General features: G+C 67.7%; 56 protein-coding genes and 1 pseudogene (2 of these 57 running past the window's edge). 27 read left to right on the top strand and 30 right to left on the bottom strand.

All coding sequences use genetic code 11. The annotated features are described in order from the left end of the window. On the bottom strand, positions 1-242 hold the beginning of the coding sequence (locus ACGF7Y_RS22120; RefSeq protein WP_393236491.1) for an ABC transporter substrate-binding protein. The gene continues 1117 nt to the left of window position 1, outside the view; only the first 242 of its 1359 coding nucleotides appear in the window; its start codon is at positions 240-242; its stop codon lies off the left edge, out of view. Between the two features lie 490 nt (positions 243-732). On the opposite strand from ACGF7Y_RS22120, the gene ACGF7Y_RS22115 reads away from it, so the two are divergent. The 6 genes from ACGF7Y_RS22115 to ACGF7Y_RS22090 all read left to right on the top strand — a co-directional run bounded on the left by ACGF7Y_RS22115 (position 733) and on the right by ACGF7Y_RS22090 (position 5969). Further along, positions 733-2001, top strand: coding sequence for an aromatic ring-hydroxylating dioxygenase subunit alpha (locus ACGF7Y_RS22115; protein WP_062972012.1), 1269 nt, complete (start codon positions 733-735; stop codon positions 1999-2001). Then, positions 1985-2350 (top strand): hypothetical protein, encoded by a 366-nt coding sequence (locus ACGF7Y_RS22110; protein WP_393236458.1) that lies wholly within the window; start codon positions 1985-1987, stop codon positions 2348-2350. Before ACGF7Y_RS22115 ends, ACGF7Y_RS22110 begins: the two co-directional genes overlap by 17 nt. Positions 2351-2353: 3 nt before the next feature. Beyond that, the gene (locus ACGF7Y_RS22105; RefSeq protein ID WP_393236457.1) at positions 2354-3571 is read left to right on the top strand and encodes an amidohydrolase family protein; all 1218 of its coding nucleotides are present in this window, start codon (positions 2354-2356) and stop codon (positions 3569-3571) included. Beyond that, a complete protein-coding gene (locus ACGF7Y_RS22100) occupies positions 3558-3974 on the top strand; it encodes a nuclear transport factor 2 family protein (protein ID WP_040872101.1) in 417 nt (138 codons plus the stop codon). The genes ACGF7Y_RS22105 and ACGF7Y_RS22100 overlap by 14 nt, the downstream gene beginning before the upstream one ends. Positions 3975-4047: 73 nt before the next feature. After that, a complete protein-coding gene (locus tag ACGF7Y_RS22095; RefSeq protein ID WP_393236456.1) occupies positions 4048-5160 on the top strand; it encodes an acyl-CoA dehydrogenase family protein in 1113 nt (370 codons plus the stop codon). Positions 5161-5225: 65 nt separating this feature from the next. Then, positions 5226-5969, top strand: a complete 744-nt coding sequence (locus tag ACGF7Y_RS22090; RefSeq protein WP_393236490.1) for an acyl-CoA dehydrogenase family protein — start codon at positions 5226-5228, stop codon at positions 5967-5969. A 69-nt stretch (positions 5970-6038) separates the two neighbouring features. On the opposite strand, the gene ACGF7Y_RS22085 is transcribed toward ACGF7Y_RS22090, so the two are convergent. Next, positions 6039-6545: a hypothetical protein gene (locus ACGF7Y_RS22085; protein WP_393236455.1), complete on the bottom strand. Its 507-nt coding sequence runs from the start codon at positions 6543-6545 to the stop codon at positions 6039-6041. 159 nt (positions 6546-6704) lie between these two features. Next, positions 6705-7490, bottom strand: a complete 786-nt coding sequence (locus ACGF7Y_RS22080; protein WP_393236489.1) for an enoyl-CoA hydratase — start codon at positions 7488-7490, stop codon at positions 6705-6707. A 273-nt stretch (positions 7491-7763) separates the two neighbouring features. On the opposite strand from ACGF7Y_RS22080, the gene ACGF7Y_RS22075 reads away from it, so the two are divergent. Together ACGF7Y_RS22075 and ACGF7Y_RS22070 are read left to right on the top strand one after the other, a co-directional pair. Next, positions 7764-8417, top strand: coding sequence for a TetR/AcrR family transcriptional regulator (locus ACGF7Y_RS22075; RefSeq protein ID WP_393236454.1), 654 nt, complete (start codon positions 7764-7766; stop codon positions 8415-8417). 44 nt (positions 8418-8461) lie between these two features. Further along, positions 8462-9268 carry an acyl-CoA thioesterase gene (locus ACGF7Y_RS22070; RefSeq protein ID WP_393236453.1) on the top strand — a complete coding sequence of 269 codons (807 nt, stop codon included), beginning with the start codon at positions 8462-8464 and terminating at the stop codon, positions 9266-9268. A gap of 5 nt (positions 9269-9273) precedes the next feature. Here the strand turns inward: ACGF7Y_RS22070 and ACGF7Y_RS22065 are convergent, their stop codons facing one another. Together ACGF7Y_RS22065 and ACGF7Y_RS22060 are read right to left on the bottom strand one after the other, a co-directional pair. Further along, entirely contained in the window at positions 9274-10161 is an 888-nt protein-coding gene (locus ACGF7Y_RS22065) for an ArgK/MeaB family GTPase (RefSeq protein WP_393236452.1), read from the bottom strand. A 25-nt stretch (positions 10162-10186) separates the two neighbouring features. Beyond that, positions 10187-11332, bottom strand: a complete 1146-nt coding sequence (locus ACGF7Y_RS22060) for a thiolase family protein (RefSeq protein ID WP_393236451.1) — start codon at positions 11330-11332, stop codon at positions 10187-10189. Positions 11333-11454: 122 nt separating this feature from the next. Here ACGF7Y_RS22060 and ACGF7Y_RS22055 point away from each other — a divergent pair, with 122 nt between their 5' ends. Continuing rightward, positions 11455-12219 (top strand): SDR family NAD(P)-dependent oxidoreductase, encoded by a 765-nt coding sequence (locus ACGF7Y_RS22055; RefSeq protein ID WP_393236450.1) that lies wholly within the window; start codon positions 11455-11457, stop codon positions 12217-12219. 193 nt (positions 12220-12412) lie between these two features. Here ACGF7Y_RS22055 and ACGF7Y_RS22050 read toward each other — a convergent pair whose 3' ends face one another. Continuing rightward, positions 12413-13498 carry a dihydrodipicolinate reductase gene (locus ACGF7Y_RS22050; protein ID WP_393236449.1) on the bottom strand — a complete coding sequence of 362 codons (1086 nt, stop codon included), beginning with the start codon at positions 13496-13498 and terminating at the stop codon, positions 12413-12415. A 62-nt stretch (positions 13499-13560) separates the two neighbouring features. Further along, positions 13561-14619, bottom strand: coding sequence for a Rieske 2Fe-2S domain-containing protein (locus ACGF7Y_RS22045; RefSeq protein ID WP_393236448.1), 1059 nt, complete (start codon positions 14617-14619; stop codon positions 13561-13563). 141 nt (positions 14620-14760) lie between these two features. Here ACGF7Y_RS22045 and ACGF7Y_RS22040 point away from each other — a divergent pair, with 141 nt between their 5' ends. Next, the gene (locus ACGF7Y_RS22040; RefSeq protein ID WP_393236447.1) at positions 14761-15378 is read left to right on the top strand and encodes a TetR/AcrR family transcriptional regulator; all 618 of its coding nucleotides are present in this window, start codon (positions 14761-14763) and stop codon (positions 15376-15378) included. A 140-nt stretch (positions 15379-15518) separates the two neighbouring features. Here the strand turns inward: ACGF7Y_RS22040 and ACGF7Y_RS22035 are convergent, their stop codons facing one another. From ACGF7Y_RS22035 to ACGF7Y_RS22025, 3 genes are all read right to left on the bottom strand, one after another. Beyond that, complete coding sequence (locus tag ACGF7Y_RS22035; RefSeq protein WP_393236446.1) at positions 15519-16094, bottom strand: hypothetical protein; 576 nt, start codon at positions 16092-16094, stop codon at positions 15519-15521. A gap of 180 nt (positions 16095-16274) precedes the next feature. Beyond that, the gene (locus ACGF7Y_RS22030) at positions 16275-17237 is read right to left on the bottom strand and encodes an alpha/beta hydrolase (RefSeq protein ID WP_393236445.1); all 963 of its coding nucleotides are present in this window, start codon (positions 17235-17237) and stop codon (positions 16275-16277) included. Between the two features lie 56 nt (positions 17238-17293). Further along, positions 17294-18313 carry an SDR family oxidoreductase gene (locus ACGF7Y_RS22025; protein WP_393236444.1) on the bottom strand — a complete coding sequence of 340 codons (1020 nt, stop codon included), beginning with the start codon at positions 18311-18313 and terminating at the stop codon, positions 17294-17296. A 480-nt stretch (positions 18314-18793) separates the two neighbouring features. On the opposite strand from ACGF7Y_RS22025, the gene ACGF7Y_RS22020 reads away from it, so the two are divergent. The 3 genes from ACGF7Y_RS22020 (at position 18794) to ACGF7Y_RS22010 (ending at position 21055) form a co-directional block, all read left to right on the top strand. Continuing rightward, positions 18794-19693 carry an SDR family NAD(P)-dependent oxidoreductase gene (locus tag ACGF7Y_RS22020; RefSeq protein WP_393236443.1) on the top strand — a complete coding sequence of 300 codons (900 nt, stop codon included), beginning with the start codon at positions 18794-18796 and terminating at the stop codon, positions 19691-19693. An 85-nt stretch (positions 19694-19778) separates the two neighbouring features. Further along, entirely contained in the window at positions 19779-20768 is a 990-nt protein-coding gene (locus tag ACGF7Y_RS22015; protein WP_393236442.1) for a zinc-binding alcohol dehydrogenase family protein, read from the top strand. 89 nt (positions 20769-20857) lie between these two features. Beyond that, positions 20858-21055, top strand: a complete 198-nt coding sequence (locus tag ACGF7Y_RS22010) for a hypothetical protein (protein ID WP_393236441.1) — start codon at positions 20858-20860, stop codon at positions 21053-21055. Between the two features lie 215 nt (positions 21056-21270). Here ACGF7Y_RS22010 and ACGF7Y_RS22005 read toward each other — a convergent pair whose 3' ends face one another. Genes ACGF7Y_RS22005 through ACGF7Y_RS21985 form a run of 5 tightly spaced genes read right to left on the bottom strand, consistent with a single transcriptional unit; the run spans position 21271 to position 28047 of the window. Further along, the gene (locus ACGF7Y_RS22005; protein WP_393236440.1) at positions 21271-22746 is read right to left on the bottom strand and encodes an aldehyde dehydrogenase family protein; all 1476 of its coding nucleotides are present in this window, start codon (positions 22744-22746) and stop codon (positions 21271-21273) included. 32 nt (positions 22747-22778) lie between these two features. Next, on the bottom strand, positions 22779-23795 hold the full coding sequence (locus ACGF7Y_RS22000; RefSeq protein WP_393236439.1) for a zinc-binding dehydrogenase: 1017 nt from the start codon (positions 23793-23795) through the stop codon (positions 22779-22781). 32 nt (positions 23796-23827) lie between these two features. Beyond that, positions 23828-25768, bottom strand: coding sequence for a hydantoinase B/oxoprolinase family protein (locus ACGF7Y_RS21995; protein ID WP_393236438.1), 1941 nt, complete (start codon positions 25766-25768; stop codon positions 23828-23830). 1 nt (position 25769) lies between these two features. Continuing rightward, entirely contained in the window at positions 25770-27812 is a 2043-nt protein-coding gene (locus tag ACGF7Y_RS21990; RefSeq protein ID WP_393236437.1) for a hydantoinase/oxoprolinase family protein, read from the bottom strand. 25 nt (positions 27813-27837) lie between these two features. Continuing rightward, a complete protein-coding gene (locus ACGF7Y_RS21985) occupies positions 27838-28047 on the bottom strand; it encodes a hypothetical protein (protein ID WP_393236436.1) in 210 nt (69 codons plus the stop codon). A 214-nt stretch (positions 28048-28261) separates the two neighbouring features. On the opposite strand from ACGF7Y_RS21985, the gene ACGF7Y_RS21980 reads away from it, so the two are divergent. The 8 genes from ACGF7Y_RS21980 to ACGF7Y_RS21945 all read left to right on the top strand — a co-directional run bounded on the left by ACGF7Y_RS21980 (position 28262) and on the right by ACGF7Y_RS21945 (position 37960). Beyond that, a complete protein-coding gene (locus ACGF7Y_RS21980; protein ID WP_393236435.1) occupies positions 28262-29227 on the top strand; it encodes an AraC family transcriptional regulator in 966 nt (321 codons plus the stop codon). 101 nt (positions 29228-29328) lie between these two features. Beyond that, positions 29329-30417 carry a response regulator transcription factor gene (locus ACGF7Y_RS21975; protein ID WP_393236434.1) on the top strand — a complete coding sequence of 363 codons (1089 nt, stop codon included), beginning with the start codon at positions 29329-29331 and terminating at the stop codon, positions 30415-30417. A 130-nt stretch (positions 30418-30547) separates the two neighbouring features. Continuing rightward, positions 30548-32614, top strand: coding sequence for a hydantoinase/oxoprolinase family protein (locus ACGF7Y_RS21970; RefSeq protein WP_393236433.1), 2067 nt, complete (start codon positions 30548-30550; stop codon positions 32612-32614). Between the two features lie 9 nt (positions 32615-32623). Then, positions 32624-34540 carry a hydantoinase B/oxoprolinase family protein gene (locus ACGF7Y_RS21965; RefSeq protein ID WP_393236432.1) on the top strand — a complete coding sequence of 639 codons (1917 nt, stop codon included), beginning with the start codon at positions 32624-32626 and terminating at the stop codon, positions 34538-34540. 17 nt (positions 34541-34557) lie between these two features. Further along, a complete protein-coding gene (locus ACGF7Y_RS21960; RefSeq protein ID WP_393236431.1) occupies positions 34558-34818 on the top strand; it encodes a hypothetical protein in 261 nt (86 codons plus the stop codon). Between the two features lie 42 nt (positions 34819-34860). Beyond that, positions 34861-35619, top strand: coding sequence for an SDR family NAD(P)-dependent oxidoreductase (locus ACGF7Y_RS21955; RefSeq protein ID WP_393236430.1), 759 nt, complete (start codon positions 34861-34863; stop codon positions 35617-35619). A 44-nt stretch (positions 35620-35663) separates the two neighbouring features. After that, the gene (locus ACGF7Y_RS21950; RefSeq protein WP_393236429.1) at positions 35664-37127 is read left to right on the top strand and encodes an aldehyde dehydrogenase family protein; all 1464 of its coding nucleotides are present in this window, start codon (positions 35664-35666) and stop codon (positions 37125-37127) included. Beyond that, positions 37124-37960, top strand: a complete 837-nt coding sequence (locus ACGF7Y_RS21945; protein ID WP_393236428.1) for an SDR family NAD(P)-dependent oxidoreductase — start codon at positions 37124-37126, stop codon at positions 37958-37960. The genes ACGF7Y_RS21950 and ACGF7Y_RS21945 overlap by 4 nt, the downstream gene beginning before the upstream one ends. Before the next feature lie 69 nt (positions 37961-38029). On the opposite strand, the gene ACGF7Y_RS21940 is transcribed toward ACGF7Y_RS21945, so the two are convergent. The 9 genes from ACGF7Y_RS21940 to ACGF7Y_RS21900 form a co-directional block, all read right to left on the bottom strand. Further along, positions 38030-39415 (bottom strand): MFS transporter, encoded by a 1386-nt coding sequence (locus ACGF7Y_RS21940; RefSeq protein ID WP_393236427.1) that lies wholly within the window; start codon positions 39413-39415, stop codon positions 38030-38032. Continuing rightward, on the bottom strand, positions 39412-39840 hold the full coding sequence (locus tag ACGF7Y_RS21935) for a MarR family winged helix-turn-helix transcriptional regulator (protein WP_393236426.1): 429 nt from the start codon (positions 39838-39840) through the stop codon (positions 39412-39414). Before ACGF7Y_RS21935 ends, ACGF7Y_RS21940 begins: the two co-directional genes overlap by 4 nt. 117 nt (positions 39841-39957) lie before the next feature. Further along, complete coding sequence (locus ACGF7Y_RS21930) at positions 39958-41112, bottom strand: lactonase family protein (RefSeq protein ID WP_393236425.1); 1155 nt, start codon at positions 41110-41112, stop codon at positions 39958-39960. A 123-nt stretch (positions 41113-41235) separates the two neighbouring features. Next, positions 41236-41658 (bottom strand): ester cyclase, encoded by a 423-nt coding sequence (locus tag ACGF7Y_RS21925; RefSeq protein WP_393236424.1) that lies wholly within the window; start codon positions 41656-41658, stop codon positions 41236-41238. Between the two features lie 101 nt (positions 41659-41759). Then, complete coding sequence (locus ACGF7Y_RS21920; RefSeq protein ID WP_393236423.1) at positions 41760-42368, bottom strand: ATP/GTP-binding protein; 609 nt, start codon at positions 42366-42368, stop codon at positions 41760-41762. Beyond that, on the bottom strand, positions 42349-42732 hold the full coding sequence (locus tag ACGF7Y_RS21915) for a DUF742 domain-containing protein (protein WP_393236422.1): 384 nt from the start codon (positions 42730-42732) through the stop codon (positions 42349-42351). The genes ACGF7Y_RS21920 and ACGF7Y_RS21915 overlap by 20 nt, the downstream gene beginning before the upstream one ends. After that, positions 42729-43160, bottom strand: coding sequence for a roadblock/LC7 domain-containing protein (locus ACGF7Y_RS21910; protein ID WP_393236421.1), 432 nt, complete (start codon positions 43158-43160; stop codon positions 42729-42731). Before ACGF7Y_RS21910 ends, ACGF7Y_RS21915 begins: the two co-directional genes overlap by 4 nt. 12 nt (positions 43161-43172) lie before the next feature. Further along, positions 43173-45554: a nitrate- and nitrite sensing domain-containing protein gene (locus ACGF7Y_RS21905; protein ID WP_393236420.1), complete on the bottom strand. Its 2382-nt coding sequence runs from the start codon at positions 45552-45554 to the stop codon at positions 43173-43175. Positions 45555-45619: 65 nt separating this feature from the next. Then, entirely contained in the window at positions 45620-46753 is a 1134-nt protein-coding gene (locus tag ACGF7Y_RS21900; RefSeq protein WP_393236419.1) for a lactonase family protein, read from the bottom strand. Between the two features lie 302 nt (positions 46754-47055). On the opposite strand from ACGF7Y_RS21900, the gene ACGF7Y_RS21895 reads away from it, so the two are divergent. Next, entirely contained in the window at positions 47056-48144 is a 1089-nt protein-coding gene (locus tag ACGF7Y_RS21895) for a beta-propeller fold lactonase family protein (protein ID WP_393236418.1), read from the top strand. Positions 48145-48220: 76 nt separating this feature from the next. On the opposite strand, the gene ACGF7Y_RS21890 is transcribed toward ACGF7Y_RS21895, so the two are convergent. Beyond that, on the bottom strand, positions 48221-48592 hold the full coding sequence (locus tag ACGF7Y_RS21890; protein ID WP_393236417.1) for a hypothetical protein: 372 nt from the start codon (positions 48590-48592) through the stop codon (positions 48221-48223). A gap of 103 nt (positions 48593-48695) precedes the next feature. After that, positions 48696-49415, bottom strand: coding sequence for a GntR family transcriptional regulator (locus ACGF7Y_RS21885; RefSeq protein ID WP_393236488.1), 720 nt, complete (start codon positions 49413-49415; stop codon positions 48696-48698). A gap of 243 nt (positions 49416-49658) precedes the next feature. Between ACGF7Y_RS21885 and ACGF7Y_RS21880 the strand changes: the two genes are divergently transcribed. The 5 genes and pseudogenes from ACGF7Y_RS21880 to ACGF7Y_RS21860 all read left to right on the top strand — a co-directional run. Next, positions 49659-50480, top strand: a complete 822-nt coding sequence (locus tag ACGF7Y_RS21880) for an acyl-CoA thioesterase domain-containing protein (protein ID WP_393236416.1) — start codon at positions 49659-49661, stop codon at positions 50478-50480. A gap of 91 nt (positions 50481-50571) precedes the next feature. After that, a complete protein-coding gene (locus tag ACGF7Y_RS21875) occupies positions 50572-51690 on the top strand; it encodes an NDMA-dependent alcohol dehydrogenase (protein ID WP_393236415.1) in 1119 nt (372 codons plus the stop codon). A 24-nt stretch (positions 51691-51714) separates the two neighbouring features. Next, on the top strand, positions 51715-51924 hold the full coding sequence (locus ACGF7Y_RS21870; protein WP_393236413.1) for a hypothetical protein: 210 nt from the start codon (positions 51715-51717) through the stop codon (positions 51922-51924). Beyond that, positions 51921-52211, top strand: a complete 291-nt coding sequence (locus ACGF7Y_RS21865) for a WhiB family transcriptional regulator (RefSeq protein ID WP_195152310.1) — start codon at positions 51921-51923, stop codon at positions 52209-52211. Before ACGF7Y_RS21870 ends, ACGF7Y_RS21865 begins: the two co-directional genes overlap by 4 nt. Positions 52212-52292: 81 nt before the next feature. Further along, a pseudogene (locus tag ACGF7Y_RS21860) lies at positions 52293-52505 on the top strand (hypothetical protein); the annotation flags it as partial. 227 nt (positions 52506-52732) lie between these two features. Here ACGF7Y_RS21860 and ACGF7Y_RS21855 read toward each other — a convergent pair. From ACGF7Y_RS21855 to ACGF7Y_RS21840, 4 genes are all read right to left on the bottom strand, one after another. Continuing rightward, positions 52733-52993: a hypothetical protein gene (locus ACGF7Y_RS21855; protein WP_393236411.1), complete on the bottom strand. Its 261-nt coding sequence runs from the start codon at positions 52991-52993 to the stop codon at positions 52733-52735. A 270-nt stretch (positions 52994-53263) separates the two neighbouring features. Then, positions 53264-54619: an MFS transporter gene (locus ACGF7Y_RS21850; RefSeq protein ID WP_393236409.1), complete on the bottom strand. Its 1356-nt coding sequence runs from the start codon at positions 54617-54619 to the stop codon at positions 53264-53266. Between the two features lie 173 nt (positions 54620-54792). Continuing rightward, positions 54793-55320 (bottom strand): cupin domain-containing protein, encoded by a 528-nt coding sequence (locus tag ACGF7Y_RS21845; RefSeq protein WP_393236407.1) that lies wholly within the window; start codon positions 55318-55320, stop codon positions 54793-54795. Between the two features lie 96 nt (positions 55321-55416). Further along, on the bottom strand, positions 55417-55917 hold the 3' portion of the coding sequence (locus ACGF7Y_RS21840; RefSeq protein WP_393236405.1) for an alpha/beta hydrolase. It continues 456 nt past the right edge of the window; only the last 501 of its 957 coding nucleotides appear in the window; its start codon lies beyond the right edge, outside the window — the gene reads right to left on this strand; its stop codon occupies positions 55417-55419.

Below are 55917 nucleotides of genomic sequence, written 5' to 3'. Positions count from 1 at the left end.
GCCGCGTCGACCAGGTCGGGATTCTTCGTGAAACCTACGTCGGAGAAGACTCCGACCTCGATCTCGCCGGCCGTTACGCCCTGCGCCGACGCGCTTTTCGCGTTTCCGGGCCGGCAGACGCTGGTCAGGTCGCCGAAGTTGCCGGAGGCGGCCTGGCCCGGACCCTCATCGGTTCCGCGCCCACCGCCCTCACGGCCACAGCCGGCCACCAAGAGCGCGACCGCCATCGCGGCAACGACCATTCGCTGCGGTTTCACCGTAGTTCCTCCTCCGTGGGCTGCTCGGCATCCGATCGGTCCGGGCCGTCGCCGGCATCTCGCCCCTTGCTCGTCGATGAGCAGCACGTGCCCCGGGGGCACACTCACTGTCAGGGAAACTATCTTCTCAGATTCGGATAATCAATATCTGCTCTTTGGAGAGCGATGTCGTCAACCGCAGTGATCGGGGCGCTCAGGCACTGGCAGGCCCCGCTCCAGAAGACCTGACACGATCAGCGTTGACAGCGGCGCAGCCGCGTGAAAATGTGATAGTTGATTTTGAGAATGCTATTCTCGTTTCGGAGTAACGGAGGCGCATGTCATCCGGAACGGCTGACGAAAGGCCGGTGGCGACCCGTCATGCGGGCGCGCCCGGTGACAGCCGAGGAACCCCGTCGCCGCTCGGCAGGCACGGCCCAACGGGGCACGGCATTCGACACCTCCGGCGCATCGCCGGACCACGAAAGGTAATCCCTTGGCACACTTCACCAAACCCGCTGCCGGGAGCTGGACGCAGAACTATCCCGAGCTGGGTACCGAGCCGGTGGACTACACCGACTCCATCGATCCCGCCTTCTACGAGGACGAGCGTCAGGCGATCTTCCGCAAGAACTGGCTCAACGTGGGCCGGATCAACCGGCTGCCCCGGATCGGCAGCTACTTCACCAAGGAACTGGCCTGCGTCGGCACCTCACTGATCATCGTCAAGGACAACGATGGCGCGGTGCGGGCGTTCCACAACATCTGCCGGCATCGCGGGAACAAGCTCGTCTGGGACGACTACCCCGGCGAGGAAACCGCAGGTACTTGCCGCCAGTTCACCTGCAAGTACCACGCGTGGCGCTACAGCCTCAAAGGCGAGCTGACCTTCGTCCAGCAGGAGAAGGAGTTCTTCGACCTGGACAAGGACAAGTTCGGTCTGAAGCCGGTGCGCTGCGAGGTGTGGGAGGGCTTCATCTTCGTCAACCTCGACGACAACGCCAAGCCGCTCACCGAATACCTGGGTCCGCTGGCCAAGGGCCTCGAGGGGTACCCGTTCGACCGGATGACCGAGGTCTTCAGCTACCGGGCCGAGATCGGCAGCAACTGGAAGCTGTTCATCGACGCGTTCGCCGAGTTCTATCACGCACCCGTGCTGCACCAGAAGCAGGCGGTCAAGGACGAGGCCGACAAGCTCTACGGCGTCGGTTACGAAGCGCTGCACTACGAGATAGCGGCTCCGCACTCGATGATCTCCTCCTGGGGCGGGATGGCCCCGCCGAAGGACCCGACGATGGTCAAGCCGATCGAACGCGAATTGCGCAGCGGCCTGTTCGGCCCGTGGGACCGCCCCGACATCGAGGGGCTGGAGCCGCTGCCGCAGGGCATCAACCCCGCCAAGCATCGCGCCTGGGGCGTCGACGAATTCGAGTTCTTCCCGAATTTCTCCCTGCTGTTCTGGGCGCCCGGCTGGTACCTGACCTACCACTACTGGCCGACCGCCGTGGACCGGCACATCTTCGAGGCGAGCCTGTACTTCGTGCCCGCCACGAATGCCAGGGAGCGGCTGGCCCAGGAACTGGCCGCGGTGACCTTCAAGGAATACGCGCTGCAGGACGCGAACACCCTGGAGGCGACCCAGACCATGATCGCCACCCGTGAGGTCACCGAGTTCCCGCTCAACGACCAGGAGATCCTGCTCCGCCACCTGCACAAGACCGCTCAGAAGATCGTCGAGGAGTACCGCGATGGCCGCGCCCACTGACCAGCCCACCGACCGGGCGCACACCGCGCCGCTGCCCGCCGAGTTCGCCGACCTGGCGCCGTTCTCGGACTGGATCCTGGCCACCGAGCCGGAACGCTACGCCAAGCGGCTGGCATCCTCCATGGACGAGATGCAGCGGTTGTACGACACCGTCTTCCCGCGCCTGCGGCCCGCCATGGATTACATCGACAAGTACGACTGGAACGACCTGCCCGACGAGGTGCGCAACTTGTTCCACCTGTTGCAGTCGCTGGTGATGGTGTCGTTCCCGATCGAAGTGTGGAAGCAGCCGCGAGTGCCGGATTCCGGTGCCGCGTACCTGGATATCGTCCGCGAGCCGGTGGTCTGACCCGTGGCGGCGCTGACCGTGAAGGCCGCCGGTCTGCTCGACCTCGACACCGGTGCGATCGTCCGGCCCGGCATCCTGCGGATCGAGGACGACCGGATCGCCGGTGTCGGCGGCGCCGTCACGGGCGAGGTCGTCGATCTCGGTGACCTCGTCCTGCTGCCGGGTCTGATGGACATGGAGGTCAACCTCCTCATGGGCGGCCGCGGGGAGACCGGTCTGGCCTCCAGCGTCAAGGACGATCCGGCACTGCGCGTGCTGCGCGCGGTGGGCAATGCCCGCCGGACGCTGCGCGCCGGCTTCACGACCGTCCGCAATCTCGGGCTGTTCGTGAAGACCGGCGGCTACCTGCTGGACGTGGCGCTGGGCAAGGCGATCGACGCGGGCTGGATCGAAGGCCCGCGCATCGTGCCCGCCGGGCACGCGATCACGCCCACGGGGGGCCATCTCGACCCGACCATGTTCTCCGCCTTCGCTCCCGACGTACTGAAACTCACCCTCGAGGAGGGCATCGCCAACGGCGTGGACGAGGTACGCAAGGCGGTGCGATACCAGATCAAGCACGGCGCGCAGCTGATCAAGATCTGTGTCTCCGGCGGGGTGATGTCGCTCACCGGAGCGCCGGGGGCGCAACATTATTCGGACGACGAGCTGCGCGCGATCGTCGACGAGGCGCACCGGCGCGGTCTCAAGGTGGCCGCGCACACGCACGGCGCGAACGCGGTGAAGCACGCGGTGCAGGCGGGCATCGACTGCATCGAGCACGGCTTCCTCATCGATGACGAGGCGATCGACCTGATGGTGCAGCACGGCACCTGGCTGGTGCCGACCACCCGGCTGGCCGACGCCATGGACGTCTCGAAAGCCGACCCCGCGCTCCAGGCGAAGGCGGCCGAGATGTTCCCCAAGGCCCGCACCTCCGTGCTGGCCGCCTATAAGGCGGGCGTGAAGATCGCGGTGGGCACCGACGCGCCCGCGATTCCGCACGGCCGCAATGCCGACGAGCTCGTGGCGCTGGTCGAGCGCGGATTGCCGCCGCTGGACGTGCTGCGTGCCGCCACGGTGGCCTCGGCCGAACTGGTCGGCGTGCAGGACCGCGGCCGGCTGGCGGAGGGGTTGCTGGCCGACGTCATCGGCGTTCCCGGCGACCCGGTGCGGGACATCACCGTCACCCGGGACGTGCGATTCGTGATGAAAGGCGGAAGAATTCATGTCCAGAAGTGACGACCTGCTCGAGATCCAGCAGGTGCTGGCCCGGTACGCGGTGACCATCACCAAGGGGGACATCGAGGGCCTGCTCGCGGTGTTCACGCCGGACGGCAGCTACAGCGCCTTCGGCGACACCTACACCCTCGACCTGTTCCCGGAACTGGTCGCCGCCGCGCCGAAGGGCCTGTTCCTCACCGGCATACCGGCTCTCGACATCGACGGCGACACCGCCACCGGCACCCAGCCGCTGTGCTTCGTCGAGCACAGCACGCACGACATGCGCATCGGGTACTACACCGACACCCTCGTGCGCACCACGGACGGATGGCGGTTGCGGACGCGCGCGATGACATTCATCCGCCGCAACGGCGAGCACGACTCCGGGATCCCGCACGCTTTCGAGCGTTCCAAGGCATGAGCGCGTCGCATCCCCTGCCGGGCAGCTTCCGTCGTCGCGCACGACCTTCGGCTCGGGCGAGAAGGGACATCGCATGACCGCGGGCGCCGAACCGAACAGGGATGTCGCCGCTTTCCGTTCGAACCTGCGCGCCTGGCTGGACGTCAACGACCTCACCCCCGGCCCCGACCACTCGCTGGACGGACAGGTCGAACAACTGCTGCGCGTGCGGCGTGCCCTCTACGACGCGAACTGGATGCGCTACGGCTGGCCCGCCGCCGTGCACGGGCTCGGGGGGCCCGCCGCGCTGCGCGCGGTGCTCGGCGAGGAGGTCGCCTCCCGCGACCTGGCCGAACCCGGGATCTATTCGATGATCGAAGTGCTCGCGCCGACAGTGATCTCCTATGCGCGAACTGATTTGGCCGCCGCGATGGTGCCGCTGCTGTTGTCCGGCCGCGAGCAGTGGTGCCAGGGATTCTCCGAGCCCGGATCGGGCAGCGACCTGGCCTCGCTGGCCACCAAGGCGACGCCACGCGGTGACGACTGGGTCGTCAGCGGCCAGAAGGTGTGGACCAGCCTGGCCCAGTACGCCGCTCGCTGCGTACTGCTCACCCGCACCGGGCCCGGCCACGACGGCATCACCGCCTTCTTCGTGGACATGGACTCCCCCGGCATCACCGTCCGCCCGTTGCGCACCATGCACGGCGTGGACGAGTTCGCCGAGGTCTTCTTCGACGACGTGACGGTGCCGGGCGACCGGATGCTGGGAAAGCCCGGCGACGGCTGGCGAGTGGCGATGGATCTGCTGCCCTACGAGCGCTCGACCTGCTTCTGGCACCGGATCGCCTATCTGTTCACGCGGCTGGACCGGGTGCTCGAACAGTCCACGATCGCCGACGACGCCGAACTCGGCGCCGCGTACCTGGCGCTGCACACGGTGCGATGCCGCTCCCACGCGACGCAGCGGCGTCTGGCGGGCGGCGCCCGGCTGGGCGCGGAGACGTCGGTCGACAAGGTGCTGCTGGCCACCGCCGAGCAGCGGCTGTTCGACACCGCGCGCGATCTGCTGCCCGGTGCGGTGGAACTCACCGACTCGCCGTGGCGCGCCGAGTTCCTCTACTCCCGTGCGGCGACGATCTACGGCGGCACCGCCGAGATCCAGCGCAACATCATTGCCCGCCGCCTGCTGGACCTGGGGAAGGAGTGACGGTGGCCGAATCCGGCTTCGACCGGGCCGAACTCGCCCTGCTCACCGAAACGCTGCGCAAGACCATGGCGGCCGCCACCGGGCCGGAGCTCGACGCGGCGCTGGCCGGGCTGGGCTGGCCGGATCTGCTGGCCGAATGGCCCGATGTCGCCGTCCCGCTGGTGTTCCGACTGCTCGGTGAGACCGGCGCGCACGCCGCGGTCCTCGACGACGTCGTCCGGCACGCCGCCGGACACCCGGATCCCGGTTTTGTCGCACTGCCGTTCACAGGCGAGGCCTGGGTGGTCTGGGACCGCGACGGGGAGCCCGGCGCAGCGGTCGACGAGGAGCTGCCGCTGCGCACCGTAGCGACCGGAACCGAGCTACCCCCGCGGGCCATCGCGGCCGGGCGGCGCGCACTCGGGTGGTGGCTGCTCGGCACCGGCCGAGCGATGTTGACGCTGGCCCGCGGGCATGCGCTGGAACGCACCCAGTTCGGACGCCCGCTCGCCTCGTTCCAGGCGGTCCGGCACCGCCTCGCGGAAACCCTCGTCGCGCTCGAGGGCGCCGAGGCCGCGCTGGACACCGCCGAGGGTGAACTCGGGGCACTGCTGGGCAAGGCCGCAGCGGGCCAGGCCGCGCTCACCGCCGCCCGGCACTGTCAGCAAGTGCTCGGGGGCATCGGATTCACCGCCGAGCACGACTTGCACCGGCACGTCCGCCGCACCTTGGTCTTGGACGGACTGCTCGGCAGCACACGGGAACTCGTCCGCGAGGCGGGTGCGCACATCCGCGCCACAGGTCACGCTCCTCGGATGGCGCAGTTGTAGCCGGTACCCGGGGAAAGGCCCGGCACCGGAATCCACGCCGGTGCCGGGTCTTTCGGTGCGCAGCGGCGATCAGCAAGCCGGCGACGTACCGCCCTGGAGGGTCATCAACGCGCAGAACGTGGCGGTGGCGACCTTCCACTGGCCGCCGCCGTCGTTGACCGCCTGCCCGGTCTGGTTCGGCAGCACCGGATTGCCGCCCATCAACAGCGTGTAGGTGACATCGGCGTTGTTCGCGTCCACGAGCTTCACCGCCGAGACCGTCACCGACGTGCCCTGGGACTGCGGGTTGGCCGCCTGCGCCTGGAGGATCGGCAGGAAGACATCGCCCTTCTGTACCAGCGCGGCCTTCTGCTCCGGCGGGGTCGAAGGGCTGAAGAAGCTCGTGTAGACGTCGGTGATCGCCTTGGTGGTCGCCGCGTCGGCCTGGGCGGGCGCCGCACTGGTCGCCGCGGCGGCCGACGTGCTGGACGCGGTGCCGGTCGATTCGTCGTCGTCGCCGCAGCCGGTCAACACCGCGGCCGCGACGACGGCCAGGCCACAACATGCCACGGCCTTGCGAAGAATGGAATCGCGCATGGAAATCCTCGTTTTCGGAAAAGGGAACAGCGAGGGCGCCGGGCGCGTTCGCGCCCGATCGCCGGTGGATCGCACGGACACGGTGTCCCTTTCGAGGCGGCAAGGGCCGTGCGAATACTGCCGGAACGCTCCAGCAGACGATGGAGCCGGAGAACCGGCTTACTGCATGTTGGCCTTCATGTCGTCCAGCCGGACCAGGATCGGGAATCCGTTGACACTCAGCGCGTTGCCGTGGCCGGTCTGGTGCACGTCGAACACGGATTGGATCGCGGCGTAGAAACCTTGCACGTCCAGCGTCTGGTTGACCGCGCGCTTGGCCTGGCGCAGCCCGAACGGGGGCATCGTCGCGATCTGCGCGGCCAGTTCCCTGGTCTGCTCGTCCAATTCCGCGCGCGGCACCACCTTGTTCACCATGCCGACCTGCCGCGCCTCCTCGGCCGTCACGGGTCGACCGGTGAACAGGATCTCCTTCGCCTTACGCGCGCCGAGTTCCCAGGTGTGGCCGTGGTATTCGACGCCGCCGATACCCATGAGCACCACCGGGTCGGAGAACAGCGCGTCGTCGGCGGCCACGATGAGATCGCACGGCCAGCACAGCAGGAGGCCACCCGCGATGCACCGGCCCTGCACCGCCGCGATGGACGGTTTCGGTACGTTGCGCCAGCGCAGCGAGTACTCCAGGTAGCGGCGCGACTCCAGCCCGTAGATGCGGTCGAGGGTGATCTTGCTCGGGTCCGGCCACGATTTGTCCTTCAGATCGTGGCCCGCCGAGAAGTGCTTACCCTCCCCGCGCAGCACGATGACCGCGACGTCGTCGTCCTCCGCGGCACGCACCCAGGCGGCGTCGAGCTGGTCGAGCAGTTCGCCGTTCTGCGCGTTGGCCGCCTCCGGCCGGTCCAGGGTGATGGTGGCGATCCGGTCCGCGACCTCATAGCGAATGTACAAAACGAGCTCCTCGAGTCCGGGAAGGCCGGGCGCGTGCCCGGTCACGACGGCGCGCCGAATGCGGCCGGGCCGGCCGGAGCGGTGTCCGACGATCATCACGGCCTGCCTCCTTCCCGCGCCGATGCCTGAATGGGTGCGAGAATAGCATTCTCGTTACCGGAAAGGGTAGTCTCGCCAGGGGGTCGGACGCGGTGACCCAAGAACCCGATGACACACCGTTCTCCGGTACAGTGCATCCATGTTCTCTTCATATGACCGAGGACCGAGGCGCCCGTGACCAGCCCGAGCGAGAAACCGGCCTGGAAGCAGCGCGCCGTCGAGCGCTCCCTCCGCACCGCCAAGCTGCGCGCCGAGGAGCGCGTGCAACGGTTCCTGGACGCCGCCCAGGCGATCATCACCGAGAAGGGCAGCACGGACTTCACGGTGCAGGAGGTCGTCGACCGCTCCCGGCAATCCCTGCGCAGCTTCTACCTGCAGTTCGACGGCAAACACGAGCTGCTGCTCGCGCTGTTCGAGGATGCACTGAGCCGCACGTCCGAGCAGCTGCGCGCCGCCGCGGACGGCCAGACCGACCCGCTGGACAAGCTCCAGGTGGCCGTCGAGCTGTTGTTCGAGCTGTGCAGGCCGGATCCCTCGGCGCAGCGGCCGCTGTTCACCGATTTCGCACCGCAGCTGCTGATTTCGCATCCCGATCACGTGAAGGTCGCGCACGCGCCGATGCTGGCCCTGTTCACCGAACTGATGGATCTGGCCAAAGGCGCTGGGCAGCTGCGGCCGGAGGTCAACTCCCGCCGAACCGCGGCCATGGTGATGCAGACCGTCATGTTCACCGCGCAGTCCGCGGGAGCCTCCGATGACGAGACGCAGCATCCGATCACCGCGTCCGAAGTATGGAACTTCTGCGCGCACGGTTTCGCTCGCGGTTGAGAACACTATTCTCCCGAGGGAGAATTTGACTTACACTCGGGCTCATGCCCGATCTGTGGAGTGATCTCGTCTCCTGCCTCGACTTGTCCGCGACACCCTCCGGCGACGATGTGTTCGAGGGCCGCAATCTGCGGTTGCCCTACAGCCGGGTGTTCGGCGGCCAATTGCTCGGCCAGTTCGTCCAGGCGGCCACCGCGGGCATCCCGGACAAGTCGATCAAGTCTCTGCACACGGTGTTCGCGCGCGAGGGCCGCACCGACGAGCCGATCCGCTACCGGGTGCACCGCCACCACGCGGGCCGCTCCTTCGCCACGCTGTCGTTGGTCGCCGAGCAGTCCGCCGGCGTCGTGGCGACCGCCTCGGTCTCCCTGCACGCGGAGGAACAGGGCCCGCACCGGCAGTCGGTCGCGGCGCCGCCGGAGCTGCTGTCCGCCGAGCACAAGGTGGAGTGGGACCTGCTGCCCTGGGAGACTCGCGCGAGCGTGGACCTCGACGATCTCAGCGCCGCCCCACCGGAATTCGAGTTCTGGATGCGCACCCCGCAAGTCGATCCGGCACTGGCGCCCGCGCTGACCGCCTACGCGACCGACCTCACGCTCATCGGCACCGCGCTGCTGCCGCTGGACGGATACGCCCAGGGCGGCAACGGCACCGCGTTCGTCTCTGCCGTCACCTCGCACACCCTCTGGTTCCATCGGCGTTTCCGTACCGACGAATGGCTGCTGCTGCGCCAGCACAGCCCGCTGCTCGCGCAGGCTCGCGCCTACGGCCGCGGCGACATCCTCACCGAGGACGGCACGCTGGTGGCCTCCTACGCCCAAGAAGCCATGGTGCGCATCCCCCAGACCTGACGGCGTCACTGCGGAGCAGGCAGCAGCAGTTCGGCCGCGCGGTAGGCGTCGCATTCGCCCGCCGCGACGGCGGCGGCCAGCCGGTCCAGCTCGGCATGTGCGCGCAACCTCGTCTGCGCCAGTGAGAGGATCTGCGCGCGGGCCCGCGCCGTGCGCCGCGCCGGGCTGTCGGCGCGATGGTGCGCCTCGATCGCCTCGGCCAATTCGGCGACCCGCTCGCCGCGCGCGGCGACCAAGGTGAGGATCGGCACGTCGGATTCGGCCCGCAGATCACGCACGGTCTGTTCGGCGCCCTCCCGGTCCGCCTTGTTCACCACCAGCAGGTCGGCCACCTCCAGCAGGCCCGCCTTCGCGGCCTGGACAGCGTCGCCCGCACCGGGATTCAGGATCACCAGCGTGGGATCCGCGACCGCCGCGATCTCGATCTCCGACTGCCCCACCCCCACCGTCTCCAGCAGCACGACGTCGTAATGCAGCGCGGCGAGTAGCCGGATGGCGGCCGGAACCGCGGCGGCCAGCCCGCCCAGGTGTCCGCGCGTGGCCAGCGACCGGATCAGCACACCGGGGTCGTCGATGTGCTGCACCATGCGGATCCGGTCCCCCAGCAGCGCTCCCCCGCTGTACGGCGAGGACGGGTCGACCGCCAGGACCGCGACCCGCAGCCCGCGCGCGCGGTAGACGCCGGCCAGCGCGGCGATCGTCGTCGACTTGCCCGCTCCGGGCGGGCCGGTCACGCCGATCACCCGGACCGCGCGCGGCTCGAGTGCGGCTTGCACCTCGTCGCGGCGGTCCCCTTCGACCAGGCTCAGCAACCGGCCCGTCGCCCGCGCCGACCCGGCGCGCGCCAGGGCCAGCAACTCGGCGACGGTCGCCGACGCCAGGCTCACGCCCATCCCGCCGCGCCGCTGTGTGATGCGGTCACGGAGCGGGGACCTCGATGACCGTGGCCGCGCCCATGCCACCGCCCGCGCACATCGCCGCGATTCCCAAACCACCACCGCGACGGCGCAACTCGTGGACCAGCGTGACGATCATGCGCGCTCCCGAGGCGGCCACCGGGTGCCCGAGCGAGCAGCCGCTCCCGCTGACGTTCACCTTGTCCGGATCGAGGTCGAGTGCGCGGATCGCCGCGATCGGGACCGAGGCGAAGGCCTCGTTGATCTCGATCAGCCCGACCGCCGACAGCGAGACCCCCGCCCGGTAGACCGCTTTGGTGATCGCCTCGATCGGAGCGAGACCGGTATCGGCGGGATCGACGCCCACCGACGACCAGGCGCGGATGTAGCCCAGTGCGGGCAGGCCCAGCCGGTCGCTGGCGATGGCGAGCGCGGCGGCGCCGTCGTTGGCGCCGGACGCGTTGCCCGCGGTGATCGAGAAGCCTTCGATCTCCGGATGCAGCACCTGGAGCGAGGCCAGTTTTTCCGGGCTGGTGTCGCGCCGGGGATGCTCGTCGGTGTCGAACAGGCCGTGCGGGGTCTCGATGGGCACGATCTCCTCTTTGAACCGGCCCTCGTCGATGGCGGCGATCGCGTTGCGGTGCGAGCGCAGGGCCCAGGCGTCCATCTCGGCACGGGAGATGCCCGCCTTCACCGCGGCGTTCCAGCCCACGGTGATGGACATGTCCAGCGCGGGGGCGTCCGGGCGGTCCGGGTGGCTCGGCGACACCCACGGATCGATCCACTCGTCCGCGCCGACCCTGAACCGTGCTTTGGGTGCGGTGGATTCGGAATTCACCCCGCCCGCGATCACGAGTTCGTCCATGCCGGAGCGAATCCCGGCCGCTGCGGTCTGCACCGCCGACATTCCCGCCGCGCAATGCCGGTTCTGGGCCAGGCCCGGCACCCTGGTCAGCCCCGTGGTCACGGCCGCGTGCCGGGCCAGCACGCCGCCGCCGTAGCGGCCCTCACCCAGGACGACGTCATCGATCCTGGCCGGATCGAGCCCCTCGGCGATCGCGCCGACCACGTGGTGAGCCAGATCGAACGCGTTGGTGTCGCGCAGCGTTCCCTTCCGTGCGGTACCGATGGGCGTCCGCAGCGCGGACACGATGACGGCTTCGGGCATTGGGGGCCTCCATTCCGGGTCCGCGATTGCGGCGCGGCGACTTTTCGGCGATCATGCCGAGGGAGTCATGAGAATATTATTCTCTCAGCTAGAGAGTACGAGTTGCAAGATAGGATTACGATATGCAGATCAGTGGAAGCTCCGCGCTCGTCGTCGGCGGGACCGGAGGGCTGGGCGAGGCGACCGTGCGGCGCCTGCACGCCGCCGGGGCGAAGGTCGTGGTCGCCGATGTCGCCGACGACAAGGGCAAACAGCTCGAGAACGAGCTCGGAATCCGCTATACGCACACCGACGCCACCGACGAGGACTCCGTGCTCGCCGCCATCGCGGAGGCCCAATCGCTCGGGCCGCTGCGCATCTCGGTGGACACCCACGGCGGTCCCGCGAAAGGTGGCCGCCTGATCGGCAAGGACGGCGCGCCACTGCCCCTCGACGGTTTCCGCACCACCATCGAGTTCTATCTGACCGCCGTGTTCAACGTGCTGCGTCTCACCGCGGCCGCGATCGCGAAGAACGACCCTCAGGAGGAGGGCGGGCGCGGCGTCATCGTGAACACCGCCTCGATCGCCGCGTTCGAAGGGCAGATCGGTCAGCTGCCCTACGCCGCGGCCAAGGGCGGCGTCGTCGGGATGACCCTGGTGGCCGCCCGTGATCTGTCGCCGGTGGGCATCCGCGTGGTGACCATCGCCCCCGGCACCGTGAACACGCCCGCCTACGGCAAGGCCGCCGACCAATTGGAGGCGTACTGGGGTCCGCAGGTGCCGTTCCCCAAGCGCATGGGCCGCTCCGAGGAGTACGCCAAGCTGGCTACCGCCATCATCGAGAACGACTATCTGAACGGCGAAGTCATCCGGCTCGACGGCGCCTTGCGGTTCCCGCCGAAATAGCCGCCGCCTCGCCGAGCCAGCCCGATCCGCCTCGGCCGCCCGCTGTACGCGCCCCCGGGTCGCTAGTCGTGCAACATGCCCCATCCCTGAACGCTGCATGGCTGCGCGGGAAGCCGCCGGGGGCGGCGCCGAACGGGGCTTCAGACGAAGGGTGTGGTCGAGAAGTCGATCCGGCGTCGGATAATGAACCCGTTCAACGTACGAAGCGACCGGCGAATCCGCGCAACGGCAGGTCGGCGCTGGTGATGATGCCTGGGCGGGCGGCGACGACGGATACGATCGAGTTGAGGGCGGGCAGCCCGGTGACGGTCATGCCGATCGAGGCGAAGTTGTCCGGGTCGGACAGATCGGTCCCCTTGCGCGGAATGATCATGTGTTTGCTGTAGATGTTCGGGTCGCCGGTGATCTGGGTGATATAGCAGCCCTTGATGTTCCATGCGGGGTCGGTGTGCGGGGTCATCTGCCATTCGAGGTGGCTTTCCACCCGCGGCACGCCGTCGACCAGGCCCTGGTATTTGATGTAGTTCGCGCCGAGCGATCCCTTCGGCAAGAAGTACCAGCCCAGATCGATGTCCTCGGTGCAAGCGCCGAGTTCGTAGGTGAAACGCACCTCGTCGAGTTCGAGGTCGAAGGCGTCGGCCATGAGATGAACCGAGTCGGCGAACACCGCGGTGTATTTGTAGAGCGAATCCGGGATGGTCGGGTCATCGATCGGGCGGCCGTAGCCGACGGCTTTCCAGGTGTCGACGGAATGGTGGCAGGAGACGTCGACCGATTCGGTGACGGTGATGTTCTCGATATCGGCGACATCGGCGCTGTGCACGATGCCGAGGATCTGGCAGAGGCCGGGATTCATGCCGGTGCCGTAGAAGGTCGCGTTGCCGCGTTCGCAGGCGGCCTGGATGACTTCGCTGACCTTTCGGCCGGACGGATGCGGATGGTTCTTGTCGCGGTGGTATCCGGTGATCCAATCCGCGGTGGTCACGACGTTGATACCCGCCTGGAGGACCCTCTCGTACAGGTCCTCGTCCGGGAACACCCCGTGGAATGTGAGCACGTCCGGCTTCGCCGCGATGATCTCCTCCACCGATCCGGTGGCGGTCACCCCGATCGAGCCGATGCCAACGATCTCGCCCGCGTCCCGGCCGATCTTGTCCGGCGAATAGCAGTGCAGCCCGACCAGTTCCAGGTCGGGGTGGTCGCGGATACGGCCGATCATCTCGGTGCCGAGGTTGCCGGTCGCGACCTGGAACACCCGAACCTTGTTGGAGCTCGTCATGTGTGGGCCTTTCATTGAGGGGTTCGACGTCGGTATCTACGCCGCGGCGGCGAACGAACTCATCAGGGACCGCCATCGGCGAGACGGGCGGGGTCGACCGCGCCGCTGTAGAGCCGGTGCGGGTCGGTGCGAGCCGGCCCGCCGCCGGAGTAGAACTGTCGTGCCCATTCCCGCAGCGCCGTGAACCCCTGGTACTCCTTCTGCGACAGGGCGGGCGGATCGGAATAGCGCTGGTGCGCCCAGATGTGGATATCGGCTTCGAACTGTTCGATGACGAAGGCGGCCATCGTTTTCCCGTATCGAGTGATCTCGGGGCCGTCATCCCCGGGTTTGCGTCCGATCCATACCGTGAAGCGGACATCGGAGGTGTGTTCGTCCACGGGTGTCACCGCGGGCATCGTGCGATTGTCGACCATGCCCCAGCTCTTGGTGATCGAACACCCCAGACCCGCGTTGATCGATTCGACGCCGCTGTCGACCTGGTCCGCGGTCACGCCCGCGTCGAAGGCGATGGTGAAGTCGACGTAGGAGACGGGTCCGGAGAAATCGTGGCGGGTGAATTCCGGGACGAACGGCGTCTTGTGCACGAACTCGAAATGCGCGAAATCGACCCCGTTCTCCATGACGTACTGCGGATGCAGTTCCAGCCCCGGCCGGTACAACGTGGCGACAGGCACCGGAGGGTAGTAGTCAGCGGCGGTCTTGCCGTCACCGAACGCTTCGAACAGATCGGGAACGTCGAAATACGGCGAGCGGCCCTCGATGTCATACCAGATCCACACCGCTTCGTTCCGTTCCACCACCGGGTAGCTGCGGATCCTGCGTCCCTTGTTCGGATGTCTCTCGTGCGGAATGCAGACGTTGCGCCCCTCACCGTTCCATTCCCAGCCGTGGAACGGGCACACCAGATTCTCGCCCGCCACATGACCGCCGTAACCGAGGTGAGCGCCGAGGTGCTCGCAGTAGGCGTCGAACACCGCGACCCGGCCCGACGTCGACCGCCAAGCGACCATCTCGCGCCCGAAATACTTCATCTTGCGCACCGCGCCGACCGCGATCTCGCTGCACCAGGCCACTTGGAACCAGCCCGTCGGCTCCATCGACAGTGGTGGTTTCGCCATCTCGATCCTCCCCGCTCCAAGGGCAGCTCGGCTTCGAATCCCGGCCTCGCGACGATCTGATCGTAGAACCCTCTGCTAAAGTATTCAAGAGGGTTCTACGAAACTTGGAGTCCCCGAGCGAGGCCGATAGACTCCGGCATTGTGGCGGAGGTGGCGGCAAGCGGACGACGCGCCAACCGGCGCGGGATTCAATCCCGGGAAAGCATGCTCGAGGCGGCGATCGCCTCGCTGGCCTCCGGCGACCCCGCGGCGGTATCCGGCAACCGGATCGCCCGTGACATCGGTGCGACCTGGAGCGTGGTGAAATACCAGTTCGGCGACATCGACGGCCTGTGGGCAGCGGTCCTGCGCTACACCGCCGACAAACGCGGTGACCTGCCCGCCGGAATCAAACCCGACGGCACGCTGCACGAACGAGTGACCGCGATGATCACGACCATGGCCGTAGGACTGCGCAGGCCCGAATCGCTTGCCATCGAAACTCTCCGCGCCGCCCTTCCCCGCGACCACGCCGAACTCGAACGCGACTACCCCCGCACCGCCGCTGAACTCGCCTCATGGAAACCACACTGGGACAAGGCTTGCCAGAAAGCATTCGTAGATCTGGAACTCGACCCGGTCAAAGTGCGGCAGGTAGCCGCGCTCCTCCCCGCAGCCATGCGCGGGATCACATCCGAACGCACTCTGGGCACCTATGGCAACCTCGACGACGCCATGCAGGCTCTGATCGGCGGCATAGTCGCCTACCTCGAGACCTGATCACAACGGACGTTCGGGCGCTCGACATACCGAGCGCCCAGAGACGATGGGGTCCATCGTCACCATGCAGGAATGGCGAGAGCGGTGCAAGTCTGCGGCTGGACCGGCTCGGCGCCGGCCGGCGATGATCGCCCGCCGACCTATGGCCCGAAGGTGAGGCCGAAATGCGCACCCAGGCGAGCGAGCGCCTTCGGATCACCGAAGACGGCTTCCCCGCTGACATCTTCGTCCGGCGGGTCGACCGAACAGAATCGTTCAGCGACACCGGTGTGAATTCCGGTGAGATAGGTCGCGAAGACGAGCGAGGCTTCCACGTCCTCGTCGTCGCCGGGATAGACCGGCCACGATTCGGTGACGCCGTTGGAATCGAACAGGAGCTCCCAGTTCGACTCCCCCTCCACCAGCCGGACATCGGTGATGGTCACCACGCCGCGGCTGCAGGCGGCGATCGACTGCAAGGCCGACTCGTACCACTCCCGCCGCTCGTCGTCGGTGCAGTCATCGATGCCGCGAAATGCCTTGTAGCTGAAGCTGTATCGGATGCCGACCTCGCTGAGTAGATTGAGTACGGCACTCTGCTCGGTGTGTCCGTAATAGGTCAGCGGCTCCTCGACCGATTCCGCCACGAAGGGCAGCCGCGTGAGGATGTCCGAATCGACGAGACCGAGTTCGACGATCAGGTCCACGACCTCCCGCACGGTGCGATGGGTACCCATCGAGTCCTCCTCTGGGCCTTCACATTCGGGCAGCCGCGACGGGCCGAGGGTATCCCGTTGCCGAACACTCCGTCCCACCCGTGGATCTTCCCACTCCCGGGAGGTACAGACCCCGCGAGCGCCCTCAGCGCCAGCTGATACCGCCAGGATCGCGCGTGACAAGCTGAAGAGCTCGCTGGATTACGCGCTCGACGTCGGAGCCACCGGTCGGAGATGGTCCTTGAAGAAGGGCACGAGGCGGTCCAACGCCTGCGACACCGCTTCGGGCTTGTCGTAGAGGTCGTAGTGCGTCACGCCCTCCAAGACGACGAGGTCCTTGTCGGTGGACGCGGCACGCTGGTAGAGCTCGAACCCGTCGCGGTAGGCGCCGAACGCACCCGGCTTGTCGCCGACGACGATGCACAACGGCTGGGTGAGCAGGATCTCGGCGCGGGTATAGGCGTCCCAGCCGACGAGTCGGGCCTGCCGGGAGAAAAGAAAGCTGGTGCGACCGTTGGGTTTACGCCCACGATCGGTCTTGTAGTACTCGGTCGCCTCGACCAGGTCGACATCGGTCAGACCTGCCTGCTCGGCAGCTTCCGGCGACGGCGGCAGCAGATCGTTGACCTGCTCGTCCTGGCCACGAGCCTCGGCGGTGCGCTGCGCGGCCATCGCCTCGAGCGCGCCGAGCGGGTCGTATTCGGTGAATCCCTCGAGCATCCGCCGTCCGACGTTGGCGCCGGTCACCGTACCCAGGGCTTTGATGCGGCGCTCGGTCATGGTCGCGCTGACGGCATAGCCACCGCCACCACAGATGGCCAGCACCCCGATGCGGTTCTCATCGACCCAAGGCTGGGTGACCAGGTAGTCGATGACGTAGCTGAAGTCCTCGGCACGGAAGCCGGGGTCCTCGATCAGGCGCGGTTCGCCGCCACTGTCACCCTGGAAGCTCGCGTCGAAGGCGATCGCGACGAACCCCCGCTCGGCCAGCGCGGTGGCGTAGATGTTGCCGGAGGTCTGTTCCTTGCAGCTACCGGTGGGGTGGGCGCTGATGATCGTGGTGTACTTCTGTCCCACGTCGAATCCGGGTGGATAGTAGATGTCGGCCGCGAGATCCCAGGCCAGTGCCTTGATCCGAACGTGTTCGATGTTGTCGGTTGTCATGAGCTTCCTCTCTCGTCGGTCGGAGCTTCCGAGTCGGGCGCAGTGTGCGCCGGTGCTTACACGGCGGTCCTTGCGCGGGCGGCCCATCTCGTTCCCAGCCCGCCGAGCGCACCGGCCCAGAGCAGGCGGCGTGCGGTGGGGTGGGTCGCCAGCCAGGTGTAGGGACTGAACGGCAACGCTTGTTTTCCGAAGTCCCCCTGAACGCGTGCGTCCCCGCTGGGCTCGTAGAGATTGCCGTCGGTTTCGGTCGCCGCGTCCTTTGTTTGCTCCATCGGGATACCGAATTTGGCCAGAACGACGTCGGCCACTCTCGGAGTGAGATGCTGTGTCACCTTCATGAGCTTGGCCGCACCGCCGGCGTAGAGGTCGCGGACCGGGTGAGTGGCGGCGTACAGAACGCACTCGGCGACTACAGCCGGGTCGTAGAACGGTGGGGCGCCCTTCGGCTTCACCTCCATCTTGTTGCGGCCGTTGTTGAAGAACGGCGTATTGATCGCGGCCGGTTTGATACTGGTCACCGAAATCGGCGTGTGTGCGGCTTGCAGCTCGCGCCGCAGCGCGTCCAGCATCCCTTCGACAGCATGTTTGGACGCGGCATAGGCGCTGTTGAGCGGCATGGAGATCACCGTCTCACCCGACCCGACCGACACCAGCGCACCCCCGCCCGCCTGCCGCAGATGCGGTAGCGCCACCTGGAAGCCGTGCACCTGGCCCATGAAGTTGATGTCCATCAGCCGACGAAACTCCTCGGGTGTGGTGTGTTCGAAATCCGCGTAGACGACCACAGCCGCGACAGCGACCCATGTATCGATACGACCGAATGCCTTTACGGCGAGTTCAGCGACGGACTCGACCTGAGCCCGATCGCTGACATCGCACACGGCATACGCAGCCTCCCCACCGGCTTCCTCGATCTCGCGCACGAGGGTCGCCAGCCCCGCTTCGTTGCGAGCCGCCACCACCACCTTCGTTCCGGCGGCGGCCAGCCGAAGCGCGGTCTCTCTACCGATCCCGCTGGATGCGCCGGCGACGACGGCCACCTGCTGCGCGAGTGGTCGGAGCTTGATACCCGTCATCCGTGATTCCTCCAGTTCGACTTCAAGCAAAAATTACGCATTATGCTTGGTTGTGTTCACGATCGGCGTACCCACTTCGACGACTCCGAATCAGCGCGCAGAGACTCCCTGCCGCTGCCTCCCGACCCATGAGCGCGGAGGCCGCGGTCGATCGTCGGTTGGCCCTCGCGTAGATGGACAATCCGATTGGACTACCGCTCGGCCGGAGGGGCCCGACCCGTGGATAGCGGACCCCGTGCGGCCAACCCCAACTGCGCCGACTCGCTCGTACAACCTGCGGGGCCTGGCTCATCCGCATGGCCGCGGGCTGGGGGCCCGTCAACAGCCGGGCGCCGACCACCCGCCGGCTGATTTCGCCCGATCTCTTGCGTCGACACACTCCGTCCAACATATACTATTAAATATATTTTAGACTCTGATGGGCCGCCCCGCGTCCCGTCGAACTGCGTCCATGCCCCGCATGGAGGGAAGCGAGAGACCATGTTGCGTTTTGACGGGAAGGTCGCCATCGTCACGGGCGGCGGCCGGGGGCTCGGCCGTTCGCACGCGCTGCTGCTGGCCTCACGGGGAGCATCGGTCGTGATCAACGACTTCGGATCTACTGCCGCCGGGCAAGGGTCCGATACCTCTCCGGCCGACGACGTGGTCTCCGAGATCATCGCGGCGGGTGGGAAGGCCGTCGCCAACTACGACAGTGTGTCGACCGGCGCCGAGGCGATCGTGCAGACCGCGATCGAGGAATTCGGACGTCTCGACATCGTCGTGAACAATGCCGGCATCAACCACATGACGCCTTTCGGCCCGGATGCGATCGAAGGCATCCGGCAGCACATCGAGGTCAACTTCCTCGGCACCGCGGCCGTGACGGCCGCCGCATGGCCGCATCTCATCGCGTCGGGCGCGGGGCGAGTCGTCAACACCGCTTCGCCGACGCTGGTCGGGTTCGAACAGCAGAGCGCGTACGTCGCCTCCAAGGGCGCCATCTTCTCGTTCACCCGCACACTCGCCATGGAGGCGCTCAAAGTCGGTATTCGCGTGAACGCGATCGCCCCCACCGCCTATACGCGAATGGCGGCGGAGGCGGAGATCCCCGACGATCTCAAAAAGAAGCTCGAGAAGACGATGACCACCGCAATGGTCTCCCCGACTGTCGCTTATCTCGCGCATGAGGACTGTTCCATCACCGGCGAGACACTCCTCAGCCAGGGTGGTTTGATGCAGCGCTTCGCACTCACGATGAACGACGGCTACACGAACCCCGAGGCGACGCCGGAGGACATCCAGGCGAACCTCGACGCGATCCTCGATGATGCCAGTAGCAAGCCGGTCGGAATAATCGGCACTGACAACGAGGGATCACTTCTCGACTTGTTCGACTGACCGGGTCCAGGCCGGGGTGAACAGCAACTTCACCCCGGCCGCAGCTCTTTACGCACCGCTGACCCAGCCACCGGAGGAGCACAGATTGACCGGCACGATGCGCGCACTCGTTTCCGGAATCGGCCCCGACTGGGTGCTGCGGGAAGTCCCACGCCCGCAGCCGGCACCGGGCCAGATCCTGATCCGCAACCGGGCCGCGGCCACCAACAATGCCGACCTGCCGATGCTCGCCGAGGCCGACCCGACCCACGGCGGACACGGCAACGAGTTCATCGCGGGATTCGAATACGCCGGGGAGGTAGTCGCACTCGGTGACGACGTCCACACCTGGCGGGTCGGTGACCATGTGATGGGATCGATTCCGTCGTCGTTCGCCGAATACGTCGTCGCCGATCAACGCTTCGTCCTCCCCCGCCCCGACAACCTCGACCCCGCCGTCGCGTGCGCGCTACCGACCGGCCTGCTCACCGAACACGGCGCACTCACCACCGCCGGCTTCACCACGGGCCAGAGCGTGCTCATCACCGGCGCTTCCACCGGCATCGGACTCATCGGCGCCCAATTGGCCAAAGCCCTCGGCGCCGCCCAGGTCATCGGCACCACCCGCACCGCAACGAAACGCGACCTGCTGGAAAAGGCCGGTGTCGACACCGTGATTGTCACCGACGAGCAGGACCTCACTCAGGCCACCCTCGATGCGACCGACCACCAGGGCGTCGACGTGGTTCTCGACCACATCGCAGGCCAGACCTTCGCCCAATGCCTGCCCGCGACCAAGGTCGACGGCCACGTCCTCAATATCGGCCGACTCGCCGGCCCGGCCGCCACCATCGACCTCGACGCCCTGTCCTACCGCCACCTCACGGTGCACGGGGTCTCGTTCGGATTCACCCGCGACCAGGAGATGGCCGACGTCATCGCCGGGCTCCTGCCCGAGGTGATCCCCGCCGTCGCCCGCGGACAGATCCGACCGGTGATCGACCGCACCGTAGATCTGACGCAGTTCCAGCAAGCCGCCGATCGGCTGCGCTCGGGCGAAGCAGTCGGCAAAGTCGTGATCAGCATGAACGGGTGAGGATCGGCGTCGCTGTGGCGATGACCGCATCGCTCGGAATCAACACCCTCCCGCGATGGCCGGTCCGGCCTGGCCACGCGCATTCCCCGATGGCTGCTGAGCCTGCCCTGCTCGGGTCGCCGCTGCTGGCGGTGATCGCGGTGTCGGTGGCCTACGGCCTGGTGGTGGTGATCTTCCCGCTGCTCGATGCCGCGGTGATCGCGACGTGCCCGCCGCGCCAGACCGCCGGGGTGATCGGCGCGCTCTTCGCACTGCAGGCGATCGGCGGCATCATCGGTCCGTGGTAGATGGGAATCGTGGTCATGCGTAGGCGAGCAAGGTCGACGGCTACACCGCCGCCTTTCACTGCCTCGGTGTGGTCGGCGCCGTCGCCGCGGTGGCGGCGTTTTTCCTCGCCGACCCGCTCCGGGATCGTGCACCCTGCGCGTGACTCGCTGGTCCTCGACGAACAGGAAAATGGCCGGGAGACGACATTGTCTCCCCGCCATTCTCGCTGGGCGGCTCAGCCCAGGTTCATGTAAACGGCCTTCGGGTAGAGGTAGCTCTCCACGTGTTCGCGGCCGCCCTTCCAGCCGTAGCCGCTCATCTTCGTTCCGCCGAAGCCGACCGACGGGTCGAGGACGCCGTAACAGTTGACCCAGACCGTGCCTGCGTTGATGCCGCGCGAAACCTTGTGCGCGGTGCTGAGATCCCCGGTCCAGACACCGCCGGCCAGCCCGTACGGGGTCGCGTTGGCCAGGCGCAGTGCCTCGTCCATGTCGTCGAACGGGATCACCGTCGCCACGGGGCCGAAGATCTCCTCCTGCGCGATCGTCATCTCGTTGGTGGCGGAGGCGAAGACGGTGGGTTCGACGAAGAATCCCGATGCGCGGTCACCGTCGAGCCGCTTACCGCCGCTGACCAGTTCGGCCTCACCGGAGCCGATGTCGATGTAGTTCAGCACCCGGTCGAGCTGGCGTTGTGAGATCAGCGGGCCCATTTGGCTGTTCGGGTCGAGACCGTCGCCCACACGGATCGTCTTGGTGAATTCGGCCATGCGCGAGACGAATTCGTCGTGGATCGAGCGCTGGACGAAGATTCGCGTCCCGGCGACGCAGACCTGGCCGCTGTTGGTGTACACGCCCATCGCCGCGCCCGGCACCGCCAGGTCCAGATCGGCGTCGGCGAATACGATGTCGGGCGACTTGCCACCGAGCTCGAGCTGCAGCCGTTTCATGTTCCCGGCCGAGGCCCGCACGATGGTCTGGGCGGTGCCCACCGAACCGGTGAACGCGATCCGGTCGACCCCGGGATGCTCGGCCAGTGCCGAGCCTGCGTCCTTGCCGTAGCCGGTCACCACGTTGACGACACCGTCGGGAACACCGGCCTCGGTGAGCAATTCGGCCACCCGCAGCACCGACAGCGACGCGTCCTCGGCGGGCTTGAGCACGGCCGTGCAGCCGGTCGCCAGTGCCGGACCGAAGATCCACCACAGGCCGATGAGCGGGCCGTTCCAGGGGATGATCCCGCCGACCACGCCGACAGGCTCGCGATAGCGCAGGGTCAGGAAATCACCGGGCAGCGAGTTCGGCGGAGTACTGGCCGCGCCCGCGTCGACCTGCGAGGCGAAGAATTGCAGCACCTGCGAGGTCCACTCCCGCAGGCCTCGGGTCCGGGCCAGCGGGGCGCCCATGTCCAGGGTTTCGATGGTGGCGAGTTCCTCGAAGTTCTCGACGACCAGGTCGTGGACGCGCAGGATCAGCGAGCGACGCTGGTGCGGGGTCCAGCGGCTCCATTCGCCCTCGAAGGCGGCGCGCGCGGCCGCGACGGCGGCGTCCACGTCGGCGGCGCCGCTCGCGGCGATGGTCCCCATGGTGGCACCGGTGGCGGGATTGACTACGTCGATGGTCTCGCCCGAGGCGGCGGGCACCCAGCGCCCGCCGATCAGGTTGTGCTTGGCCGTGCCGACGAACGCCGGCTCTGAATGAGTGGTGGTCATAGTTCTCTCCGAGTCAGCGAAAGGCTTGGCGGTCAGTCGAACAGGAAGACGCCCTTGCCCGCGTCCTGCTTGTCGAACCACCGGTAGGCCTCCTCGGCCTGCTCGATGGTCCAGGTGTGCGAATAGAGGTTGTCGACCGGAAGCTTGTGCGCGACAACGTAATCAGCGCAGCGTGCCTGCTCGATCGTCGACATGGTCCAGGACGTCATCAGCGTCCACTGGTTCTTGTAGACGGCCTGGGTCGTGAACTCGACGTGACCGGGCAGGCCGATGAACACGGCCCGGCCGAAGGTGCCGAGCACGGCGAGGGCGTCGTCACCGGCCCGACCCGACGTTTCCAGCACGACATCGGCCATCCGGCCACCGGTGTGTTCGGCGACCACCTCGGCCACCGACCGCTCGCGGGAATTGACCACGAGATCGGCACCGAAGCGTTCACTCTCGGCGAGCCTGCGATCGTCGACATCGACGGCGATGACCCGGGCGCCCATCGACGCGGCGAACATCGTCGCCGAAAGTCCCACCGGCCCTTGCCCGAACACCACCGTGGTCGTATCCGCGACGCCACCGACCCGCTTGATCGCGCCCCACGCCGTCCCGGTGCCGCAGCCGATGGCCGCGCCTGCCTGGAACGACAGCCCCTCGGGCATCGGCAGCAGCGCTGCCACCGGCACCAGGGCGAAGGACGTGTGACCGCCGTTGACGTGCACCGCCATGGTCTTGCCCGGCGCGGTCTCACACATCTGCGGCCAGCCCGCACGACAACGACGACAGGTGTTGCAGCCGAAATAGTGGTGAATCATCACCCGGTCACCCACCGCGAACCGGGCCGGGTCGACCCCCGCGCCGACCGCGTACACCTCACCGCACGGTTCGTGACCCTGGATCACCGCGTGGTCGAAATCGAAAGCGCCGTGGTAGAAGTGCAGGTCCGAACCACACATCCCCGAGGCGCGGATCTTCACCACCACAGCGCCGTGGCCCGGCTCGGGTTCGGGGAAGTCCTTCAGCACCGTCGTCCCGTCTCCCGGGAACACGATCCCCTTCATCAGTTGTCTCCTGTCTCTTACGGCAATCAGGCTCAGGGGCGGGCGCGCAGCCGCGCTGTGGCCTCGTGATCGATGCGCAGGCCCTCGGGGTCCCGGCGCGGGTCGCCCTCGACGACGACCCCGTAGTCGCGCGCGGCGCCCGCGATGCTCACGTACTCGTTGCGGACGTCGGCGAGCACCCGTTCGGGATCACGCTGCAACGGATCGCCCCATCCGCCACCACCATTGGTGAGGCACCGCAGGATCGTGTTCGGTCCCGTCGCCCACACCTGTTCGGCGGCGAAGTAGTGGTAGCGGCCGTCGACCGGGTCCAGCGCCTTGGTGTCGGGGTCGAGCACCCCGGCGACGGGCACGCTGTCGGCGTAGACCCGCGGGTCGGTGCCGAGCAGGTTCGGGGCCGCGTCGTCGTCACTCGGAGGGAACAGCCACATCGCCCCGGTGGGCCCGGCCTGTCCGCCGTTGGCGCCCACGCCCGAGGGCTGTTTGGTGCGGAAGGGCGACAGGTAGTGCGCACCCGCGGTGAGCCACAGCGCGTCCTTGAGATTGGCCGCCCCGCCGCGGAAGGTGCCCGCGCCGCCGGTGTCGATGGCGTGTTCCTTGCGCAACAGCACCACCGGCGAATCGCGTTCGATCGTCTCGGTCGCGGGGTCGAGGTTGTTGAGCGTGAACAGGACGGTGTAGCTGTCGCCGTCGCCGACGTGGGTTGCGCCCCAGGGTCCGTGCTCGCCGCCGCACTGGGTGGCCGAGGTCCACGGGGTGCCGTCGGCCCGCAGACCGGACGCGTTGTGGGTATTGGTCGACCCGTAGTCACCACCGACGCCGTGTCGACCGAGGACCGGATTGAGCGCGTCGAAGATCGCCGACGCGACAGCCCCCGAGGCCTCCCAGAACATCATGATGCCGCCGTCGGGCGGCAGCGAGGAGACGATGGTGCCCGGCGGCACCGCGATGTCGACGTTGCGCCAGGTGCCCGAGGTGAACGGCACCTTCGGGTCGAGGAGCATCGTGAGGGCGACGCCCACAGCGGTTTTGGCGTCGAGGACACCGCAGTTGATGCAGGTCCGTGCCTGCGGCGAGGTGCCGGACAGGTCGATCTCCATGTCCTCGCCACGCTTGCGCACGAGCACCCGAACGGTGTAGTCGACGGTGTCGTCGAGACCGTCGGCGTCGATCAGCGCCGAGCCCGCGTAGTCACCGTCGGGTACCAGCGCGATCGCGTCGCGCATCCGCTCGGCGGAGGTGTCGCACGAGTAGTCCAACGTGCCGAGGTATGCCCCGAGCCCGTAGCGGTCGATGTTCTCCAGCACCAGTCGCTCCCCAAGCTTCAACTGCTGGAAGATGCTCTTGAAGTCGGGCAGCAACATGCCGCCCCAGCGGGTGTTGTCGAAGATCAGGCTGAAGGTGGAGCGCACCGGTTCGTCCTGCGACCACAGCAGCATGGGCGGGATCACCAGCCCGTTCTCGTAGACGTTGCTCTTGGTCGCCGAGAAACCGCCGGGCACCGTGCCACCCATGTCGAGCTGATGCGCGCACATGGTGACGAAGGAGACGATCTCCCCGTCGACGAACACCGGCCGGGTGAACGCCACGTCGTTCACGTGCCTGCCGCCGCGATACGGGTCGTTGCAGATCAGGACGTCACCGGGACGCAGGTTCTCGGGCCCGTACTCCTCCACGGCATTGCGGACCGCGTCGCCCATGGTGCCGAGGAACACCACCAGGCTGTTGCTGACCACGGCCATCGGATAGCCCTTGTTCGCGGGACCGCTGATGGTGCAGGCGAAGTCGTACCAGTCGCGGATGATCGGCGAGAACGCCTCACGCATGAAGCCGGTGGACATGTGCTCGACCGCGTAGCGCAGCCGGTTGGTGATCACGGTGGCGCTGAACCGGTCGGCACCGTAGCGCTCGCGGAACTGGGCATCGGTGAGGTCTCGCAGCCGGGGGGCGGTGGGGATGGTTGGACTGGACATGTCACTTCCTCCGGATCACGATTTCGCCGTACGCACCGACGGTGGCCTGCTGGCCCGCGCCGACGTGAGTGGTCGACAGTTCCTCCTCGACCACGGCGGGGCCGTCGAGCACATCGCCGGCTCGCAGGCTCGTGCGGTCGTAGACCTGGGCCTGCTGGGCGCCGACACCGTCCGCGTCGAGGTCACCCAGGTACCGCAGAGTCACGGTGCGGATCGGGGTGAGCGGCCCGTCGGCCGCGGACCGGGCCGGGAGCGCGGCGTATTCGACCTTGGGGGTGTCGAGCACCGCGCGCACCCGGAACGTCACGCCTTCGACGGGCATGATCTCGAAGCGGTTGCCCGAGCGGGCCTCGTAGGTGTCGTGGAAGGCCGTCACCATGGTGGCGACGGCGGCCTCGTCGATCGTGCCGCTCGGCACCGGCACGAACGGGGTCTCCCAGCTCTGCCCGGCCAGATGCGCGTCCATGCTGCGCAGCATCCGTACCGACCCGCCGCCCGTGCGCGCCCGCAGCTGTTCCTCCATCTCGGCGAACAACGCGTCGATCGCGGGGGCGGCCTCGCCGGTGAGCATGAGGTACGCGCTGCGGTCGACCGTGAAAACCTGGTCGGTGGAAAGCAATCCGACCGCGGAGAACAGGCCGGGATTCGGTGGCACGATCACCTGCTTGCACTGCACGGTGTCGAGCACTGCGGGCAGCAGCATCGGGCCTGCCGCACCGAAGGCGACCAGACTGTAGTCGCGCGGGTCGACACCGTTCTTGATGGCGACGTTGAATACGCCCTCGGCCATGTTGTTGACGGCCATCTCGTAGGCGTAGCGCACCCGATGAGCAAGGTCGAGTTCGGTTTCCAGGCTGTCGAGCGCCCGTCGCGCCGCGGCGGCGTCGAGTTGCAGTTCCCCGCCCGCGAAGTCGTCGGCGTCGAGTATTCCGATCAACAGGCACGTATCGGTTGTCGTCGGTTGGGTGCCGCCGCGGCCGTAACACGCGGGTCCGGGCTGGGCCCTCGCGCTGTCGGGGCCTACCTGGATCTCGCCCGCGGAACCGATCGACACGATGCTGCCGCCGCCCGCACCGATGCTGGAGATGTCGTTGGCGAGGGCGTTGACCACGAGGTCGTGCTCGAGTTCGAAGGTAGTGTCGACGAACGGTTCGCCGCCGCTGACCACGCTGATGTCACACGAGGTGCCGCCCACGTCGGCACACAGCAGGTCGTTCTCCTCGATCAGCGCGCCGAAGTGCGCGCAGGCGACAGTTCCGGCGGCGGGACCGGAGAACACGATCCGGAACGGCTGCTCCATCGCCTGCGCCGACGGGACGAGGGTCGCCGCGCAGTCGGCGAAGTTGAGCTGACCGGCGAAACCGAGTTCGCTCAGGCCCTTCTCCAGGCCCGCGGTGTAATCGGAATAGATGATCTTCATCAGCGTGTCGATCACGGTGGTGGAGGCGCGGGCGTATTCCTTGGCCAGCGGCGACACCTCGCTCGAGATCGAGCACGGCACGTCGCCGAGCACCTCACGCACCAGCTCACGCAGCCGCACTTCGTGCACGGGGTCGACGTAGGCGTTGATCAGGCAGATCGCGACGCCGGCGACCTCGCACCGGCGCAGCACCTCGAGTTCGGCCCTGGCCTGGTCCTCGTCGAGTGCGAACAACACTCCGCCGTCGGCGGTGATCCGCTCGTGGATGCCGCGGCGCAGGTAGCGCTGCACCAGCGGCCTGGAGGCGTCGCCGAAACTGCGCCGCCAATGCGGGTCGAGGATGGCCTCGGCCGGGCGCCACACGCGGCCCATGTCGAGGATGTCGCGGTGACCCTCCGTGGTCAGGAAGCCGATCTTCGGCAGCCGGCGGGTGATGACCGCGTTGAGGCCGTGCGTGCTGGCGTGGTTGAACACCGCCGCATCGGCTACGCCGAGCACCTCGGCGCCACGCAGTACCGCGCCTGCGACCTCGGCGTAGTCGGTGGAGATCTTGGCGGTGTGGATCCACCCGTCGCGCCAGGCGACGACGTCGGTGAACGTGCCGCCCACATCGACTGCGATCATGATGACTCCTGAAATGATTCGGTGCTCAGACGAGGTCGGCGAGCAGCTGGATGGGGCCGAGCCGGTGCCACGGTTCCCGCGACACGGAGTGAAGGCACTGCTGGCACTTGACGACCTGAACCCAGCCCTGTTCGGCGACGACGGGGTACGCGCGCAGTTCGGCGGCGCCGCATCGTGGGCAGGTGCCGTCGCGGTGTTCGCGGTTCACCTCGAGTGGTGTCGGTGCGTCAGCCATGGCTGGGTCCTCCTGCGGCGATGAAATGTGCGGCCGGGTGCCGTGAGGACGACGGTAGGATCGGGAGACCTGGGTCACAATCCGCCCGGCGAAAGCCCACTGTCCGTCGAGCGAAGCATGACTGGGATTGTCGAAAGTATATTATATTCATTATGTGATACCCATCACGCCTGAAAGGAGGGGTCTGCCGTTGTCGTCAGCACCCGTGGCGTGCGTGAGCACCTTTCGCACGGAAGATCCGGCCGCCGCCCACGAGCACGTGGCCGCGACCTTCGCCCACCACGAACTCGTCCTCGACGAGCGGCGCGGGATCGACTTCGCCCTGGAGACAGTGCGGTCGGAAAGTCTGACCGTCGGCCGGATGGCCTACGGCACCGACGCGCGCATCGACGGACCACCGATGCAGACGTGCTATCACGTGAATCTGTCCGTCGCGGGACAGAGCACGGTGGCACAACACGGCATCCGCCGATCCTTCGGCGCGGGTGAGGCCGGAGTGGCGTTCGTGCACGACGCGCCGGTGTCCATCCGCTGGAGCGCCGACGCCGCGCACTATCACATCAATCTGCGCCGCGTGCCGTTCGAACGCCACGCGGCTCGGCTGCTCGGTCGCCGGGACACCGAGCCGGTCCTGTTCGATCTCACCTTCCCCATCGACTCCCCCGCGGGTCGCGCCCTGCTGGCCTCGACCCGGTTCGTCTACGACGAGTTGGCCCGCGAAGGTGGGGTGTCGACGATGCCGCTGGCCTGCCGCGAACTCGAGTCGACGCTGATGACACAGATTCTGCTCACCGCACCGAGCCAGCTGACACCGATACTGACCGGTTCCGCGCCGAGCATCGGACACGCGCGAGTGCGCGAGGCCGTCGCCTACATCCACGCTCATCCCGATGCCGACATCTCGACCGCCGAACTCGCCGCCCGCGCCGGGGTCACCGCCAGGGCGCTCCAATTGGCCTTCCGGGACGCGGTAGGCATGTCGCCCAGCGCTTATGTCCGATCCGTGCGACTCGACCGGGTGCGTGACGAATTGTCTTCCGGCCGCGCGGTTTCGGTGAGTGACGCGGCGATGAAGTGGGGCTTTTTCCATCTCGGCCGCTTCGCACAGCAGTACCGCGAAAAGTTCGGTGAACTGCCGTCGGAGACCGCGGGCCGCGGCGGCCTCGACTCCAGTCCCTGACCGACCACACCGGCCCACAGCCAGGACGCGGCACGACCGCAGACCTCGATACCGAAAATTGATATATTTTACTTAATACTGGCGGATTACAGGAGCCGAGTATGCGCAGCGCATCGAATCAGTACAGCGTCGCTGAGCTGAACGCCACCATCACCGAGATCGCCGAGCACGCGTACACCCTGCTCGACCGCGATCCCGCCGAGAATCACCAACCCACCGATGGTTGGGACCTCGGCGAACTCTGGGACGTGGTGACCACCCGCGCACTGCGCGAAACGGACGGCTCCTCTCCCGCGCGGCTGGCCGAATTGATCGGTCTTCTCGACCGGATCAGGGCGGCGGAATCGATGCGGGCACAGATGCGGCTCGCGAACCGGACCCAGCGGCTGAGCGAAGTGCACGCCGCGCTGTCGGAAGTGAGTTCGGCGACCACCGTGGATTCGCTGCTCACCCGTATCCCGGAAGCGACCTGCGGCCTCGGGTTCGACCGCGCGTTGGTCTCCACCGTGGACGGCGCGTGGCGACTGCACACGATGCACGTCGTGCGCGATCCCCAGTGGGCGGCCGATATTGTCGCGGTCGGGCGGGAGAACCCGCCGATCCTCGACCACGGGCTGGTCGAGAACGACACGGTGGTCGACGCACGCACGGTACTCGTACACGAGGTGCAAGACCATCCGCGAGTCAACCGCCCGCTGGCGGCGATCACCAAGTCCTCCTCGTACGGGATCGCACCGCTGCTGGTCGACGGTGAGGTGGTCGGCCTCGTGCACGGGGACTGCTATCACCAGCAGCGCTTGCTCGACGATGTCGATCAACTGCTGTTGTCCGCCTTCGCGCAGGGGGTGAGCCAGCAGTTGGCGCGATTGTCGGTGCTGGAGGGGATGTCGGCGATTCGTGCCCAGCTCGACGGGCTGGGCCGGTGGTCGGCGCCGCGGCACGCTATCGCGGAGTCGATCGCGCTGAGCCGTGACGACGACTCCGTGCTGACCCGCCGGGAAGTGCAGATCGTCCGGTTGCTCGCCGAGGGCGACTCCAACGCCCGCATCGCCCGCAAGCTCACCATCTCCGAGGGCACCGTCAAAACCCACATCACCCGCGTGCTGCGCAAGCTGGGTGCCGCCAATCGCGCGGAGGCGGTGTCGATCTGGTTGCGGAACTCGAACTCGTCCGGGTCGCTGCGCGCCTGATGACACCGAACCGGCCGAAGGTCGTACGAATCTCCCACCCGCGCCAGATGTCGTCGTGCCCGCCGAGCGGAAAAGTGACGTGTGACATAGAGCGGCAGCACTGCCGCCGCACACGGCACGGAGGCGCGGGATGACACAGAGCGAACGGGAAGCCGACTGGATCGTCGGCATCGACGTCGGTGGCACGTTCACCGACATCATCGGGCTGAACCAGGCCACCGGCGAGGTCCGCGACGGCAAGGTGCTGTCCACCCCGGAACAGGAGGTCGGCGTCCTCGCGGCGCTGGCGGCGATCGACGTCGCCGTGCCCGAGGTCGCCGAGATCGTGCACGGGCACACGGTGGGGATCAACGCGCTGCTGAGCCGCACGGGCGCGCACACCGGCCTGATCGCCACCGGCGGCCACCGCGATCTGCTCGACATCGGGCGCATGCACCGCGAATTCGGTGACCGTTTCTACGATCCCACCTGGCTGCGCCCGCACCAGGAGCGCCCGATCGTGCGGCGCGAATCCCGCTTCGGTGTTCCGGGTCGGCTGCGCTACGACGGCACCGAACTGCTCGCGCTCGACGAGGACGCCGTGCGCCGCGCCGTCCGCGAACTCGGCGAACAGGGCGCCCGCTCGGTGGCTGTATGCCTGATGAACTCCTACATCAACACCGCGCACGAGCAGCGCGCCGCCGAGATCGTCGCCGAGGAACTGCCCGGCGCCTATATCCAGACCTCGGCGCTGTATCCGGTGACGCGCGAACACGAACGCACCACCACCGTGGCGCTGGACGCCTACGTGGGACCGGCCGTCGTCGGCTATCTCGAACGCTTGATGGCCCGGCTGTCCGAGCAGGACTACCGGGGCACCTTGTGGATCATGATGATGAACGGCGGCGTGGCGACCTTCGCGGACGCGGGCCGGGCACCGGTGTTCCAGCTCGTCTCCGGCCCGGTCGGCGGGGTGAGCGGCAGCGTCAAGCTCGCCGACGAGAGCGGCGTCCCGAACCTGCTCACCATCGATGTCGGCGGCACCAGCACCGATGTGGCCGCGATTCGTGGCGGCAAGACCCCGCTCACCGACACCTGGACCCTCGAGACCGGGTTGACCCTGACCATGCCGCTGGTCGACGTCGAGAGCATCGGTTCCGGCGCGGGTAGCCTGATCCGGCCCAGCGCCCTCGGCACTGTCGCCGTCGGCCCGGCCTCGGCCGGATCGAATCCGGGCCCGGTCTGCTACCAGCGCGGCGGCGTGGAACCGACCCTCACCGACGCGTGTGCCGCACTCGGCATCCTGCAGCCGGACCTGTTCGCCAACGGCGCGATCCGACTCGATGTCGACGGCGCCGTCGAGGCCTTGCGCACCACTGGCAAGCAGTGGGGCATGTCGGCGCTCGAACTCGCTTCGGCCGCTTACGAAATCGCCTGCCAGGACATCGCCGCGAAGGTGCGCAGCATCTCGGTGTACCGTGGCCTCAACGTCCGCGAGTTCGCCCTGCAACCGTCCGGCTCGGCGGGACCGATGCTCGCCGACCGGGTCGGTCGGATCCTCGGCCTGGACAAGGTGATCGTGCCGCGCAGCCCCGGCCAGTTCTCCGCACTGGGTCTGCTGCGCAGCGATCTGATGGTCACACGCGCGCAATCCATCATGACTCCGCTCGCGCCCGACCACGCCGAGGCTGTGGAGGCCGCGTTCACGGCCTTGCAGGACAGCATCCGGACCGATCTGCGGGACCAGGGCATCGACGTGTCGCGCCTGCGCTTCGAACGCGCCGTGTTCGCGATGTACCGCGGTCAGACCTGGGACAACCGGCTGCCGATCGAGGCGGGCGCGATCACCGCCGAGCGGGTCGGCGAACTGATCCCCCGATTCCATGAGTTCTACCAGGACTCCTATGGTTTCGCGGCACCGGAGATCCCCGTGGTCGTGTCGACCGTCGAAGTGACCGCGGTGATCCCGCGCGAACTCGGCGCCGCCGACCACACCCCCGAGCAGGGCGAGTCCTTCCTACGCACCACCCGGCTGACCGTGCCCGGCACCACCGAACCCGTCGAGGTACCGATCCACGTCCGCGAACGTCTCGCGCCGCACCACCCGGTGCAGGGCCCCGCCCTGATCGCCGAGAAATTCGCGACCACCCTGGTGCTGCCCGGCCGGGTGGCCCACGTGGACGACGACCTCAATCTCATCATCGAGCCGCAGGCCTGAGGAGCAACCATGACCACCATCGAAACCCCCGGCCCCGCCGTCGACGTCGAACTCGACATCCTGCGCTACGGCCTCATCGAAGTCGCCCGCGAAATGCTGGATTCCCTGATGCGCAGCGCCTTCTCCCCGGTCTGCCGCGACATCCTCGACTGCACCAGCGCCATCCACATGCGCACCGACGACGGCTGGGAGACCGTCGCACTGTGGGAGGGTTGCATGCAGCACGCCTTCACCGCACCGCACATCGCGAACTTCGTGATGGACGACTGGGACATCGACACGATGCAGCCCGGTGATGTCATCTTCGTCAACGACCCGTGGCGCGGCACCATCCACCAGTCCGACGTGAACCTGCTGCGTCCGGTGTTCGTGAACGGCCGCGTGGAGTTCCTACTGCACTCCACCTCGCACCTGGTCGACCTCGGCGGCGCGATCCCCGGCGGCTTCTCCAACGGCACCCAGACCCATTTCGAGGAACAGCTCAAACTGCCGCCGACACTGTTGTACGCCAACGACGTTCCGGTGCGGCCGACCTTCAACTTCATCCTCGAGAACAACCGGGTACCGCAGCTCGTGCTCGGAGACCTGCGCGCGCTGCACGGCTGCCTGGTCGTCGGCGAACGGCAGCTGCAGGAACTCGTCGCCCGCAGCGGCCTGGACAAGATCCGTGCGGCGGGACGCTATGCCATCGAATCCACCGAGGCGAGCATGCGCCGCGGCATCGCGAGCATCCCCGACGGCGACTACACGGCCGAGGACTTCCTCGACGAGGACGGCGTGAGCGATGAAGCGATCCCCGTGCACGTGACCGTGAAGGTCCGCGGGGATTCGATGGAAATCGACTTCTCCGGTTCCGGCCGTCAGCCGCTGGGCAACTGCGGTACCGCCTGGTGCGAGGCCACCCGCTGCATCGAGGCGGTCAAGCTGATGGTCGACCCCTCCACCCCGGTCAACAGCGGCACCTTGCGGCCGGTCGAAACCATCCTGCCGCCCGGCAGCGTGGTACAGGTACTGCCGCCGTCGAGCTGCTCCAACCACGCCGATATCGGCGCCCGCGGCATCAATGTGGTAACCCAGGCGCTGAGTCAGGCCACCGACGAAGCCTTCGCCTGCGACACCGGCACCGCGGTGGTCGTCAGCCTCGGCGGTATCGACACCCGCGCCGGGCACGAGGGCATGCCATGGGGTGCGTTCGCGCTCGCCGGTGGCGGCTGGGGCGGCACCTGGAAGGAAGACGGGGTCTCGTTCTGTGTGATCCCGATCGGCAACTGCCGCACCTCCGTCCAAGAACACCTCGAGATCGAGAGCCCGCTGGTCGTCGTCCAGCACGAGATGGTGATCGACACCGCCGGTGCGGGGCGGTATCGCGGCGGTGCCGGTTCGGTGTATTCGATCTACGCCGAGTCCGACACGATGGTCACCGTCACCGCCGACCGGATCCGCGTCGGCGCGCCCGGGTCCAACGGCGGCGGCGCGGGCGCTCCCGCATTCGGCTGGTACATCGAGAATTTCGATCTCGCCCGGCACGGCGATCCGCTCGATCTGCGCGGGATCGAGCCGTTGTTCGGCATGTTCGACGCCGACGGCAGGCCCGACCCCAACCACGGCGAATTCGGCCGGGGCGCGCGCTATCGGACGGGCAAGTTCTCCGGACTGATCCTGAAGGCCGGAGACGCCCTGCGGTTCGTCATCGGCGGTGGTGGCGGCTGGGGCGACCCACTCGAACGCGAAGCCGATCGGGTCGCCGCCGACGTGCGGGCCGGACTGGTGAGCCCCGAATTCGCCGCTGCCGGTTACGGAGTCGTGCTCGCTGACGGCGAGGTCGACGAAGCGGCCACTACCGCACAGCGTGCACACCTGGCGACCGAGCGTGCTGAGGGGCGCTGGCGGGTGCCGGTCGCCACTCCCCTCACCTGGACCCTCTGAAGACAAGGACCACTCCCATGTCAGTCGATCGACTCCTGTTCCCCCGCCCCGCAACCGACCGCGTGTATGTCGAACGCGTGCCCGTCGACGGTGCGTGCCCGGCCTGCGGTGCGGCCGAGCTGGCCCGCTATCCCGTCGCCAACTTCCTCGGTCCGCGCATGGTCGTGAAGTGCCAGCGGTGCTTCCACCACGTGTCGGTGACCCGGCCCGAACCCGAGGACCACTGGCCCGCGTGGCGCTCCCCCGCCCAGGACTGGCCGGCTTCCCGCGTCGGATAAGTCCGCACCCGCCACCATTCGTTCCGAAAGGACAGATCGCTCATGATGCTCGACGGGAAAGTCGTCCTCATCACCGGCGCCGCAGGCGGGATCGGTACGGCTACAGCGCTGCTCGCCGCCGAGGAAGGCGCGCGGCTCGCGCTGACCGATGTCTCCGAAGACCGCCTGGAAGCCACCGCCGAGCAGGTGCGCGCCGCGGGCGGTGAAGTTCTCGCACTGCCCGCGGACCTCACCGACGGTGCCGCGGTGACCGCGTTGATCGACGCGGTCGTCGCCGAATACGGCCGCCTCGACGGCGCGTTCAACAACGCCGGGGTCAGCGGCGGGCAGATCGGCCAAGGCGGCCGCCGCGTCGGCGAGTGGGACGAGGACGCCTTCGATCGCGCGATCGCGGTGAACCTCAAAGGCGTATGGCTCTGCCTGCGAGCAGAGTTGACGCAAATGGAAGCCCAGCGCGGCGGCGCTATCGTGAACACCGCGTCGCTGGCCGGGCTCACCGGCTTCAAGACCACCGCCGGATATTCGGCGGCCAAGCACGGCGTCATCGGGCTCACCAAGACCGCCGCCATCGAATACGCGCCGACCATCCGGATCAACGCGGTGTGCCCCGGCTACACCGACACCGACCTGATGAAGGACGCCAAGCGGCGCAGCGGCGACGCCATCATGGCGCGCATCCCCTCGGCCCGGCTCGCCCAGCCGCGCGAGATCGCGGAGATGGCGTGCTGGCTGCTGTCCGACCGTGCCGCCTACGCCACCGGCGGCGAATTCGTCGTCGACGGTGGCTATATGGCGGGATGACCGCCCTCTTCACGAATTAATCTCTACCCGAACAGGATTCAGGCATGACAACACTGATCGGCGCGGCCGCGAGTTACATAGACGGTCGCTGGAGCGGTGGTGACGGCGACGCCATCGCCACGATCAACCCCGCGACCGGACTCCAGGTGGCGCTCACCCCAGCCAGCGGCCCCGCCCAGGTGACCGCGGCCGTCTCCGCTGCCCGACGCGCCTTCGACGGTGGTGCGTGGAGCCGTCTCGGTCCGGTTGAGCGCGGCGCCCTGCTGCACCGCCTCGCCGAGCTGCTCGACGAGAACCGGGAAGAACTGGCCGGGCTCGCGGCCACCGAGATCGGCACCCCGATCAGCAGCGGACCCACCCTCCACGTCGACCTGCCCGCGAAGTTCTTCCGCTGGTTCGCCGACGCCGCCATCCGGGGCCCCCGCGACGGCTACGAACAGCCCATGCCGCTCGACCACGACCCGATCACCACCAGCAGCCTGCTGCTGCGCCAACCGGCGGGCGTGGTGGCCGCGATCGTCGCCTACAACGTGCCGATCATGATGAGCGCCTACAAACTCGGCGCCGCCCTCGCCGCAGGCTGTTCCACCGTACTGGTCACCTCGCCCAAAGCAGTGCTGCTCACCGCCGCCTTCGTCAGGCTGGTCGAGCAGGCCGGATTCCCCCCGGGCGCGGTCAATTTCGTGTTCGGACCACCGCCGGTCACCGAACAGGTCGTCACCGCCGCCGAAGTCGACATGGTCACCTTCACCGGCTCCCCCACCGTCGGCAGCACGATCCTCACCCTGGCCGCACCGACGTTGAAGAAGGTGGTCCTCGAACTCGGCGGCAAGTCACCCAACATCGTGCTGCCAGGCACCGACCTGGAACGCGCGGTCCCCGCCTCGGCGCTGCGGTTCACCCGCAACAGTGGCCAAGCTTGCGGAGCGACCACACGAACCCTGGTGCCACAGGCGGATTTCGACGAATACGTCGAGCGTTCGGGCGCGTTCCTGCGCGCCCTCACCGTCGGTGACCCGCTCGCACCCGACACCGTCATCGGCCCACTCATCACCGGCGAGCACCGCGCCAACGTCGAAGGATTCCTCGCCCGAGCACGTGACGCGGGCGCCGACATCCCCGTCGGTGGCGGCCGACCGGCAGGCCTCGACGACGGATTCTTCCTCGAGCCGACCCTGGTGACCGGTGTGCCGAACGAAGCCGAAATCGCCCAGGAAGAACTCTTCGCTCCCGTCGGCGTCGTCATGCCCTACACCGACCTCGACGACGCCGTCCGCATGGCCAACGACGTCAAATACGCCCTCAACGCCAACGTCTGGGGACCGACGCCCGCCGCCATCGAGTTCGCCCGGCGGCTGCGCTCGGGCACCGTCACCATCAACGGTGGCGGCGGCATGCGCCCCGACGCCCCTTGGGGCGGCCCCGGCCACAGCGGCATCGGCAGAGAAGGCGGCGAAGAAGGATTCCGCGAATTCTTCGAAGTCAAACACCTGCAGTGGCCGCTGTGAGCCTGTTACACGGCAAGGTCGCCGTCATCACCGGCGCGGCGAGCGGAATGGGCCTTGCCGGCGCGGAAACCTTCGTCGAACACGGGGCGAAGGTGGTACTGGCCGACATCCAGGACGAACGCGGAGCGGCCGCCGCCGCACACCTCGGCGATTCGGCACTGTTCGTGCGCACGGATGTCACCTCCGCGGAGCAGGTCGAGTCCGTCGTCAGCGTCGCGGTGGACACCTTCGGCCGACTCGATGTCATGTTCAGCAATGCCGGTGCCGCCGTGGATCTTTCGCCGATCGATGACCTCACTCCGGCAGGACTCGACCGCACGCTGGCGCTGAACCTGCAGGCCCACGTCGCCGCGCACAAGTACGCGGCCCGGCAGTTCCGTGCACAAGGCAGCCCGGGCTCGATCATCACCACCGCCAGTGTCGCCGCGTTGCAGGCCGGGTGGAACGGCGCCGCGTACTCGATGGCCAAGGCAGCCGTGCTCGCCCTGGTCCGTCAAACCGCCATGGAGAACCAGGGCACCGGCATCCGCTCGAACGCCATCCTGCCGGGCGCGGTCCTCACCTCGATCATCACCGACATGTTCGGGGTGAGCCGAGACCGCGAGGACGAGTTCCTGACCGGGATCGGCGACCGCATCGGTGGCGAGACGCTGATCGGGCGCGCGGGCCAAGCCCGCGATATCGCCAACGCCGCACTGTTCCTCGCCTGCGATCTGTCGGCGTGGATCACCGGCGTCGCGCTGCCGGTCGACGGCGGCGCGACCGCGGTCACCAAGGACGCCACGGTCTCGCTCATCACCGAGTTCGCCACGGAGTTCCACACCGGTTCGTGAGCAGGCCCATCCCCGGAATTCGCCGGTCCTGACAGGCCTCGCCCCACACTCTCGTCAGTGGGTGACCTGTCAGTGCTGTCGCTCGCGCCGCGTCATCAGGTGGGCGACCAGGAGGACGGTGAGCACCGCAGTGCAGCCGACGGCGCCGACTGCCAACGCGATGCCGATTCCGGTGCTGCTCGGATAGCCGCCGGGGGCGAGGTGGGCGGCGAGGACCGCGCCGGACATGGCGCTACCGAACGAGCCGCCGACAGTACGCAGAACTTGGTTGAAGCTCACGGCGCTGCCGAGCTCGCGGTCGGCCACACTGCGCGCGATCAGTGCCGGCATCGCCGCATAGGTCGTGCCGATGCCCGCGCCGAAGCCGAACATGCCGAGCAGAATTTCCCAGAGCTCGTCGTGGGCCAGCCACAGCAGCAGGCTGGACGCGGTGACCAGAGCAGCGCCGGGAATCAGCAAGGCGCGCATGGGGATACGGGCCGAGACCAACCGGACAACCCGGTTCGCCGCGAAACTGCCGACCGACAGCGGCAGCATGACGAATCCGGCCCAGAACAGTGGCATCGCGATGCCGTAGCCGGTAGTGGCGGGTGCCTGCGCGATCAGACTGGCGATCGACAGGCAGGCGTACATCGCGGCGCCCAAACCGATCGCGGTGCCGTTGGCGACCAGCGCGTCACCGGCACGCAGCACACGCAGATCGACCAGCGCGTGCTCGGTGCGCAGTTCCACCAGCGCCCACACCGTCAGGATCGCCGACGATACGACAAGCAGACCGATCGTCCACGGCGAACCCCACCCCCACCGCGAACCCTCACCGGCAACGAGCAGCAACGCCGCGAGACCCGCACCGAGCAGCAAGGCGCCGCGCAGGTCGAACGGCGTGCGTGGCGCCCGCTCGTCCGGGCCGTCCGGCACCACTGCCCAGACTACGAACACGGTCGTCAGCAGGAACAGCGCCGCCGCCCAGAAGGCGAAGCGATAGCTGAACACATCGGCGAAGATGCCGGTGAGCGGGTAGCCGAGCCCGAGCCCGGTGGTCACCGTGACCGACAGTGTCGAAATGCCGTTGCGCACTTCGTCGGCGGGCAGATAGCGGCGGGCGAGCGCGATGGTCACCGGCACGATCCCGTAACTGAGTCCTTGCAACGCACGCCCGAACAGGAACACCGCGAAATCGGTGGCCACGGCCGCCACGACCGACCCGATCAGGATGATCGTCAACGACCACAGCAGCAGCCGTTTCTTGTGCGGGCCGTCGCTGAGCCTGCCCATGACCGGGGTCGTCACCGCGCCGACCAGCAGGTTGACGGTGAGCATCCACTGCGCCGCGCTCACGTCGACATGCATGTCGCGCGAGATCGCCGGCACCAGCAACATGCCGAGCGAGCTGACCATGGCAGAGGTCAGTGCGGTGTAGACGAGGGCGGGGGTCAGCCGGCGCGCGGCGATCATTCGATCGGGCCCGCGGCGGCCAATTTCCGCAGCGCGGGCAGTGCCTGGCCGAGGGCGTCACGTTCCTCGTCGGTGAGTCGCTCGTCGATGGCGCGCGCCAGCCAGTTCAACCCCACCGCCCGCTCCTCGACGAGCCGGGCTCGGCCCGCGTCGGTGAGTTCGACCCACACGCGACGGCGGTCCTCGCTGTCGGGCGTGCGCACGACCAGCCCGAGGGCTTCGAGTTCGCGCACAGCGGTGGCGATGGCCTGGGGGCTGACGGTCTGGACGGTCGCCAGCGTGGTCGCGGTGGCTCGCCCGTGCGTAGACAGATAGCCGAGGACGCCCAGCTTGCCCGCCGAGATCGTCCGGCCGGCGAGCAGCCGCCGGGCGATCGGATGCAGGACTTCACCCAGCTCTCGGACGGTGGACGGTGCGGAAGTCATTAGCCAACCATACAACTAAATTAATCAACTTAGTTGTATAACTGCGGTGATGCTGCGCATAGCGCCGACACGCGAAAGGCCCCTCCGGCCGATGCCGGAGGGGCCTTGGGTGTCAGGTCAGCGGCGGGGAACCAGCGACAACGTTCGACCGTCGGCAACATACGTGCCGGTGTAGACCGCGACCGATTCATCCAGGTCGAGAACACCGTCGGAGCCGACTGTGAACCGCCTCAGGATCTCTTCGCCGCCGCGCAACGGGTCGGTACCCAGCGCCCACAGAACCTCACCGCTCGGTGACATCACCGACGATTCGGCGAAAGCGCCGGGCTTCTCCGGCGCGAAAGCGACATCGGGCAGCGGGGTGAGCACACCGTTCGGCTCCACCGCGAAGGAGCTGATGTGACCCGACCCCATGTTCGGCACATACAGGAAGCGACCATCGGGCGTGATGCTCGTGACGTGCGGCAGCATGCCGGTCGGGAACGGCGACCCCCCGACCTCGGTGAGCGTACCGTCCCCGGCCCGCGTGAAGCCGGACACCGAACCGCTGATCTCGTTGATGACATACACGTGCCTGCCGTCCGGGGTGACCCGCGGATAGATCGGATTCAGCCCGGTCGACACCCGCTGCTTGACCGGGGAAACCGACCCATCGGCATTGATGTCGAACACCAGCAGCTGACGGGGCAACAGGCTGGCCACGTACAACTGCTTGCCGTCCGGCGAGACGGTGCCCGAGGCGACACCGTCGAGCGACCCCCCGAAAGGCATGGGCGAACCGTTGAGGGTGGGAGTTCCGTCGGCGCCGATGCGCACCGGCACCACCTGCGCATTCTGCAGGCCGACGACGACGAAGGCATCGCGACTGTTCGGCGCGAAGATGATGTCCACCGGGACATCGGGCATCGCGAGCGGCGTCCCCGCGGTGAGTTCGCCGTCGGCGCCGATGGCGTAGGGGATCAGCTGGGGGTTCGTTCCCGGGGCGACGAACAGGAACCGGCCGTCCAGGGTGGGCGCCTGCGGCCAGTTCAGCGCGCCGGGCATCGGCTTGCCCTGGATCGGCGTCGGTTGGACTGTGTCGGAAGCGTTGTAGCCGGCGATCCCGTTGCCGAGGAAGCCGTGGGCGTAGATGTGGTAGCCGCCCGGGTCGGCCGCCGCGGGTTGTGCTGTCGCCGTGAAGCCGGGCAGAACGGTCGCCGCGAGGGCGAGCACCCAGCCCGCTCGCGCGCGCCGCGTCCCCGAACCACCTTTCGACATTGAATCAGAGGTCATGCCTGGGAGGTTATGGCCCGATCCGCAGGCGAAATGTCCAGAAAACTGCACACCGACCACCGGCACAAACAACGAAAGACCCCTCCGGCCAGAGCCGAAGGAGTCTCGCGTCGAACGGGCCGCTCAGCCCTGTGCGGGCATCAGGCCGAGCTGGGTCAGGAAGCTGACATTGTCCCAATAGACGCGGTGCTCGCCGACCTTGCCGTCGCGCAGGGTGAAGGTGTCGATGAGCGGGAACGTCACCGTGCGACCGGACGGTGGAACTTCACCGTCGGCGGTCGCCAGCGGCCCGGTCTGGACGCCGGTGAAGACGATCTCGGCGATCGCAGTGTCACCGTCGACCCAGGTGTTGCGACGCTCGATCTTCATCCCGGGGAACGCGGTGATGAAGGCGCCGATCATTCCGCGCAGCGCCTCGATCCCGGTCAGCGGGCCGGACGGGAACTGCGCCGCCACATCCTCGGTGAAGGGGCTCGCGGCCAGATCCAGATCGCCGCCTTCGAGGCCGGCGTAGTGCACGTTGACGAGGTCGAGCAGATCGCTCATTGGTTGACCTTTCGATGGGGTTCGCATCCGGATCTCCGGACACCAAAATAATATATTGTGCTTTCTAGGATTACACCAGAGCTGTTGTGCACCTGCAGAATTCACATCAGGTGCGGCCGCACGGCGGTAGTGCTCGCCCTGATGTATTCGAACAGGGAGACCAGTACCTCCTTGCACGACGCGCGATCACGCGCATCACACAGCATGATCGGCACATGGGTGGGCACCCCCAACGCGGCGCCGATCTCCCCGGGCCCATACCGATCCGCGCCGTCGAAGCAGTTCACCGCGACCACGAACGGAATCCGCCGAGACTCGAAATAATCCACCGCGGCGAAACTGTCGGCCAGCCGCCGAGTGTCGACCAGCACCACCGCGCCGAGCGCGCCACGCGACAGTTCCGGCCACAGGAACCAGAACCGGTCCTGCCCGGGCGTACCGAACAGGTACAGGATCACCCGCGGATTGATCGTGATCCGGCCGAAATCCAATGCCACCGTGGTGGTCCGCTTGCCTTCGATACCGCGCAGATCGTCCACGGAACTACTCAGTTCGGTGAGCTGTTCCTCGGTGCGCAGTGGGGTGATCTCGCTGATCGCACCGACCATTGTCGTCTTTCCGACCCCGAATCCCCCGGCCACCAGGATCTTCACCGCCAGTTCGGTGGACATGACCGCCGAACTGCGTCCGTCAGAGGTTGCGTATGCCATCCAATACCGCCTGCAGTAGTTCGGGGTCGGGGCCTGCCTCGGCCCCCGGTGGAGATCGGAAGATCACATAGCCGGCCGCGATGAGGTCGCTGACCAGCACCTTCACGGTGACCAGCAGCAATTTCAGGTGGGCGGCGATTTCGACGATCGACAACGGCTGATGGCGGCACAGCTGGAAGATCTGGGCGTACTCGCGGTCGAGCTTGCTCACGTCGGAGTCGTAGCCGACCGAGATCACCAGGGTCAGGATGTCCAGCTCCGGCAGATCCCTGCCCGCTCTACCGCGGGTCAGCGCGAACGGCCGAACCAGGGGCCCCGGGTCGTCGTCCTCGTACCCCCACACCTCATCCGGCCCCTCACTCACGGCACTCGCGTCGACATCGAGGTTCTCGGCGCCGCCGACAGATGCTCACGCACCTGGCCGACGATCACGTTCATCTCGTACGCGATCAGGCCCAGATCCGCGTCGGCGTCGGTCAGCAAGGCCAGACACGCGCCGTGCCCGGCCTCGGTGACCAGCAGATAACCGTGCTCGAGCTCGACAACGGTCTGATGCAGCGGGCCCTTGGCGAAACGCGTGCCCACACCACGAGCCAGGCTGTGCAGGGCCGACGACATGGCGGCCAGATGCTCGAGATCCTCCCGCTCGAAACCGTCGGACCCGGCCAGCGCCAGACCGTCCGCGGACAGCACCACGGCGTGTTCGGCGCCCGACGTCGTTGTCACCAGATTGGTGAGCAGCCAGTCGAGCGTGCCGACCGGTGCCTGACGAACCATTATGTCCTCGTTCATGTTCTGACCGTTCTACGGATGGGAATGGGGTGGTCGGACGCGGGCCCGGCGCGTGCCGTTCTGCAACGAACTCATCGCCGTGCGCACCGTCTCGGGTGCTCGGACGCGCGCAGTCGACCCAGGCGGCACCGTGTGCGAATCCGCGTCTCCCACATCGGTGCCGAGTTGGGGCGACAGGTGCGCGAACCGTTCACGGATGGGGAGGGCGGGCCTGCGGTCCACCTCGGCGACCGGGTGCCCGTTGAGCCTGGCCGGAGGCTCCGGGCTCGCCGCGTGGTACCCGTTGTGCCGGACAGGGTCGGCCCGGCCGACCCGGTCGGGTAAGGCCGGCGCCGGAACCTGGTCGGGCCGCCGCGCGCCGGGCAGCGCGGTGGCGGCGGGGACCCGGTGCACGGCGTCGCGGGTGCGCACGGGTTCGATCGCGCCCGTCGGGTTGTCGTCTCCGGCCTCGAGCACGGCCCACGGCACCAGCACGATCGCGCGCACACCGCCGTACGGCGATTCCTGCAAGGTCACCGAAATGCCATGGCGCGCTGACAGTCTGCTCACCACGAACAGCCCGAGATGGCGATGTCCCGCCAAGGCCATCTCGTGGAATTGCGGCGGCTCGGCCAGCATCGCGTTCAGGCGCTCCCGTTCCTCGAAGGAGATACCCAGTCCCTGGTCGTCTACCTCTATCACCACTCCCCTGCCCACCGAGTTGCCGTGCACCGCCACCGGCGCGTCCGGTGGAGAGAACGCCGTCGCGTTGTCGATCAGCTCGGCCAGCAGGTGGATGAGGTCGGCGACCGCCGCACCCAGCACGCTCAGCGCCGGCAACCGGATCGCGCTCACCCGTGCGTACCCCTCGGTCTCGGACACCGCGCTGCGCACGATCTCCTCCAGCGCCACCGGGTTTCGCCAGCGCCGTCCCGGTGCGCGACCGCCGAGGATGAGCAGGTTCTCGGAGTTGCGGCGCGCGCGAGTCGCCAGGTGGTCGAGCTGGAACAACAGCTCCAGGTCCTCCGGGTCGTCCTGGCGGGCCTCGGCGACATCGAGCACGTCGAGCTGCCTACGCACCAGGGCCTGACTGCGGAACGCGATGTCGAGGAACACCTTGTTGAAACCGTTGCGGGTGCTCGCCTCGCCCACCGCGGTCTCGATCGCGGTGCGCTGAGCGACGGCGAATGCCGCGGCCACCTGACCGATCTCGTCACGACCACTGTCGACCGGGGCCGTTTCGGCCTCCGCGTCGACCTGTTCGCCGTTGTGGATGCGGCGGATGAGGTCGGGGAGCCGGTCGTTGGCGAGCTCGAGGCTGGCCGAGCGCAGGGTGCGCAGGCGACGCAGCAGCCGGTTCGCCAACACCAGCGAGCCCGACACCGCGAGGATCGTGACGATGAGCATGATGGCAGAGACGATCAGCAGTTGGTTGATCAAGCGGTCGGCCGCCGCGCTCGTCGCGTCGACCGTCACCCGGAACTGATCGCGGATCACCGCGATCAGGCGGGTGTCGACCGCGCGTTCGGCGGCCAGCCATTGCTGCACCGGCATCGTCAGCTCGCCCCGCTCGGCCATCTCGTCCTCGCCGGCGGTGCCGACACGCCAGTCGGCGCCACCGGTCAGCGAGCGAACGCTGGTGCGCACGTCCGTCGACAAGCGGGTGTCGACGAGGTCGAATTGTTTACGGTAGACACCGATATGCTGCGCGAGAACGCGCCGCTCACGCGGCGACAGGCCGTTGTCCGCCGCTGTGCCCGCGGCCACGAGACTCACCACCCGCGAGTGGCTTTCGGCTGCGCGCAGCAGGTCGATCGCGGTCATCTCGGCGTCCATCGTCGTGGTGTCGGACGACTTCAACCGCGCGGAGTCCTGACCCGCACCGAGCATGGCGGCGATGAGGTCGCTGAAATATTGGTCGACGTCGCCCGTGCTCGCCTTCCTGCTGTCGACCGATTCCCGGATCACCTGCATCCGTCCGACAAGATCCGCGAGCGCCTGGATGGACTCGGCGCCGGTGTTCTGATCCATACCCTGTGCCGCCGATGCGATCCGGGCGGTCTCGGCGATCGCGCGATCGGTGTCGTCGCGGCTGGTGCGCAGTTCCGCGTCCGCGCCGGGTGAGTGATCCTGCGCGGTGACGCTGGCGAGTCGTTCCGACTGGATCGACGTCACGAACCGCAGCAGCGGGTCGATCACCGTGCCCCGGTAATCGGACCACTCCTTGACCGACTGCGCCCGGAGCCCGACCAGCGTGACCGCGACCGCCCCCGTCGCCAGCAGCACCAGGCTCGGGATCAGGGCGATCGCCAGCACGCGAGTCCGCACGCTGGTACCGAAACGGGCCCGCAACGGGCGACGTGAGCTGCCGGAACGGGTGTCCTCGACGCTCGGCTCTGCTTCGGCCGACGGCACAGCGGTTCTCCTCGGGGTGGACAGGCGTGGACGTCGCGGTGGGAAGGGCGGCACACCGCGATGGGTCATCGTGCGGGGGTCAGGTGGGCGGACGGGCCGTCGTGGAAGATCACGCCGGTGTCGACGGCGGGCAGACCCGACGGGGCGACGCTGCCGTCGGCGGCGACGTTGTAGGTGTGCACCCTGGCCGTGCCGTTCACGGTGAGGGAGTCGATGACCCAGAGCTCGTCCTCGTCGGGGCTGAGCACCACGCGGCCGGGGACCGTACCGCCCGGCGCGGGGTAGGGCGAACCGGGCAGCGGCGAGAGCGCCCCGCCGGCGCCGATACGGAAACCGTCGACCTGGCCGCCGCTCGAGGCGGGCACATACATACGCTTGCCGTCCGCGGTGATCGCCGAACCATGCGGGGTGTCACCGGTGGGGTACGGCGAGCCCGGCGCGTTCGACAGGCTTCCGTCCGGTGCGATCACGTAACCGGACAGGGTGGCGTTGCCTTCGTTGCTGATGTAGAGGTAGCGACCGTTCGGGGTGATGGCGGGCAACGCGGGGCGCTCGCCCGTCGCGAGGGTAGGTCCGACCTGGGTGAGCGAAGCGTCGGCATTGATCGCATAGCTGGTCACGGTGGCGCCGATGAACGTGCTCACGATCAAGTTTCGCCCGTCGGGAGTCACCTGCGGCAGGCTCAAACCGCTCATTCCGGGTACCGGGGTGGCGGGCGCGCCGGTCGGGACGAGAACGCCGGAGGCGGTGATGTCGAAGGAACGGACCTCGGTGGTCAGCGAGCCGACGGTCGCGAACAAACGGGAACCGTCCGGGGTGATCGTCACGCCGATCACGGGAGCGCCGAAATCCATTCGGCTGCCCGCGATCTCGTGCAGCGAACCGTCGGCGCCGAGGTCGTAACCGATGATCGAGCCCGAGACCACGTGCCCGGTGTAGACCCGGCGGCCGTCCGGGGTGATCTCGAGAGTCAGCGAGCCGGTGTCGCTGGCGAACGGCGCGCCGGGCACCTCGGTGAGCGCGCCGTTGTCATCGACGCGCAGGACGCTGATGTTCGAAGAACCGGTGCCGGTGACCAGCAGATAGCGTGGCGCGGCACCGGCGGGGGCCGAATGCGCGAGAGCCGGGGACAGCGACAGCGCGAGCGCGGCGGCCACGCCTGCGGCGACACGTCGCGGTGTGAATGCGTTCCTGAGCATCAGGATGCGATACCTCCGTGTATCGGGCAGGCCACGTTGCCCGCCCGGAATTATGCACAATATAGTGTGCAATCTCACTTCGGAAGGTGGATTTGAAATAGCGCAACGGCAGGCCCGCCCGGTTGTCACGGCACACAACGAAGGTTGCCAGATCATATACAAAATGTGATCGTTCCGTGTTGTCGCGCGGTCCGCCTCCTGCCGATCGCGGACTCCGAATCTCATCGAGGAGATCACCGATGACTTCCTTCTCCGTACCCTGCCGATCCCGCGCCCGAAGTCGACTACTCCGTTGCGCCGCAGTGGCTTTCATCGCCATGCTGCTCAGCGTCGTCGGCTGGAGCGCAGCACCCACCCCGGCTTCGGCCGCGAACGCCCGGTTCCTGGTGGTCGCGGGCACCGCGTCGATGGGCATCAGCGTCCTGCGCGTGGCCGAGGACGGGACATTGTCGAGCGTCCCGAACAGCCCGTTCCCGACCGGGTTCGGCGTCCTCTCGCTGGTACTCGCCCCGGACGGCCGCACCGTCTACGTTCCGCACGCCGGCGACTTCGGCGTCTCCGGGTACCGCCTGGACGACCACGGGACGCTGCATCCGGTCCCCGGCGCGGACATCACCGTCGGCGGCCCGCCGACCGCCGCCACCCTCAGCCCCGACGGCACCCAACTGTTCGTAGTGGTCGGTGGAGCGCCGGGCCACGTCGAGTCGTTCACGGTGACGCCCTCGGGCGCGCTCATCCCCACGGGAGCGCCGACGGTTCCGGTGGACGGGTTCAGCGCCGTCGGTATGGCGGCTGTCGACCCGAGCGGGCGGTTCCTCCGGGTGGTCACCTACCTCGGAAACACCATGTCCAATTACGCCATTACACCGGACGGCACGATGACTCCGCTCGGCGCCACCACGGTGAAACTCGGTCCGGTGGCGCCGGGGTTCAGCCGGGACGGGCGATACCTCTACGTGAGCAACGAGTTCGGCTTCGATCTGTCCGGGTTCGCGATCGGTGCGAACGGGCAACTGACGCCCACGCCCGGCTCGCCCTACCCGACCCACGGAGTTCCGCACGGCGCGGTGGTAACCGCCGACGGCACCCGCCTGTACGTCCCCGATGCCATGGGCCAGTCGATCGCCGGCTTCGACCTGCACGCGGACGGGGGGCTGGTCGAACTGCCCGGGTCACCGTACGCGGCGCCCGCGGCCACGCTGCCGGGTCAGGTCGCCCTGCATCCCGACGGCAAGACGCTGTACTTGATCGATGTCCTCACCGCCGAGGTGACGACACGGGTGCACAGCTACACGATCGGCGCCGACGGTAGCCTCGCGCCCTCCGGGCGACCGTCGGTCGACACCGGCGTGGTCATGTCCGACGGACCCGTCGTGGCCATCACCCCCTAGACGGCCGAAAGGGCCCGGTGCCGTGACCATCTCGGCACGGCACCGGGCCCCTACCGCGGAGAACCCTCGTTCGGGATCAGGGCTGGACGCCCATCTCCGGACCGATGTACTCACGGACCCGTGCCGCCTTGCCGTCGCGAACCTCGACGATTTGCAGCAGATGCAGCTTCGTCCGCTGACCGGCGATCTCGATCTCGGTGGTCGCTTCGTTGAAGAAGCCCTTCTCGGTGAAGGTCACCCCGACCGGAACGAAGGTGGGAATCGGGCCGTCACCCGAACGCTCGTACACGGCGGCGACCGCGTCGGCGACCGTCACCCACTTGTCGTCGGCACTGTGCCACACGAGGCAGTCCTCGGTGCTGATCTCGTTGAAGAGATCGATGTTCGTGAGGGCCTTGACCCAGTTGTCCGCGAGGTCTTTGGTGGCCTGATCTGGGGTGCTGCTCATCGTTGAACGGTGCCTTCCTGTCCGGTTCGCTGCAGTGTGTCCTGCGCCACCCATGCTGCGCGCGAACCGGTTGACCGAGTGTCCAACTTTTGGACACTGCGGCCTAGGCGGTGGACTTCTCCGGCGTCGACCACATGCCCTGTTTCTCCAGCATGGCGATCAGTTCGTCGGCCCCGGACATGATGTGATCGCGCATCAGACTGCTCGCCGTCTTCGCACGACGTTTCCGCAGTGCCTCGAGAATGGCCGGATGAAAGTCGAGGGACTCGTTGGCATGGCCCTCGATATTGCCGTAGAACCGGTTGGGCAACTGCTTGACGATCGAGCGCAACAGCAGCGCGAGACGGCGGGAATCCGCGGCCAGGTTCACAGTGCGATGGAATTCGTGCCCCAGCGCAACGATGCGGTCGAGATCGGCTCCCTCGGCGACCGCCTGTTCGTGCTGGGCGACCACGTCGGCCAAGTGGGCGAGATGGCGCGGCGAGATGGATTTCGCTGCGCGCGAAGCCAATTCACCGGCCAGCGTGGCCTGCGCCCAGAACAGATCGCGCACATCCTGCCTGCTGAACGCCGACACCATGAACCCGCGCCGCGGGACCAGTTCGACGAAACCTTCACCGCTGAGCAGCAAAAGGCCTTCACGCACCGGCGTGTTACTCACTCCCACCGCTTCGGCGATCGGTTCGGTGCGCAGGAACTCACCGGAGCGCACCCGGCCCGAGATGATCAGTTCCCGCACGTAGCTCGCGACGTCTTCGGACAACTGCTGACGCTGCGAATTCACCCGGCGGGGTAACTCCCGCGGCGAGGAATCGGCGTCCAGTGGGTCTTTGTCGTTCGGCACTTACGCATTATGCGGCCCCGAAGCACAATCGCGCAGCACCGCCCCCTGGAAACGACGTCGGTCACCGGAGGGTTGTGGCGCATGGATGTGACATGCGCGTGGTGACCGACGCCGTGGCCCGAGGCCCCGTGGGGATCGGAAGGGTCTCGGGAGGTCTACTGTTCGGATTCGACAGTATCATATATTTAATATCCTCGCCTTTACCTACTCGGAGGCACACCGATGACCTCAGCACTCTTCCGCGCACAGGGCGGCCCGCAAGGGATGGAGTTGATCCCACAGGCCGAAGCCGCGAGCGGGTGGGGCGAGGAGCACATGCGTGGCCTCGCGGTGAGTTCGGCACTGGCACGCGCCACCGAGCAGCAGATCCACACCATCGGACGCACCGACCTGGTGCCGGTGCGGTGGACCGTCGACCTGTTCCGGCCCGCCCGGCTGCGTCCGTGCACCACCTCGGCGGCCGTCGTCCGGGAAGGCACACGGTTGTGCTTGATCGACAGCGTGCTCGAACAGGACGGCCGGCCCGTCGCCCGAGCATCGGCACTGTGGCTGGCGCCGAGCCAGAGCCCGCCGGGTGCGGTCTGGTCGGGAGGTACGCGGCCGGAGCCGCCGCCACTCGGCGCCGCGCTGGTCGAAGCCCAGCACCGGCTCTACTTCACCGAGAAGACCGGCTGGGGCGATGCGGCACAGTCCACCAACGACGCTCGCAAAAGGATCTGGCACGAGCAGATCCCCGTAGTCGAGGGCGAGCAGGCGACACCGTTCCAATTGGCCGCGGGCATCGCCGACGTGGTGAATGTGGCGGTCAATCTCGGCAGTAACGGGCTCGAATTCATCAATGCCGACCTCTCGTTGGCACTGGGCCGCCTGCCGGTAGGGCTGGCGGTGGGTTTCGCCACCACCGACCGGATCGAGCAAGCGGGCATCTCGGTCGGCACCGCGGTCGCCTTCGACCGCATCGGCGTCTTCGGCACCGCGACCCTGTGCGCGCTCGGCGACGCGCATCGCGCCGTCGATGTGCAGAGCTTTCGGCCGATCACGTGACGAGGGTCTCAAAATATATTATGCTGAATCAAAGGATGGGAAGGAGTGCAGCGATGACCCGCTGGACGAAGACCGACGACAAGGCCACCTCGTGCTGACCCGCGGCGCGGTGCTGCGACAGACACCCGGCGCCTACGAGATCGTCGAACTCGACATCGAAGACCCGCGCCCCGGTGAGATCCGGGTCAAGATGGCCGCGGCAGGGTTGTGTCACTCCGATGACCATTTCGCTGTCGGCACGCAGACGCCTGGCATCCTTCCCCTCGCGGGCGGACACGAGGGCGCCGGTGTCGTCGAAGCGGTCGGCCCGGGCACCAAGGGCTTCACCGAAGGCGACCACGTGGTGTTTTCCTTCCTGCCGGTGTGCGGCCGCTGCCGGTGGTGCGCGCACGGCCACCAGAACCTGTGTGACCTCGGCGCGTTCCTGGCCACGGGTGCGCGTTTCGACGACCCCACCTCCTATCGGCTCTCGCTCGACGGCGCACCGGTCGGTCAGCTCGCCGGGCTCGGCACCTTCTGCGAATACACCACTGTCTCCGCGGTCTCGGCGATCAAGATCGATCCGTCGATCCCGCTCGACATCGCCTGCCTCACCGGCTGCGGTGTCGGCACAGGGTGGGGTGCGGCGGTGAACTCGGCCGAGGTGAAACCCGGGCACGTCGTGATCGTCATGGGCATCGGCGGTATCGGGATCAACGCGGTCCAAGGTGCCGCACACGCGGGCGCCGCCGCGGTGATCGCCGTCGACCCCGTGCCCTTCAAGCGGGACTCCGCGCTGAAGCTGGGCGCCACCCATGCCGTCGCCGACATCGAGGAGGCGGCCGAACTCGCCCGCTCGATGACCAACGGCCAAGGCGCCGACTCCTCGATCGTGACCGTCGGCATCACCACCGGTCGCCACGTCGGCCAAGCGCTCAGCGCGGTGCGTAAGGCGGGCACCTGTGTCGCCGTCGGGCTCGGCGACGCCACCGTGGGTGCGGGCGACATCAACCTGCACGAGCTCACGCTCTACCAGAAGCGCCTACAGGGTTCCTTGTTCGGCGCGAGTTCCCCCACCGCCGACATCCCGGCGCAGCTGGCGATGTATCAGCAGGGCTCGCTGAAACTCGACGAACTCGTCACCACCCGCTACTCCCTCGATGACATCACGCAGGGCTTCGCCGACATGAATGCCGGCCGGAACCTGCGGGGCGTCGTCGTCTACGACTGATCCCGGCAAGTCGAAGGACCGATCATGAACGTGCTGATCGAAATGACCGCATTGTGTCCGATCCGCCCCGCCCCCGGGGCGGACGCGCAAGCGCTCGCCGCCTGGTACGCGGCGAACGCCCGGTTGCACGACCATCTGGCCGGTCTCGGCGGACCCGACAGCGGGCGCGAACGTGAGCTGGCCGCGGCGGCTCACCGGCGCGCGCTCAGCGTCACCGCTGGTGAACCGGTATGAGGCCGGCCCGAGAGAAGCCATTGCAGCTGCCCGCTCCACGCGCGGAGGCCTGGGCCTGGCAGATGCATGCCACCTGCCGCGCCTACGACGTCAACGACTTTTACGACACGGCTCAGGAATCACGAAAGATGCTGGCCGCCAAGAAGGTCTGCGCGGGCTGCCCAGTGCTGACCCACTGCCGGGATCACGCTGTCGCCGCCAACGAGCCGTACGGCATCTGGGGCGGGATGACACCGCGCGAGCGAGCCAGGTACCGCTGGGTGCACTACCGGCCGAAACGCCTGTGACGCTGGTCGAACACCGGCATCGACGGAGTTATCCTCGGTCGAGGTGGGCGTACCCGCGCACCGCTACCGGAGCAGTACCGAATCGAGCCGAGTCGGCCGACATCCAGTCGGCACAGCGCAGTTCCGCTTCGGGAACCGGCCGCGCCGGGCTTCGAAGACGCCGAGGAGATCGGGCGCGGCGGTTTCGACGTCGTGTACCGGTGCGCCCAGCCGGAGCTGGATCGGGTCGTCGCCGTGAAGGTACTCACCGCTGAGCTGGATCCCGACGGATTTCAGCGTTTCGTGCGTGACCGGCCCGTTCCTGTCCGTGTACGGTCGCTGCTTCGCCGGGCTCGCGGCCCGCGAACAACTCGACATCGCGGCCCGGAGGAGCAGTTCACCGTCGCGCTCGACACCGCCCGGACCACGGTGGGGCCCGGGCGGCGCACGCCACCCGTCCGGCCGGGGCGCTGCTCGGCGAATTACGTTATGAGACAGGCGCTCTCGACGCAGACACAGACCTGATCACGAAGAGCGGGGAGCTATCGGCCGAAGGCGGCGGTGTGGACTTCATGCCGGCCACGTACGCGACGGGTGCGCGGGTGCGGTCGCTGCGCGGCGATCGCGACGGCGCGCGCGAACTCCTCGCGGAAGGCTTGTCCGCCGCCGAACGCCTCGATCTGCGTCGGCTGGCCGCTCGTCTCCGCAACGAGCAGGTCCGCGCGGACTTCGAGCCCGGGAATCGCCGACGCGCTGCCGGCGCCACGCACGATCCGGCGCAACGACGGAATCGTCACCACCATCGACGAATTGGACGAGGACTCCGCCATCCGGTTGTTGCCGAAGGCCGGCGAGTACGAGCGCGCGGTAGCACGGGCCGAACTCCTCGTCGCGAGCGCCGCAGTGGACCGTAGACCGCTGGCCAGGCTGCGCGCCGGGTTGTTGCTCGGTGCCGCGCTGCGGCGGGCCGGGCGCCGAGACGAGGCCGAACGCACTCTCGCACCGTCGATGCGGCAATGCACCCGTCTCGGCCTGACCCGCCTGCCCGCCGACACCGTGACGACCTGGAACGATCAACGAGCCGGCTCGGCGATACCACCCGGATCCGGGTCGGGGGCTCGTACTTCGGCGACCTCGTCGTCGACCATCGAGGCGGGCATCAGGATCACGATGGCGGCGGCGATCACCGCCGGAATCGCGAAGGCGTAGAAGTTCCAGTGGCTGCCCAGCGAGGAGCCGACGACCCAGCCACCGATGGACGGCCCGAGGATGGAACCGACGCGGCCGAGTCCCATGCTGGCGCCGACGGCCGATCCCCGGCACGAGGCGGGGTACTCGGCGGCGACGTAGCCGTAGGCGAGCGAGCTGCTGCCGATGGACCCGAGCCCGGCACCCGCTACCGCGACCATCAGCACCGCGGTATCGAGCTTGCGGCTCAGAGCCAGCAGCGATACCGCGCCGATGAGGAAGAACAGGACCAGGATCCGCCGGGACCCGTACCGGTCGGCGAGCATGGACCCGCCGATCATGCCGACGATGGCGCCGACCTGCAGGACCAGCAGGAATTGCAGCGAGGAACCCAGTGGGTAACCCGCCTCGCGCATCAGTACCGGCAACCAGGTGTTCAGGCCATAGGTGATTACCTGGGCGCAGACACAGACCAGAACGAACAGTAGCAACGACGGCAGGTAACGGCGGGTGAGGAGCATGCGCAGCCCGCTCTTGCTGTCGGCGCTCGCGGAAGCGTCGACCTGGATCCGCTGCTCGGCACGCACCGCGTCGATGTCGAGGCCGTACGCATGGGCGAGTTCGGCGGCCTCGGCGTCCTTGCCGCGGGCCACCAGCGAGTTCACCGATTCCGGCAACCAGAAGTACATGACCGGGACCACGATCACACACAGCGTGCCGATCGCGTAGAGCATGCGCCAGCTGTGGTCGGGCAGCAAGGCGATGGCGACCAGCGCGGCGACGATCCCACCGAAGGAGTACCCGGTGAGCATCATGCCGTTGTAGATCTGCCTGCGGTTACGCGGCGCGAATTCCATGGTGAGGGCGACCGCTGACGGGACGACGCCGCCGAGGCCGATGCCGGTGAAGAACCTTGCGGCACCGAGGAATTCGGGCGACGTGGCGACGGCACAGATCGCGCATCCGGCGGAGAACCAGACGACGCCCGCCATCATCACCTTGCGGCGTCCGATGCGGTCGGCAAGCGGACCCGCGAGCAGGAACCCGACCATCAGGCCGACCAGTGTCCAGCTGCCGATCAAGCCCGCGGTGCTCGCCGACATCCCCCATCCCGGCTCGTCCAGGAGGCTGGGCACGGTAGCTCCGTAGACGATGAGGTCATAGCCATCAGCCACGATCGTCAGAAAACAGAGCACGACCACGACGAGGCCACTTCGTTTGCGCGGGGCCGGACCATCCATTTCGTACTCCTTCAACGTTCCACCACGGCAACAGTGCCGAGCGACGTAGATCACAATATCGCACAATATATGATCCTGAATACATTTCACTCCGGCGGCCCCGCGCGCAATCACAACAAAGGCCTGGGAACCGTCGGCGGTTCCCAGGCCTTGCGTACCAGAATGTTCAGCCTTCAGCGCTTACCGGGCAGCATGACCGCGACCATGGTCACCGGCTTGTCGGTCCGGTTGCTCCAGGCGTGCTTGATCCCGCGGTTGACCACAGTGTCACCCGCACGCAGCAGGGTCTCCCCCGTCTCGTAGATCGCGTAGATCTCGCCTTCGATGATGGTGGCGATGTCGACGGTCTCGGTGGCGTGCAGGCCGACGATCGCGTCGTCCTCCGCCTTGGCGTCCTCACCGTGCAGATTGCCGATCGATTCCGCGTACACGGCCGGATCGATCTCGCTGTCGGGTGGGAATGTCGCCAGGCGCACCACCACGCCCGCGGCGGGCGGATCCAGCTCCACCTCGGAGCCGAGCGTGTCGCCGTCGGCCATGGCGGCGGGCAACCCGTCGACTCGCCACACGTCGTTCACCGTGAACGCGGGCAGGGCGATGCGTGTGGCGGTGTTCTCGTCGACGGCTATGGTCGATTTGCCGTCGGCGTCGAGGCCCGCGATCACACGTCGGGCCGTTCTGACTAGATGCTCGCCGGTCATGGATGTCACCCTTCGGGTCGGACGGACGAGATGCCCGTCACATCGGTCGATAATATATTACATATCACATCTTCGATGGGTGGCACTACCGAGGAATCAGAGATTGGCCGTGAAGAAGGGGGTCAGGGCGGCCATGGCTTGGTCGACGTACTCGGGGCGGTCGTAGGGACCCACGTGGCCCGCTCCTTCGACCAGCACCAGGTCGGTGTTCTCCGGCAGCCGCTTGTGCAGGGCCTCCGCCTGCCACAACGAACCGGCGGCCGACCCGGCGACCAGGAGCACCGGCTGGGTCAGGAACTCGGCGCCCGCGAAGGCGTCGTAGTCGAAGATCCGGGTGACGCTGGCGGTGAACAGCATCCGGTTGTCGGAATTCGGATGCTGCGCGCGCGGGGTGCGGTAGTACTCGTGCGCTTCGACCATGTCGGCGTGGGTGGTGTCGTCGAGGATCTCGGGCACGTAGGTGATCTCGGCGATCTCCCCGCCCGCGGCTTCGATCGCGCGCTGACCCGCGACGGCGTCGAGCGTGGCGATCTGCGCGTCGAGCGGCAGCGAGCCGTCCCAGCCGCGACGGAAGGTGGCGCCGATGTCGACCGGGCT

Source organism: Nocardia sp. NPDC047654 (assembly GCF_043205035.1).
Taxonomy (GTDB): Bacteria; Actinomycetota; Actinomycetes; order Mycobacteriales; family Mycobacteriaceae; genus Nocardia.
This window is presented reverse-complemented; position numbering and strand designations above follow the sequence as displayed.

Excerpts from the sequence above, each read along its gene's own strand:
- ACGF7Y_RS21850 (WP_393236409.1), bottom strand. The coding sequence starts at position 54,619 with ATGGATGGTCCGGCCCCGCGCAAACGAAGTGGCCTCGTCGTGGTCGTG.
- ACGF7Y_RS21855 (WP_393236411.1), bottom strand. The coding sequence starts at position 52,993 with ATGGTGGTGACGATTCCGTCGTTGCGCCGGATCGTGCGTGGCGCCGGC.
- ACGF7Y_RS21925 (WP_393236424.1), bottom strand. The coding sequence starts at position 41,658 with ATGAGCGATCTGCTCGACCTCGTCAACGTGCACTACGCCGGCCTCGAA.
- ACGF7Y_RS21865 (WP_195152310.1), top strand. The coding sequence starts at position 51,921 with ATGAGGCCGGCCCGAGAGAAGCCATTGCAGCTGCCCGCTCCACGCGCG.
- ACGF7Y_RS21935 (WP_393236426.1), bottom strand. The coding sequence starts at position 39,840 with ATGACTTCCGCACCGTCCACCGTCCGAGAGCTGGGTGAAGTCCTGCAT.
- ACGF7Y_RS21940 (WP_393236427.1), bottom strand. The coding sequence starts at position 39,415 with ATGATCGCCGCGCGCCGGCTGACCCCCGCCCTCGTCTACACCGCACTG.
- ACGF7Y_RS22045 (WP_393236448.1), bottom strand. The coding sequence starts at position 14,619 with ATGGCGAAACCACCACTGTCGATGGAGCCGACGGGCTGGTTCCAAGTG.
- ACGF7Y_RS21975 (WP_393236434.1), top strand. The coding sequence starts at position 29,329 with ATGCGCAGCGCATCGAATCAGTACAGCGTCGCTGAGCTGAACGCCACC.
- ACGF7Y_RS21955 (WP_393236430.1), top strand. The coding sequence starts at position 34,861 with ATGATGCTCGACGGGAAAGTCGTCCTCATCACCGGCGCCGCAGGCGGG.
- ACGF7Y_RS21880 (WP_393236416.1), top strand. The coding sequence starts at position 49,659 with ATGACCTCAGCACTCTTCCGCGCACAGGGCGGCCCGCAAGGGATGGAG.
- ACGF7Y_RS22070 (WP_393236453.1), top strand. The coding sequence starts at position 8,462 with ATGCCCGATCTGTGGAGTGATCTCGTCTCCTGCCTCGACTTGTCCGCG.
- ACGF7Y_RS21910 (WP_393236421.1), bottom strand. The coding sequence starts at position 43,160 with ATGAACGAGGACATAATGGTTCGTCAGGCACCGGTCGGCACGCTCGAC.
- ACGF7Y_RS21995 (WP_393236438.1), bottom strand. The coding sequence starts at position 25,768 with ATGTCCAGTCCAACCATCCCCACCGCCCCCCGGCTGCGAGACCTCACC.
- ACGF7Y_RS21845 (WP_393236407.1), bottom strand. The coding sequence starts at position 55,320 with ATGACCGGCGAGCATCTAGTCAGAACGGCCCGACGTGTGATCGCGGGC.
- ACGF7Y_RS21930 (WP_393236425.1), bottom strand. The coding sequence starts at position 41,112 with ATGACCTCTGATTCAATGTCGAAAGGTGGTTCGGGGACGCGGCGCGCG.
- ACGF7Y_RS22060 (WP_393236451.1), bottom strand. The coding sequence starts at position 11,332 with ATGCCCGAAGCCGTCATCGTGTCCGCGCTGCGGACGCCCATCGGTACC.
- ACGF7Y_RS21870 (WP_393236413.1), top strand. The coding sequence starts at position 51,715 with ATGAACGTGCTGATCGAAATGACCGCATTGTGTCCGATCCGCCCCGCC.
- ACGF7Y_RS22005 (WP_393236440.1), bottom strand. The coding sequence starts at position 22,746 with ATGACCACCACTCATTCAGAGCCGGCGTTCGTCGGCACGGCCAAGCAC.
- ACGF7Y_RS22085 (WP_393236455.1), bottom strand. The coding sequence starts at position 6,545 with ATGCGCGATTCCATTCTTCGCAAGGCCGTGGCATGTTGTGGCCTGGCC.
- ACGF7Y_RS21920 (WP_393236423.1), bottom strand. The coding sequence starts at position 42,368 with ATGGCATACGCAACCTCTGACGGACGCAGTTCGGCGGTCATGTCCACC.
- ACGF7Y_RS22050 (WP_393236449.1), bottom strand. The coding sequence starts at position 13,498 with ATGACGAGCTCCAACAAGGTTCGGGTGTTCCAGGTCGCGACCGGCAAC.
- ACGF7Y_RS22095 (WP_393236456.1), top strand. The coding sequence starts at position 4,048 with ATGACCGCGGGCGCCGAACCGAACAGGGATGTCGCCGCTTTCCGTTCG.
- ACGF7Y_RS22000 (WP_393236439.1), bottom strand. The coding sequence starts at position 23,795 with ATGAAGGGGATCGTGTTCCCGGGAGACGGGACGACGGTGCTGAAGGAC.
- ACGF7Y_RS22065 (WP_393236452.1), bottom strand. The coding sequence starts at position 10,161 with ATGGGCGTGAGCCTGGCGTCGGCGACCGTCGCCGAGTTGCTGGCCCTG.
- ACGF7Y_RS22055 (WP_393236450.1), top strand. The coding sequence starts at position 11,455 with ATGCAGATCAGTGGAAGCTCCGCGCTCGTCGTCGGCGGGACCGGAGGG.
- ACGF7Y_RS22025 (WP_393236444.1), bottom strand. The coding sequence starts at position 18,313 with ATGACGGGTATCAAGCTCCGACCACTCGCGCAGCAGGTGGCCGTCGTC.
- ACGF7Y_RS21960 (WP_393236431.1), top strand. The coding sequence starts at position 34,558 with ATGTCAGTCGATCGACTCCTGTTCCCCCGCCCCGCAACCGACCGCGTG.
- ACGF7Y_RS22035 (WP_393236446.1), bottom strand. The coding sequence starts at position 16,094 with ATGGGTACCCATCGCACCGTGCGGGAGGTCGTGGACCTGATCGTCGAA.
- ACGF7Y_RS21990 (WP_393236437.1), bottom strand. The coding sequence starts at position 27,812 with ATGATCGCAGTCGATGTGGGCGGCACGTTCACCGACGTCGTCGCCTGG.
- ACGF7Y_RS22010 (WP_393236441.1), top strand. The coding sequence starts at position 20,858 with ATGGCTGCTGAGCCTGCCCTGCTCGGGTCGCCGCTGCTGGCGGTGATC.
- ACGF7Y_RS22100 (WP_040872101.1), top strand. The coding sequence starts at position 3,558 with ATGTCCAGAAGTGACGACCTGCTCGAGATCCAGCAGGTGCTGGCCCGG.
- ACGF7Y_RS22090 (WP_393236490.1), top strand. The coding sequence starts at position 5,226 with ATGGCGGCCGCCACCGGGCCGGAGCTCGACGCGGCGCTGGCCGGGCTG.
- ACGF7Y_RS22030 (WP_393236445.1), bottom strand. The coding sequence starts at position 17,237 with ATGACAACCGACAACATCGAACACGTTCGGATCAAGGCACTGGCCTGG.
- ACGF7Y_RS22020 (WP_393236443.1), top strand. The coding sequence starts at position 18,794 with ATGTTGCGTTTTGACGGGAAGGTCGCCATCGTCACGGGCGGCGGCCGG.
- ACGF7Y_RS22110 (WP_393236458.1), top strand. The coding sequence starts at position 1,985 with ATGGCCGCGCCCACTGACCAGCCCACCGACCGGGCGCACACCGCGCCG.
- ACGF7Y_RS21890 (WP_393236417.1), bottom strand. The coding sequence starts at position 48,592 with ATGAGCAGCACCCCAGATCAGGCCACCAAAGACCTCGCGGACAACTGG.
- ACGF7Y_RS21900 (WP_393236419.1), bottom strand. The coding sequence starts at position 46,753 with ATGCTCAGGAACGCATTCACACCGCGACGTGTCGCCGCAGGCGTGGCC.
- ACGF7Y_RS21950 (WP_393236429.1), top strand. The coding sequence starts at position 35,664 with ATGACAACACTGATCGGCGCGGCCGCGAGTTACATAGACGGTCGCTGG.
- ACGF7Y_RS21985 (WP_393236436.1), bottom strand. The coding sequence starts at position 28,047 with ATGGCTGACGCACCGACACCACTCGAGGTGAACCGCGAACACCGCGAC.
- ACGF7Y_RS21970 (WP_393236433.1), top strand. The coding sequence starts at position 30,548 with ATGACACAGAGCGAACGGGAAGCCGACTGGATCGTCGGCATCGACGTC.
- ACGF7Y_RS21965 (WP_393236432.1), top strand. The coding sequence starts at position 32,624 with ATGACCACCATCGAAACCCCCGGCCCCGCCGTCGACGTCGAACTCGAC.